The following is a 42,590-nucleotide window of genomic DNA, read 5'->3' on the forward strand; positions in this document are numbered from 1 at the left end:
CCTGGCCAGAAGGAGGCAATATCAATATGATGCACGGCGACAGCAGGGTGATGGTGGTGGTGTGTTTGGAGACAGCCAGTTTACCAGCACCCTGTCTGTCAACTTCCACTTCCCCAAGATCCCGCGAAGAACCTTTTTTTATGGGCGAGTGCTGGCGGAAGGTCAGTGTGATCCTGCCAGCAGGGCCTGGCATTCGACCTCGTCCAACTGCTCGGGGGCGAGGAAGCGTCTGGCGTAGTCCCGCCAGATGCCGCTCTCGATGAAGAGGGCAAACAGGGCCGGGTCTATGTGCTGTTCCTGCACCATCTTCACCATGATGGCCAGGGACTGGGAGACCGTTTTGCCAGACTTGTAGGGGCGATCGCTCGCCGTCAGCGCCTCGAAGATGTCTGCAATGGCCATGATGCGGGCGGGAATGCTCATCTGCCCCCCTTGCAACTGGCGCGGATAGCCCGTGCCGTCCATCCGCTCGTGATGGCCCCCCGCAATCTCCGGCACCTTGCGCAAATGGCGGGGGAAGGGAAGCTTCTCCAGCATGCGTATGGTCTGGATGATGTGATCGTTGATCTTGTAGCGCTCCTCTTCGGTGAGGGTGCCGCGGCCGATGGCGAGGTTGTAGCGCTCCCCCCTATTGTAGAGGTGGGTGGGCACCCGCACCTTGAAGCCCCATGGGTTGTGTCGGGCGAGATTGTCGTGCTCGGGGCGAGGGATGAGATGGACCGCCTTGTCGGCGAGCAGCGACTCTCGGCAGGGGAGGGGAGAGGGGGCCTCCTGGTGGCGCTTGCGCTCCTCCTGACTGATGCCGAGCCGATCGTCCAGAGTGCGCAACCAGGTGCGGCTGGCAATGGTATCCAGCCTGGCGAGCTTCTCCGGCGCCATCCACTCGCCCCCCAGATTGCACTCGGCCACGAAGGCGAACTCCTGATCCAGGGTGTGCCAGAGGGGGGTTACAGCCTCGAGGGCGGCCTGCTGCCCGGATGGGGGGAGCAGGGCGCAGAGTGCCTCGATGTGGGCATCCCGCTTGAGCACCTCGAAGCGGGTGCGGATCTCGTGGATCCTGTCGTAAATGGTCTCGAGTTTGGTCGCCTTGTCCACCACGAACTCCGGGGTGGTGACCTTGCCGCAGTCGTGCAGCCAGCTCGCGATATGGATGGCCTCCCACTCCTCTTCGTTGAGCCGGAAATCGGCAAAGGGCCCCGTCTGCTGTGAGCAGGCTGCCTGGGTCAGCATCCTGGCCAGTTCCGGCACCCGCTGGCAGTGGCCGCCGGTGTAGGGGCTCTTGGCATCGATGGCACCGGCGATGAGCTCGATGAAGGCTTCCAGCAGTTGCTTCTGCTCCTCCAGCAGGCGCTGGTTTTCGATGGCGGAGGAGGAGGTGCCCGCTAGTGCCTCGATGAGGCTGATGCGCGAGGCCAGTTCGCGGGCCGAGCAGTCTGGCAGGATCAGCAGCAGGCAGCCGATCAGCTCCTGACGGTGGTTGTGAAGGGGCTCGACCAGCAGTTGGCAGGCACCGGGGAAGGGGCCCCAGTCGGTGAGGTAGCGGGCCCACTGTGCCTCGTCGAGGGGCAGGCTGAGGCGATCCGTGTGGTAGAGTCCGCCGAGCAGCGCCGCCTGCCACTGTACCTGTTCGCACGCCAGCGGCTGCCCCTGCCAGATGGCATGAACGGCCTGCATCTCGCTCTCCTGGGCCAGGAAGAGGCAGCCGCCCTCGGCCTGGGCTGCCGCCACCGTCTCGTGCAGGATGCGGCTGAGCAACGAATCGAAGCGATGCTCTGCCGCCAGCGCCCGGCCCATGTTCATGAAATTGCCGAGGGTCAGGCGCATGCTGGACATGGCGCGGGCGAGGTCGTCAATTTCGCGGATCGCCGAATCCGGCCCCGGGCTTTCGCCAAAGTCGAAGTGCTGGATCCGCTCAGCCTCCCCGGTCAATACCAGCAAGGGGGCGGCAGTGCGCCGGGCAGCCAGCCAGATGACGGGCAGCAGGAGCAGCAGACCGGCAAGGGCCCAGGCGAGATTGTGCAGCGCATCCTGGCGCGCCGGGGCGGTGAGCACCTCGGTGGGCACCAGGAGGGCGAGATAAAACGGAGACTCTTCCCCGAGGGAGGAGAGGTTGACCAGCCACTCCTGACCCTGAACCGTTGCCAGGGTCAGCTCGGCGGGGTGATGCAGCAGGGCAGGCCGCGCAGCCATCTCCTGTTGCAGCCTGGTGAGAATGGGGTGATTGAGGGCCGACAGCATGGGCAGGCGGCTCAGTTGCTCGAAGCTTGGAAGGCGCTCGGGATCCGTGGCCAGCAGGGTCCCGACCTCGTCAAACAGCACCAGCTGGCTGTGACCGGGCAGGGGCAACTCGCCGATGAGGGAAGAGAGTCCCTCCACGCCCGCATCGAGCCCGATCACCGCCCGGCGATCATCGCTCTCCACTGCCAGTGTCATGCCTGGCTCCCGGGTAGTGAAGAAGAGGTAGGGGTGGGTCACTATGATGCCCGTGCTCCAGCGCGCCTCCTTGTACCAGCCCCGATCTCGCGGATCGAAACGGTAGTCCGGCATGGGGCGCCGCTCCAGCAGCCGCAGCCGCTGGTCGAAATAGAGGAACTCTCCCTGTCCCTGATGCAGGCTCTGGACCAGCAGGCGGCTCTCGGGTGGAGGCGCCTCCAGCGCCCCTCTCGCCCGTTCGGTCAGCTTGCGTACCAGAAAGAAATCGCCGTCCTCGTAACCGGCATAGATGGCGCCGTAACTGGTGCTGTTGGCCAGCACTTCCGCCAGCTGGGGCAGGAAGGCTAGCCGCGTCTCGAGGTCTGTCATGGCGGACAGCTGGCCGCTGCGCAGCAGATTCAGGGACATGCGGGCTGGTCGCTGGTTCAGCTTGATGGCGAGGGCAAGCTGCTCCCGGTATTGCTGGAAGCTCTGACGTTCGTGCTCCAGCCCCTGCTGCATGCCCTGCTGGAACTGCAGCACGATGAGGGCGCCCCCCAGCAAGGAGAAGAGCAGGATGAAAAGGGTGGCAATGTGTACGTAAAAGGGTCTGCGACTGAGACTTGCGTTTGTCATGGACGGATCCTTGTCCCCTGGCGATCGCCGTATTGGTCACCTAACAGTGTGCTTGCTGGATGACAAAAAGCCTAGGACTCGATCTTGCGCTCTTCGGCCCGAAATCAACAGCCGGCCTCCGGGCTGCCCCCTTGCCCTGTGGTGAGATGATTCGTCCAGATATCTCGTGCTACATTGCTCCCCTGATAAACGCCCTGTGAACCAATGGAGTGTCCCATGTCTGTCGTCCCCTATTCCGTGCTGGATCTGGTGCCCGTTCCCGAAGGTGGTCTGCCGGCCGAGTCGTTTCGCCACTCGCTGGATCTGGCTCGCCATGCGGAGCGCTGGGGTTACCATCGCTACTGGCTGGCGGAGCACCACAACATGCCGGGCATTGCCAGCGCCGCCACAGCGGTGCTGATTGGCCACCTGGCCGGGGGCACCACGACGTTGCGGCTCGGGGCTGGCGGCATCATGTTGCCGAACCACTCCCCCCTGGTCATTGCGGAGCAGTTCGGCACGCTGAGTTCCCTCTATCCGGATCGCATCGATCTCGGCCTGGGCCGCGCCCCTGGCAGCGATCAGCGCACCATGCAGGCGCTGCGCCGCCAGCGCAGCGGCGAGGTGGATGATTTCCCGGCGGATGTACGCGAACTGATGAGTTATTTCGGCGACGAGGTCGGTGCCGTGCAGGCGGTGCCGGGTCAGGGACTCCATGTGCCCATCTGGCTGCTGGGATCCAGCCTCTACAGTGCCCAACTGGCAGCGGCCATGGGGTTGCCGTTCGGCTTTGCTTCCCACTTCGCTCCCGCCATGTTGCTGCAGGCGCTGGAGATCTACCGTACCCAATACCGTCCCTCTGCCCGCTGGCCAAAACCCCATGCGGTGGTGTGCGTCAATCTGATCGCCGCCGACACCGACCGTGAGGCCCGCTTCCTGTTCACCACCCTGCAGCAGCAGTTCCTGCGTCTCTACCGGGGGGATGCCGGCAAGCTGCCACTGCCGGTGCAGACGCTGGGGGATGAGTGGTCTCCCCGCGAATTGATGGCGATGGAGCAGACTCTGGCTCGCTCCCTGGTAGGGGAGCCGGATCGGGTACGCCACGGCCTCAAGGCTCTGCTGGCAGAGACCGGAGCGGACGAGCTGATGTTCAACGGCCCCATCGTCGATCATCAGGCGCGCCTGCGCTCCTTCGAGATTGGTGCCGAGCTGATGCAGGGGTTGTAACCCCCCGTGACGTCTGGCCGCCAGCGGCACGCCAAGCCTGGCTGCTCGGGGCGCAAAAGCCACGATTGCGTGGTAGTAAGATTTTGATTTTTAAAGGAAGTCAGGTGAGTGTCGGCCATCTGTCGTGTCGCCTCTCATCCCCTTTCCCTATGCTGGCCCTGTCAATCACCACAAGGAGCGTAAGATGATCGTCAGGAAGTTGAGATTGCAACGGGGATGGTCCCAGGAACAGCTGGCGACCCTCACTGGCCTGAGCGTTCGCACCATTCAGCGAATAGAGCAGGGACAACAACCCGGACTGGAATCCCTCAAGGCCCTGGCCGCCGTCTTCGAGCTCGATGTGACCCAACTGCAGGAGAGCGAGATGAAAGGGAATGAGGGCGAAGATCGGGGACGCGTGCAGGTGGCGCGGGATGAGCGGGAGGCGATGAAGTTCGTGGAGGGGCTCAGGGGCTTCTACGGCCACCTCATGAGCTATGTGCTGGTGATAGGGGGGCTGTTTGTCATCAACTACCTGAGCAACCCGGACTATATCTGGGCCTGGTGGCCCATGCTGGGATGGGGGTTGGGGCTGGCTTCTCACGCCATCAACCTGTTCCAGCCCTTCAAGCTGTTTGGCCCGGAATGGGAGCGGCGCCAGGTCGAGAAACGGCTGGGGCGCAGGCTCTGATCCGCTCATCATGAAAAAACGGGCCCGGCATTGCCGGGCCCGTTCTGTTTTCAGCTCCATTTCGCAGGAGAGGGCATTGCTCTCCTCTCAACGGCGGATCATTCCCTTGTTCCGCAAAGAGCCGCTCTACTTGGCATAGGCCGGGCAGGGGGTGGCGATCAGGGCGTCGTCCTCGTAGCGCCACAGGGTGAGGCTGTTGCCCCAGACGCACCCGGTGTCGAGTCCCTTGATATCGGATTTGCCGGTGTTGCCCATCAGGGCCGCCCAGTGGCCGAAGACCAGGATGGGGTCATCCACATGGTGCTCGCGCTGCTCGAACCAGGGGCGCAGGCCCGGGGGCGATTCGGTGGGGCCCTTCTTGCATTTGAAGTCGAGGCGCCCGTCGAAGTAGCAAAAGCGCATCCGGGTGAAGCTGTTGATGATGTAGCGGTAACGCTCTATGCCCAGCAGGTTGTCGTTCCAGCTGTCGGGCTGATCGCCATACATGTTGTGCAGCAGCCAGCTGTACTGATCCCCGCGCAGCAGGCTCTCCACCTCCCGGGCACAACTGCGGGCGGTGTGGGCGTCCCAGGCGGGGGAGAGGCCCGCATGCACCATCATGATGGGCAGGTCGGGGTGTTCTGCCAGCAGGGGACGGTGACGCAGCCACTCCAGCAGCTCGTCCCGATCCGGCGCCTCCATCAGCGCCTGCAGCTTGTCTTTCTTCTTGAGCGGGGCGACTCCGTGGGCCACCGCCAGCAGGTGCAGGTCGTGGTTGCCGAGCACGGTGACGGCCTGCTGCCCCAGTGATTTGACGAAACGCAGGGTGTTGAGGGAGTCCGGCCCCCGGGCGACGAGATCGCCGCACAGCCAGAGCGTGTCGTTATCGAAGTCGAACTCGGCAAGATCCAGCAGACGGCGCAAATCGTCGTAGCAGCCCTGGATATCACCGACGAAACAGTTCGCCATGAAACCTCAGTTGATTATGTTGGGGACGGCCAGCGTGAAGGGGGCGATGGGGGCTTCGAATTGTTGCCCCGATTCATCCTGCAGGATGTAGCTGCCTTCCATCACGCCAAGCGGTGTGGCGAGGGGAACGCCACTCTGGTAGGAAAAGGTCTCGCCGGGGGCGATCAGGGGTTGTTCACCGACCACGCCGGGACCTTCCACTTCCAGCATCTTGCCATTGGCATCCGTAATGAGCCAGCGTCGATGCAGCAGTTGCACCGTGCCCGGACCCAGGTTCTCAATCTCGATGCGATAGAGAAAATGGTAGGGATCTGCGGTTCCCGCCACATAGCTGGGGTGGGGGCGGACCACTATCCGGGCTTGGGTCATGGGATCAGGCCTGTTGCTGGTCGGCCAGCCAGTTGGCGATCGTGACGAACTGCTCGAGGGAGAGATTCTCCGGGCGCAGGTTGCCATCGATGCCAAGCTCGGTCAGCTGGGCGTCGGTGATGAAGTTGGAGAAGCTGTTGCGAATGGTCTTGCGACGCTGGCCGAAGCCTTCGGTGCAGACCCGGTTCAGGCAACGAATGTCTTTCGCGACGATAGTCGGGTTCTTGTGCGGGATCAGACGCACCACGGCGGAATCCACCTTCGGCGCCGGCTTGAAGGCGCCCGGGCCCACTTCCAGCACCGGCACTACCTGACAGTAGTACTGGGTCATCACGCTCAGACGGCCATAGGCCTTGCTGCCCGGGCCGGCGGCCAGACGCAGCACCACTTCCTTTTGCAGCATGAAGTGCATGTCCTCCACCCGGTCGGCAAATTCGCACAGGTGGAAGATGAGGGGGGTGGAGATGTTGTAGGGCAGGTTGCCGAAGATGCGCAGCGGCCCCTTGCCTTCCCCCATCAGGGTACTGAAGTCAAAGCGCATGGCATCGGCTTCGATGACGGTCAGCTTCTCCTTGAGGGTCGGGTGTTCGCGCAGACGTGCGGCAAGATCCCGGTCCAGCTCGACCACGGTCATCTTGTCCATCTGGGCGGCGACCGGCTCGGTGAGCGCAGCCAGACCCGGGCCGATCTCCACCAGATTCTGACCCGGTTGCGGGTTGATGGCGGCCACTATCTGGTCGATCACATACCGGTCGTGCAAGAAGTTCTGACCGAAACGCTTACGGGCCGTGTGGCCCATGTGCACCTTACTGCTCATATCTTTTTTTCTCTACCATCTGGATGGCGTGGTTGATCGCGGTGGTGAGGCTGCCGGGGTCTGCCAGGTTCTTGCCTGCCAGATCCAGCGCTGTGCCGTGGTCCACCGAGGTACGGATGAAGGGAAGTCCGAGGGTGATGTTGACCGAGTTGCCAAAGCCCTTGTACTTGAGCACGGGCAGCCCCTGATCGTGGTACATGGCGAGTACCGCATCCGCATCCTTGAGGTATTTGTCCTGGAACAGGGTATCGGCTGGCAGCGGGCCGACCAGATCGATCCCTTCCTGGCGCAGGGCGGCCAGGGCGGGTTCGATGACATCGATCTCTTCACGGCCCAGATGACCCCCTTCCCCGGCATGGGGATTGAGGCCGCAGACATAGATCCGGGGGTGTTCGATGCCGAACTTGCGCTTGAGATCCGCATCCAGGATGCGGATCACCTTGCCAAGGCGATCCTCGGTGATGGCCTTGGCAACATAGGCAAGGGGAATATGGGTGGTCGCGAGGGCCACTCTCAGCCCTTCGGTGGCCAGCAGCATCACCACATCGGCGGTGTCGGACTGCTGGGCGAAGAACTCGGTGTGACCGCTGAACGAGACGCCCGCCTGGTTGATGATCCCCTTGTGCACAGGCCCGGTTACCACGGCGGCGAATTCGCCGCTCAGGTTGCCGTCGCAGGCGCGCTGCAAGGTAGCCAGCACATAGGCGCCGTTGCCCTCATCCAGCTTGCCTGGCACCACGGGGGCGCCGAGCGGCACGGGGCAGACGGTCAGAGTCCCCGCCCGCTGCGGACGGGTGGGGGCGCTTTCGTCATAGGGTTCAAGCTCGACGGACAGCCCTAGCAGGGCGGCCCGTTCGCGCAACAGGGCGGGATCGGCGATCACAACCAGCTGATGGGGCCAGGTCCGCTGGGCAATCTGCAGGACCAGATCCGGGCCTATGCCAGCCGGTTCACCCGGGGTGATAGCAAGCCGGTGGCAGCTCAGTTGTGCCTCGGCGTGCCCTGGATGCACCTTGTTCATCTGCTTGTCGCCCATCAATTGGGTTCGATCTGGATGTAGGCTTCGTCGCGCAGTTCATCCAGCCAGGCCTGGGACTCTTCGGTGAAGCGGCGGTTGAAGATGAGCTGGTAGGCGCGCTGCTCCTGGGCCTTGCCGGTGGCATCCTGGCTGCGACGATCCTCGAGCTGCACTATGTGCCAGCCGTGGGTGGTGCGGAAGGGTTCGCTGATCTGGCCGGGCTGCAGGCGATTGACCATGTCGCGGAACTCCGGCACATAGACGTTGGGATCGGACCAGCCCAGTTCGCCGCCCTGCACCGCGGAGCCCGGATCCTCGGAGTACTTCTCCGCCATGCTGGCGAAGCTGGCCTTGCCGCTCTTGATGTCGTGCAGTATGCCGTCCAGGGTGCCCTTGGCCTTCTCCTCACTCAGGATGATGGAGGGCTTGATCAGGATGTGGCGCGCCTTCACCTCGGTCTGCATCACCTGCTGCTGACCCTTGGTGTCGAAGATCTTGACGATGTGCAGACCGGCGCCGGAGCGCAGCGGGCCGACGATGTCGCCCTTCTTGGCGCCCTGTACCGCCTCCGCCATGAGGGTGGGCATCTCCTGCTGGCTCATCCAGCCCCAATCACCCCCTTCCAGGGCCTTGGGACCGTTACTCTCGGCGATGGCCAGCTTGCGGAAGTCCGCCCCCTCTTTCAGAGATGCCAGAATGCGCTCGATCTTGGCTTTGGCAGCGTTGAGCTGCTCGGCATTCGGGTTGTCCGGCAGCGCGACCTGGATATGGCCGATATGATATGACGTCTGTTGCTGGCCCTGTTTGCTCAGGGCCTCGACCACCTGCTTGACCTCCTGATCGGAGATGTTGATGCGACGGCGCACCTGGCTGCGGCGCACCTCGTTCATCAGGATCTCGCGGCGCACCTCTTCCCGGTACTGGGCATAGGTCAGCCCTTCCCGCTCCAGCTGGGCACGCAGCTGCTCCAGAGTCATCTTGTTGTCGGCGGCGATGCTCTGGATAGCCTGCTCCAGCTGGGTGTCACTGATCTTGAGCCCCTGGCGCTCCGCCAGTTGCAGTTGCAGGCTCTCCTGGATCAGGCGATCCAGCGCCTGCTTGCGCAGGGTGACGTCATCGGGCAGGGACTGGCCGCTCTCCTGGGCGGAGGCCTTCACCTTCTGCACCAGGGCCTCCTGCTGACTGGCCAGCACCACGTCCTTGTTGACCACGGCCAGCACCTTGTCCACCAGCTCGGGCGCGGCGAGGGCGCCCTGGCTCATGACACCGAACAGGCCTGCGGTCAGCAGGGAAATCAACGTCTTCTTCATATCCATCTCTCAAGGCGTTTGCCAGACCGGTTACTGGTCTCGCAGGTTAAACGGACGAATGTAAGGCAGTGCTTCGGTGTCCAGGGAAGTGCCCTTGGAGCCGGTACCCACGCTACCCAATCCTTTCATTTCAAATTGAATGCCGAAACTGCGCTCGGCAGTGGATGTATTGTTCACGTTATCTGGCGTGTTGACCCATTCCAGGTTGAAGTTGATGCTCCAGCAGCAGGAGTCGTATTTCAGACCCACCTTGCGGTCCACTTTGACGTTCTGATTGAGCTCCTGATAGTAGCCGCCATAAAGGTGCCAGCGATCGTCCAGCGGGGTGGTCAGCAGCAGGCCGATCTGGTTGAGATCCGTCACCTGCCCCTTGTGGTCGAGGTCGTAGTTGGCATCCCGCACGAAGCGGTGGTTCAACTGGCTGATCAACTTCTCGTGACGGTACTCCAGGGCGCTGTTGGCGGAGCTTATTTGGCGCTGCTCCACATCATATTGCGCCCCGGCATGGGCATACCACTGCTCGTTGATCTTGGCGTCCCCCTCGAACGACAGCGGCGAGCGGGTATTGGTGCTCAGCTCGTCGCTGCTGTAGAGCTTGACCCTGGGGGCCACGAAGTCGAAGGCTTGGGCAACGGCCAGCCGGATTCGTTCATCCCCGGCCGGATCATAGATGCGGGTGGTGACCCCCACTGAGAGCCGGTTGGAGTCGCTGATCCGGTCCAGACCGGCGTAGCGGCGATCGCTGAAGAGGCTGTAGTAGTCCTGGCGCATGGTGGTGGAGTCATAGACACCGATGTTGTCCTGATCCTTGTAGGGCACATAGAGGTACTGGAATTCAGGCTCCAGGGTCTGGTTGGCACCCTCGCCAAACCACTGCTGATCCCGCTCGAAGGTCATGCCGCCCTTGAGACGGAACGAGGGCAGTACCCGGGTGATGGTCCCCTCTTCCAGGGTGACGTCGCCGCCCTCTCTCGGGGTGAAACGATTGGTGAAGGTGCTGCTCATCTGGTCAGGCACCGTCTGATCGTAACGGGTGTACATCAGCTTGTACTGGCTGTCGAGGAAGTAACCGGCTTCGTCCACCAGGGGGATGGTCAGGGTCGGGGCCGTATGGATGCGGGTGCCGGTGTAGGCTTCTCCTTGGTTCTGCTCGACGGCCTGGTCGTTGTTGTAGCCGAAGTTGGTGAGCTCTGTGTTCCAGGCCAGATCGTACCAGTTGCCCTGCTGGTAGTAGTTGTGATCGATGCGCGGCATCAGCTCGTGGGGCTGCTGGGCGCTGGCCAGCAGGATCTGGTAGGTCCGCACCTCGGCGTTGAGGTTCCAGTTCTGCTGGAAGTAGCCGGCTTTCAGGGACTGCTGCAGCTGGTTGTCGACCTGGGTCCCCACCTTGGGGGAGAAGTCGTTGAAGTAGTTGTAATCCTGATCCCGCACCTTGGTGTAGTCCACCGACACCTGCAGGGCGTTGTCCAGGAACCTGGAGGTGTGGCGGGCGTTCAGCAGGTAGCGGTGCCCATCGGACAGGTAGTCGTTGAGGCTGTCCGTCTCGTCGTACTGCTTGTCGTCCGCCAGGTTCTCGAAGTAGAGGCTGCCGGTATGGGCCGGATCCGGCATGTAGCGGAACTCGACCTGTTCCATCAGGCCCCGTCTGTCCATGAAGCGGGAGGTGATGGTGGCATCGTAGTTCGGCGCTATGTTCCAGTAGAACGGCTGGGTGATGTCCATACCGTTCTTGGAGCTTTGGGTATAGCCCGGGTAGAGCAGACCGGTCTTGCGCTCATCCTTGATGGGGAAGTTGATGTAGGGGAAATAGAAGACCGGGTAGTCATAGAGCCAGAGGCTGGCATTCCAGGCTTCCCCGAACACCTCCGACTGGTCGATGTCGATGCTGCCTGCCTTCAGGGTCCAGGCCTCCTGACCCGGCGGGCAGGTGGTGTACTGGGCGCCCTCCAGGGTGATGTTCTGGTTGTTGTTGGTCATGGTCACCTTTTCGGCGAAGCCGCGTACCGGTGAGCCATGAACCTGATACTTGCCCTCCTCCAGTTCGGAGTTCTTGGTGTCCAGGTTGGACTTGAGGGTCTTGTCGCTGGTGACCGTGATCTGGCCGTCGTTGTAATAGATGTTGCCGATGGCGATGACATCCCGGCTCTTCTGGTCCAGCTGGGCATAATCGGAGTCGAATTTGCGCACGCCCTGACGCACCTTGACGTCACCCTCGTAGACGGCGGTCTCGCCCTGCTTGGCTTCCAGGCGATCGGCATCCACCTCGACGGGCAGGGCGTTGGCGTCCTCGTTTGCGCTGGGTTTCTCTATCTTGGGCACATAGTCATAGCAGAGGCTGTCGAGGATCCCGGTGGCGGGTGGCGCATTGAGTGGCGCTGCCTGGGCCATGAGCGGGCTCAGGGCAGGAACAAGGCTGATGGTCAGGGCGATGGGACAGGAGTATCCCAGTGTCCATTTTGTCATGTGAAAGGCTCGCGCAATCCGTAGTAAAAACGGTGGATTCAGGGCATGCATTTTATGTCAGGATCCATCGAGTTGACATTGCATGTCATTGCTTTATGTTAGCCGGCAATGATAAAGCATTATTGCGGCCAGGGCTAACAGCCAAGTGCTGCTTTCCAATTTGGTTCCCGACTCATGCACGATCGCGCTTCCCTGCTTTTGCAATGGGCTCGCCGGATTTCCGGTGACGCCAACCTCTCGTTGACGCTTATTTCCGGTGACGCCAGTTTCCGCCGCTACTTCCGGGGCGGCGGTCTGGTGTGGGTGGATGCTAATCCGAAAACCGAAAAAAATCATGAATTCGTTCGCAATGCGGCCGCCCTGCACGATGCGGGGCTGCTGGCCCCCGAGGTAAAGGGGGTCGACTACGAGCAGGGATTGCTGGCGGTGACGGATCTGGGGGATACCCAGCTTATCGGCTGCCTCAACGAAGAGAGCGTACTGGCCTGGTATGGCAAGGCCATCGCCCTGCTGCCAGGGCTCGGCGCCGTGGCGCTCGAGCTCGAGCCCTTCGATGAGGCCTTCATGGCCCGGGAAAATGCCATCTTCCCCGAGTGGTTGCTGGGACATCACCTGCAACTGGCCCTGAGCGATGAAGAGCAGCAGTTGCTGGCGGAGACCTTCGCCTGCCTCACGGCGAGCAACCTGGCCCAGCCACAAGGAGTGATGCACCGGGACTTCCACAGCCGCAACCTGATGGTGTGCGGCGGGATGAACCCGAAGGAGAGCGACCTCGCCCTTATCGACTTCCAGGACATGGTCATCGGGCCGCTGAGCTATGACCTGGTCTCCCTGCTCAAAGATTGCTACGTGCGCTGGCCGGACGTGGTGATCGAGCAGGGCATGCGACTTGGCTTCGACACCCTGCAAGGGGCCGGCCTGCTCGGCAATCTGGACTATGCCGCGTTTCGTCGCGCAGCCGATCTCACCGGCATGCAGCGTCATCTCAAGGCGGCGGGCATCTTCACCCGCCTCTATCACCGCGATGGCAAGTCCGGCTACCTCAAGGACATTCCCCGTACCCTGGGCTACGTCGTTGATGTCTGTCGCAGCCATGGCGCCGCCTATCCGGTGCTGGCCCGCTTCGGCCAGTGGCTGGAGCAGGTGGTGCTGCCCGGATTGGCGCGCACCGGGGTGACACCATGAAGGCGATGATCCTGGCCGCCGGGCGCGGCGAGCGGATGCGTCCGCTCACCGATCTGCTGCCCAAGCCGCTGCTGGCGGCGGGGGGCAAGCCGCTCATCGTGCACCATATCGAAAAACTCAAGGCAGCCGGCGTGACCACACTTGTCATCAACCACGCCTGGCTCGGACACAAGCTGGTGGCGGCCCTCGGCGATGGCAGTGCGCTCGGGGTATCCATCCACTGGTCGGCCGAAGAGAGCGCGCTCGAGACCGCCGGCGGCATCGTGCAGGCGCTGCCCCTGCTGGGCTGCGAACCCTTTCTGGTGATCAACGGCGATACCTGGCTCGACCTGGATTATCGCGCTCTGGTGAACCAGCCGCTTGGGGACGATCTCGCCCACCTCTGGCTGGTGCCCAACCCTCCCCAGCATCCGCAAGGGGACTTCTCCCTGCAAGCGGGTCGGGTGCTGGACACCCCGGCCCTCACCTTCAGCGGCGTCGGCCTCTATCACCCCGCCGCCTTTGCCGGCTTGCCCTGCGGGGCGCGCAAGCTGGCCCCCCTGCTGCGCGACTGGATGGCGCTGGGACGGGTGGGTGGCAGCCTGCTGGCTGGCGAGTGGCGCGACATCGGCACAGTGGAGCGGCTGCGCGCGCTGGATGAGCAACTGCTTGCCGGCACTCACTAACATCACGAGGTCTTGAACCATGCGTATTTGGGGTAAGGTGCTTGGCACCTTCTTCGGTTTTCTGCTCGGCAACATCTTCGGTGCCCTGCTCGGCCTCTGGATAGGCCACCGTTTCGATCGGGGCATGGGCATGAGTTTCCGCCGCGCCCCCAGCCAGCAGCAACAGGCGGTCTTCTTCCACGCCACCTTCGCCGTCATGGGTCACATCGCCAAGGCGAGCGGCCAGGTCACGGAGCACGAGATCCGGGTCGCCTCCAACCTGATGGACAGGATGCGCCTCTCTGGCGAGCAGCGGGTGCGGGCCCAGGAGTCGTTCCGCCTTGGCAAGGAGAGCGACTTCCCGCTGCGGGACACCCTGGCGGAGTTCCGCCAGGCGAGCCTGGGGCAGCGCGACATCCTGCGCTTCTTCCTCGAGGTGCAGCTGCAGGCCGCCTTTGCCGATGGCAAGGTGGAGGCCAACGAGCGCGCCATCCTGCAGACCATCGCCGACGAGCTGGGCTTCAGCCGCATCGAGCTGGCACGGATCCTGGCGATGGCCGAGGCCCAGATGAACTTCTTCCATCGCCAGCAGCAGGGCGGTGGGCAGGGGCAGCAATACCGGCAGGAGCCCCCTTCCCGGGACCGCCTCAAGGACGCCTACCAGCTGCTGGGGGTGAGCGAGAGCGACAGCGATCAGGAGATCAAGCGCGCCTATCGCAAGGAGATGAGCAAGCACCACCCGGACAAGCTGGCCGCCAAGGGGCTGCCGCCGGAGATGATGGAGATGGCCAAGGAGAAGGCCCAGGAGATCCAGCAGGCTTGGGAGTGGATCCGAGAGGCCCGCGGCATCCGTTGATTCTGCGCCGGCCCCCGGCCATAAAAAAATGCCCGTCGATGACGGGCATTTTTGTCTGCGCGGGTCGGGATCAGTGGCTGTCGACCCAGACGAACTTGAGCACGAACAGCAGGGCGACCACCAGCACGCAGGGGTTGATCTCGCGCCAGCGGCCGGTGCCCGCCTTCATCACGCAGTAGGAGATGAAGCCCACGGCGATCCCCTCGGTGATGGAGAAGCTGAACGGCATCATGACGGCGGTCATGAAGGCCGGCACCGCCTCGGTCAGGTCTTCCCACTTCACCCGGGTCAGCTCGGAGCACATCAGCACGCCCACGTAGATAAGGGCGCCGGCGGCGGCGTAGGCCGGCACCATGGCGGCGACCGGGGAGAAGAAGATGGCCAGCAGGAACAGGATGCCCACCACGATGGCGGTCAGACCGGTGCGACCGCCGACGGCGACGCCTGAGCTGCTCTCGATGTAGGCCGTCACGGACGAGGTGCCCATAAAGGCGCCGCCGACGGAGCTCACGCTGTCCACCACCAGGGCCTGCTTCATGCGCGGGAAGTGGCCCCTGTCATCGGCCAGCTTGGCGCGGTTGGTAACGCCGATCAGGGTGCCGGAAGAGTCGAACAGGTTGACCAGCATAAAGGAGAAGATGATCCCGGCGAGGCTGATGTCCAGCGACCCCATCAGATCCAGCTGGCCGAAGACGGGGGCAATGCTGGGCGGCACCGAGACGAACCCCTTGAAGGTGACATCCCCGAACAGCCAGCCCAGCGCCGTGGTGACCACGATGGCGATCAGCACGGCGGAGTGGACGCCGCGGGCGGAGAAGATGCAGATCAGGAAGAAGCCGAGCAGCCCCAGCAGGCAGGGCAGGGAGGTGAGGTCCCCCACGGTCACCATGGTCGCGGGGCTTGCGACCACGATGCCGGCATTGTGCAGGCCGAGCAGGGCGATCAGCAGGCCGATGCCGGCGGTGATGCCGACCCGCAGGGTGAGCGGTATGTTGGCGATGAGCCAGTAGCGCACCCGCAGCAGGGTGAGGATCAAGAGCCCCAGGGCGCCCCAGAAGATGGTGCCCATGCCGACCTGCCAGGAGTAGCCCATGCCGGCCACCACCACGAAGGCGAAGAAGGCGTTCAGGCCCATGGCGGGTGCCAGGGCGATGGGCAGATTGGCCAGCAGGCCCATCAGGATGCTGCCGATGCCGGCGATGAGGCAGGTGGTGACGAACACGGCCTGGGTGTCCATGCCCGCCGCAGAGAGGATCTGCGGGTTGACGAACACGATATAGACCATGGTCAGGAAGGTGGTGATGCCGGCGATGACCTCGGTGCGGGCAGTGGTGCCGTGGCCTTTCAGGGCAAACAGACGCTCGAGCAATCCTTGCCCGGCAGCCGGGCTGGCGGTCTGCCCGGTAGCGTGATGTGGTTGATTCATGTTGGATTCCAATGGGTGACGTGAAATAGGCAGCAGGGGGCCGCACCCATCCATGCGGGGTGAAGGGCTCTGTCTCTGGCGATGAAGTGACCAGACTCGTCCTGATACCGTGACAGCGCGCACATTTTCACACAGGCGGCGGCGTTTACAAACCCCGGATCTGCGAGGCGGATCAATGAATAGAGCAAAAATTCAAACGTTTGCCCTTGGAGGGGGAAAAACGGGGCTCGATAGAACCTTCTCTGTGGGGGCCATCAACGGCTCTTCAGGTAGCGCTCGATAAGCTGGCTCAGCACGGCATCGCTCTGCTCCAGCAAGGGAGCCAGACTCGCGCCCATGCGCTGCAGCAACAGGCCGGCTTGCGCATCGCTCAACTTGCGCCCCTCGATGAGGAACTCCTGCTCCGGCAACTGCTTGTCGTGGCGGGGGAGCAGCACCCAGCTGATCCGCCCGGGTTCGATGGCGGCAAAGACCCGGCTGGCCGCGGTGCAGAAGGTGTCGATGTGCTGCTTGCCATCCGGACCCAGACAGCCGGGTTCGATCCGGATCTGGATGGTGAGTCTGGTCGTGGTGGGTTGGGTCATGGTTCTATGCTGCCAGGGTAGGGAGGGGAATTGTAAGCCAGGAGGCGATAAAAAGGGGAGCCCGGGCTCCCCTTGTCCGCATATGCAGCTCGCTTGTCGCAATGGACACGGTGCGGCTGGCCGCACCAATCGTCCCCTTTACTTGGCGATGCGCTTGTACTTGGCACGGCGCGGCTGGACGGCCTCGGCGCCATAGGTCTTCTTCTTCCACTCTTCGTATTCGGTGAAGTTGCCCTCGAAGAACTCGATCTTGCCCTCGTCCTGGTAGTCCAGGATGTGGGTGGCGATGCGGTCGAGGAACCAGCGGTCGTGGGAGATGACCATGGCACAGCCGGGGAACTCCAGCAGAGCGTTCTCCAGGGCGCGCAGGGTTTCGATGTCCAGATCGTTGGTCGGTTCGTCCAGCAGCAGCACGTTGCCGCCGGTCTGCAGCAGCTTGGCCAGGTGCAGACGACCACGCTCGCCACCGGAGAGCTCGCCAACCCGCTTCTGCTGGTCGGAACCCTTGAAGTTGAAGCGGCCGATATAGGCACGGCTCGGGAACTCGTAGTTGCCGATGCGCAGGATATCCTGGCCGTCGGCGACTTCCTCGAACACCGTCTTCTTGTCGTTCATCTGGTCGCGGAACTGATCCACCGAGGCCAGCACCACGGTGTCACCCAGGGTGATGGAACCGGAGTCCGGTTGCTCCTGACCCGACATCATGCGGAACAGGGTCGATTTACCGGCACCGTTCGGGCCAATGATGCCGACGATGGCGCCCTTCGGAATGGAGAAGGAGAGATCGTCGATCAGCTGGCGGTCGCCATAGGACTTGCAGAGGTTGGCCACCTCGACCACCTTGTCGCCGAGGCGGGGTCCGGGCGGAATGAACAGCTCGTTGGTCTCGTTGCGCTTCTGGTAGTCGTTGGTGTTGAGCTCCTCGAAGCGAGCCATACGGGCCTTGGACTTGGCCTGACGGCCCTTGGGGTTCTGGCGAACCCACTCCAGCTCCTTCTCGATGGACTTGCGACGGGCGGCTTCGGAACTCGCTTCCTGGGCCAGACGGGCGTCTTTCTGCTCCAGCCAGGAGGAGTAGTTGCCCTCCCAGGGGATGCCTTCGCCGCGGTCCAGCTCCAGGATCCAGCCCGCCACGTTGTCGAGGAAGTAGCGGTCGTGGGTGATGGCCACGACAGTCCCCTCGTAGTCGTGCAGGAAGCGCTCCAGCCAGGCCACGGATTCCGCATCCAGGTGGTTGGTCGGTTCGTCCAGCAGCAGCATGTCCGGCTTTTCCAGCAACAGGCGGCACAGGGCCACGCGGCGGCGCTCACCCCCGGAGAGGTGCTTGATCTGGGCATCCCAGGCCGGCAGGCGCAGGGCGTCGGCCGCGCGCTCCAGCTGGTTTTCCATGTTGTGGCCGCCCTGGGCGGCGATGATGGCCTCCAGCTCGCCCTGCTCGCGGGCCAGCTTGTCGAAGTCGGCGTCCGGATCGGCGTAGGCCGCATAGACCTCGTCGAGGCGCGCCATGGCGCGTTTCACCTCGCCGACCGCCTCTTCGACCGCCTCGCGCACCGTCTGCTCCGGATCCAGCTTGGGCTCCTGGGGCAGGTAGCCGATCTTGATGCCTGGCTGCGGGCGGGCTTCCCCTTCGATCTCGGTGTCGATCCCGGCCATGATGCGCAGCAGGGTGGATTTACCGGCGCCGTTCAGACCCAGCACGCCTATCTTGGCGCCCGGGAAGAAGGAGAGGGAGATGTTCTTGAGAATATGACGCTTGGGCGGCACTACCTTGCCGACCCTGTTCATGGTGTAAATAAATTGAGCCATTGGCTAATTCTCTTCCTTTTCAGCAGTTTAATGTCGTGACATTAACAGACTGATGTCGTGGTGGGGCCGGGTCGACGGGCCGTCAACCCGGTTCCAAAAAACCCGTCGATTGTAAACCAATGGGGAGGGGGCGGCAAAGCCGGGGAGCGGGGAGCCAGGGGGCTGGCGAGCGGCCGAGAGGCGGCAGCGGACAGGAGCGTGCCGGGCCCTGTCTTAAGATTTCCTTAAGCCTGGCCCGATAGGATTCGTGCGGATGAGATGGCCGGTGGGTGGTGCTCAGCGTGGCAGCCGGCGCTCCTTGGCCGGATCCTGCCCCGAGTAGTAGAGCACCCGCTGCACGTACTCCTGGGTCTCCCGATAGGGGGGCACGCCGCCGTGGCGCAGGACGGCCTGCTCCCCGGCGTTGTAGGCGGCGCTGATCCTGACCCAGTCCGGGCCAAACTGCTTCTCCAGCCACTTCAGGTAGATCATGGCGCCACGAATGTTCTGCCGGGCGTCGAACGGCCGGGTCACGCCGAAACGGGCCTGGGTTTCGGGGATGAGCTGCATGACCCCCTGCGCCTGCTTGGGGGAGACGGCGGCACTGTTCAGATTGGACTCGGCGATGGCGATGGCCAGCGCCAGCTGGGGGTTGACTCTGTGGCGCTTGGCCGCCTGGCGGATCATGCTGGCCAGCTGCTGCTTGCTCGTGGATTGGCGGGCCAGGTAGCTGTCCTGATCGAAGGGGGTGCTGGGCCGCACCCAGGGCGCGCCGCCTCCGCTGCCACCGACGCCACAGGTGCCGAGGGGGGCGTTGCCGACCCGCTCGTTGTAGTAGCGGGCGGCCTGTTGATTGCCGAGGCGCATGGCCATGGCCAGGTAGGCGTTCGCGTGGCGGGCGTTGCGTATCCCCTGGGGGCCGCGAGCCAGCAGGCGACCGATGCGGTAGTAGGCTTCCGGGTTGCCCAGGCTGGCGGCGGTGCAGTAGTGGGCGATGGCCTGCCTCGGGTTGCCGCGCTCCATGGCGGCGCCCTGGCGCAGGGCGCTCATCGCCTTGGGGGCCTGGCGAAATGCATCGGCATGGGCCGATGCCGTGGTCAACAGCAGGAGCAGCCCCCAGCCCCAGGCGCAGAGTCTCTGCATGATGGTTACCTCGTTGGCTTGTCCGGAAGATATAGGTTCTCCACGGGGTGGCTGCCAGCCAGACGATGGAACATGTGGTTATGTGTCAGATCATCAGAGACGAAAACGGTATGGAACTTTTAGGCGGGAGAAGATTCTGCTGGTGGTGACGACCTGAGGTGCGGGCAGGGCCGCGCTGTTGTGCTGCCCCTCTTAGTTGATGCGATTGTTAGTTGTCGGGTGATAGACGGCGATCATCATGATGTAATACCTTGTATTTGTGCGGGTTCTGGCGCTCAGTCCACCTTCTTCATGATGTGCGCAACAGGATCCCTTGGATTATTTTCTTTGTCGGGAAGCTCATATGGGTGATTCAGTCGATGTGTCAGTCGTAGTACCAGCCAAGGATGAACGGGACAATCTGGCTCCCCTCATCAGTGAAATAGACGCCGCTCTGGGGGGCGGATACGAGTACGAATTGATCTACGTGGATGATGGCAGCGAGGATGACAGTTATGCCCTGCTGTGCGAGCTGAAGTCCCGCTTCACCAGGCTGCGGGTGGTGCGCCACGCCAGGGCCGTCGGCCAGAGCATGGCGGTGCTGAGCGGGGTGCGCCAGGGGCGCGGCGACTGGCTGGTGGTGCTGGACGGCGACGGCCAGAACGATCCGGCGGACATTCCCGCCATGCTGGAGGAGGCCAAGCGCCGTTTCGCGGCGGACAGGAATCAGGTCGGGCTCATCGGCCACCGTGTCACTCGCCGGGATGACTGGGTGAAGCGTCTCTCGTCCAGGCTGGCGAACGGTTTTCGCGATCTGCTGCTGCGGGACGGCATCCCGGATACCGGCTGCGGCCTCAAGGTGGTGCGCCGCGACTGGTATCTGCGCCTGCCCGGCTTCAACCACATGCACCGCTACATCCCGGCCCTGATCCAGGCCCAGGGGGGCCGCATGTCCCCCTGGCCGGTCAACCACAGGCCGCGGCAGGCGGGCGTTTCCAAGTACGGCGTCTGGAACCGGCTCTGGGTCGGGCTGGTGGACGTGGTCGGCGTCTGGTGGTTGCAGCGTCGCTCCAAGGTGGTCGAGATCCGGGAGATGCTGGAGTGATGGACACCCTGCTTTCGTTGTCATCGGTCTGGCCGGACCGGGATGAGGTCGCCCCCCATGTCGGCTGGTTGAACCGGGGAGGGCGGCGATGATCGATGCCCTGCTTTCCATGGAGCTGACCTGGTTTGACTGGACGGGTCTGCATGTCACCGGCTGGAAGCTCATCGGCTACACGGGGGCGCTCATGTTCGGCGGGCGCTGGCTGGTGCAGTTCCTGGCCTCGAAGCGGGCCGGCCGGCCCGTCATTCCCCGCCTGTTCTGGTACATGAGCGTGCTCGGCAGCCTGATGACGCTCAGCTACTTCATCTTCTCCCCCAAGCAGGACTCCGTCGGCGTGCTGCAGAACCTCTTCCCCACCTTTACCGCCCTCTACAGCCTCTATCTGGACATCCAGCACAGAGGGTGGAAGCGGGACAAGGTCGTCGACGACTATGAGGTTCGTCATGGTAAATGATCGTTATCTGCTCAGGCAGGAATCGCTAGGCTGGCTGCTGCTGATCGCCCTGGTGGTGCTGGGGGCGGGCCTCGGCCTGCGGGATCCCTGGCCCGCCGACGAGCCGCGCTTCGCCCTGATCGCCAAGGAGATGGTGGAGAGCGGCCAGTGGCTCTTCCCCATGCGCGGCGGCGAGATCTACCCGGACAAGCCCCCCCTGTTTATGTGGGGGATAGCGATAGGGTATCTGCTGACCGGTTCCATCAAGGTGGCCTTCCTGCTGCCCTCCCTGCTGGCGGGCCTGCTGACCATCGCGCTGGTGTGGGATCTGGGGCGCCGGCTGTGGAGCGCACAGGTCGGCTTCATGGCCGGTCTGCTGCTGCTCTTTACTGTCCAGTTCACCCTGCAGGCCAAGACGGCGCAGATCGATGCGCTGGTCACCTTCTTCATCACTTTGGGGGTCTATGGCTTCGTCCGCTTCCTGCTCTGTGGTGGCGGTTGGCGTTGGTACTGGCTCGGCTGGTTCGCCGCCGGGCTCGGCATCATCACCAAGGGGGTGGGGCTGCTGGCCCTGCTGATCCTGATCCCGGCCGTCTGGACCCACAGGGAGAAGATCCGCACCGCCACCAGGGGCGATTGGCTCAAGGGGCTGGCGGGGCCGCTCTTTATGGTGCTGGCCATCGCTCTCTGGCTGGTGCCCATGTTGCTCGCCGTGGCCCAGAGCGGGGATCCCGTGCTGCAGGCCTACCGGGACAACATACTGCTGCGCCAGACGGTGACCCGCTATGCCAACGCCTGGCACCACGTCAAACCCTTCTGGTACTACCTCACCTCGGTGATCCCGCCATTCTGGCTGCCGCTCTCCCTGCTGCTGCCCTGGCTGGTGGTGGCCTGGCGCAAGGCCATCCAGGGGCAGGACAGGCGCATCATATTGCTGCTCGGTTACCTGGTGCTGGTGATCCTCTTCTTCTCGGCCTCGCCGGGCAAGCGCGGCGTCTATGTCACGCCGGGTACGCCGGCGCTGGCCCTGCTGACGGCTCCCTTCGTCGCCGATCTGCTGGCGCGGGTCTGGCCCGCTCGCCTGCTGGGGGGGCTTGGCTGGCTGCTGGGGATCATCTGTGTGGGCGGGGCGGGGGCGCTGGCCTTCAGCGCCAGGCTGGCGAGCAGACTGGGGGATCTGGGCCCGGCCCCCTGGCTGCCCCTGCTGGCGATGGGAGGGGCGCTGCTGCTGGTCAATGCGCTGCTGCGCCGGGCGCCGCTCAGTGCCCTCCTCTGTTCGCTGGCGGTGGGGTGGCTCATCTACTCCAGCTGGATCTGCGTGAGGCTCAACGACATGCGCACCCCGGAGGGGGTGATGGCGCTGGCGGCGGAGCGGGTGCCTGCGGGGAACGAGCTGCTACTGGCCGGCTTCAAGGAGCAGCACCTGCTGTTCAGCCAACGGCCCCTGCGGCATTACCCTTATCTGATGGGGGATGGGGAGCAGGCGCGCGAGGCGGCGGCCTGGATTGCGGCCGCTCCCGGTCGCTGGGTGCTGGGCGCCGCCGATCTGATGGCGGTCTGCTTCGACGCAGATCGCATGGAGAACCTCGGCAACCGCCACCGCACCGACTGGCTGCTGGCCGGGCCTGAGGCCCTCAAGCCGGCCTGTCGCGGTCTCAGCCCACAGATAGCGCCCTACAGCTATACCCCCGGGCCCTGAGCCCGGACAGCAGACGGATAAGCCGGATAAACAGAGGGGCTGCCATTGGCAGCCCCTTTCTATTGGATGATCCTGTGCGGTCAGATCCTGTAGTACTCCCTGTACCACTTCACAAAGCTCTCGACCCCTTCGGTCAACCCTACCTTGGGGCGATAGCCGGTCGCCTCGAACAGCGCCTCTGTGTCGGCCCAGGTGGCGAGCACGTCGCCGGGCTGCATGGGCAGCATGTTGCGGATGGCCCGTTTGCCGAGCGCCGTCTCTATGGCCTCCACGAAGTCCAGCAGCCGCACCGGGCTGCCGTTGCCGATGTTGAAGAGGCGATAGGGGGCCGGGCTGGCATCCGTCTGCCCCTGCCAGTTGGCATCGCCGACCGGTGGCCTGTCCGCGACCCGCACTATCCCCTCCACGATGTCGTCCACATGGGTGAAATCCCGGCTGAGCTGGCCCTGGTTGTAGATGTCGATGGGCTCGCCCTTGAGGATGGCGCGCACGAACTTGAACAGCGCCATGTCGGGGCGACCCCAGGGACCGTAGACGGTGAAGAAGCGCAGGCCCGTGGTGGGCAGACCGTAGAGGTGGGAGTAGGAGTGGGCCATCAGCTCCCCCGCCTTCTTGCTCGCCGCGTAGAGAGAGACAGGGTGATCCACTCCGTCCGAGGTCTTGAACGGCATCTGCTCGTTGAGGCCATAGACCGAGCTGGACGAGGCGTAGACCAGGTGCTGTACCCCGTGATGGCGGCACCCCTCCAGCACGGTCAGGGTGCCGGTGAGGTTGCTGTCGGCGTAGGCAAAGGGGTTGTCCAGGGAGTAGCGGACCCCGGCCTGGGCGCCGAGGTGGATCACCCGCTCGAATTGCTCCCGGGCGAACAGCTCGGCCATGGCGGTGCGATCGGCGAGATCGAGGCGCTCGAAGCGAAAACCGGGCAGGGGGCCGAGCCGCGCGAGGCGCGCCTCCTTCAGGCTCACCTCGTAGTAGTCGTTGAGGTTGTCGATGCCGACCACCTCGTGGCCCTCGGCGCACAGCCGTCCAGCCAGGTGAAAGCCGATGAAACCGGCGGCGCCGGTGACGAGGTACTTCATCGCTCCTCCTGATGAGCCAGGCTGTCGCCACGGCCGATGGCATAGTAGGTGAAACCGCGCTGGCGCAGACGGGCCGGGTCATAGAGGTTGCGGCCGTCGAAGATGATGGCCTGCTTCAGGGTCTGGCGAAGCAGGTCGAAATCCGGTGCGCGGAACTGTTGCCACTCGGTGCAGACGAGCAGGGCGTCGGCCCCCTGGAGGGCGGTTTCCTGGGTGTCGCACAGGGTCAAGTCCGCCCGCTGGCCATAGAGGCGGGTGGCCTCGGTCATGGCCTCGGGGTCGAACGCCTGCACCTTGCCTCCTGCCGCCCAGATCGCCTCCATCAGCACCCTGCTCGGGGCTTCGCGCATGTCGTCTGTGTTGGGCTTGAAGGCGAGCCCCCAGAGCGCGAAAGTGCGGCCGCTCAAGTCGGCACCGAAGTGCTGGTGCAGCCGCTCGGCGAGCCTGTGTTTCTGCCTGTCGTTGACCTGCTCCACCGAGCGCAGCAGCGGCGCCTCGCAGCCCGCCTCCTTGGCGGTGTGGATCAGCGCCTTCACGTCCTTCGGGAAGCAGGATCCGCCGTAGCCGCAGCCCGGATAGATGAAGTGGTAGCCGATGCGCGGATCGGCGCCTATGCCCTTGCGCACCGCCTCGATATCGGCGCCCAGGGCTTCGGCCAGGGTGGCCATCTCGTTCATGAAGGAGATCTTGGTGGCCAGCATGGCGTTGGCGGCGTACTTGGTCAGCTCGGCGCTGCGCTCATCCATCTGGATGATGCGATCATGCTGGCGGTTGAAGGGGGCATAGAGCTCCTCCAGCAAGGCGAAGGCATGGGACGAGCCGGTGCCGATGATGATGCGATCCGGTCGCAGACAGTCACTGACGGCGGCCCCCTCCTTGAGAAACTCGGGGTTGGAGACCACCTCGAGCGGCAGCGAGACGCCGCGCTCGTGCAGGATGGTCTCGATGTGCCGACGCACCCTGGTCGCGGTGCCGACCGGTACCGTGCTCTTGTTGACCACCACCTTGCCCGTTTCCATCAGGCGGCCTATGGTGCCCGCCACCGCCAGCACGTGCTGCAGATCGGCTGAGCCGTCCTCATCCGGCGGGGTGCCGACCGCGATGAAGATAAGCTCGGCGAAGCCCACCCCCTCGGCCACGTCCGTGGTGAAGTGCAGGCGACCGGCCTGGTGGTTGGCCTGCACCATGGGGGCCAGGCCGGGTTCGAAGATGGGGATGATGCCTTCTTTCAGCCGGCCGACCTTGGCGGCATCCACATCCACACAGATCACCTTGTGACCCATCTCCGCCAGCACGGCGGCCTGGACCAGACCCACATAACCTATTCCGAATACGGCGACTCTCATCTGCGGCGACTCCTTGGGGGCAGAGATTTGCGAGGCCCCATTCTAGAACGATTCATTGTCGGTAACAGCGGGATCCGTCCGGTTTTTCAGCCTGGGGCCAGGGTGGCGCGGGGGAGAGTGGCTGATCTTGGTGCAGGGGTTGTAACGCAGGGCTGACGAGCACCATTTTGGTGCGTACTGCCACCGTCTTGTGATCCGGCTCACTGAAATCGGACACTGTGGTCATAAACGAAGTCCCGATACACGGGGCTCGCCACCGCCAGTGCTGGCGGCAGACACTCTTTTCACTTCGCATGGACACCCGGTTATGGACAACACCCCCCGCTCTGCACACCCGCTCTATGAGGATGTGCTCGCCCTGCTGACCGCGGCAGGCTTCGTCTCCCTCGGCATCTTCCTGTTCCATCAGGTCGGCCTGCTCACCGGCGGCACCGCCGGGCTGGCGCTGCTGCTGCAGCAGGTGACCGGCATCAGCTTCGGCCTGCTGTTCTTCGCCATGAACCTGCCTTTCTATGCCCTGGCCTGGCTCAGAATGGGGCCGCGCTTCACCCTCAATACCTTTGCCGCCGTGGCCACCGTCTCCTTCATGACGGATCACCTCAACGCCGTGCTGCAAATCGGCAAGATCGAACCCGTCTATGCGGCGCTGATCGGCGGCACCCTGATCGGCATGGGACTGCTCATCATGTTCCGCCACAAGGCGAGCCTGGGTGGCTTCAATATCCTGGCGCTCTTCATCCAGGACAGGTTCGGCATCCGGGCAGGCAAGCTGCAGATGGGACTGGATTGCGCCATCGTCGTCGCCTCCTTCTTCGTGGTCTCTCCCTGGCTGCTGGTACTCTCCGTGGTGGCCGCCATCATCTGTAACCTGGTGTTGACACTCAATCACAAGCCGGGCCGCTACCAGATCGCCTGACCAATCCCGCAGACAAAAACAAACAGAGCGCCCGAGGGCGCTCTGTTTGTTTCTGAATCTCACCAATATGCCGGCCAATCACACCACCATGGGTTGTCCCGTCTCGGGGTGGTGGATGGCTGGTACGGGATGGTCGTGGACTGAGAGGGCGATGCGCCCGCCATCACACCGCCATGGCGGACTGCCTCGTCTCGGGGTGGTGGATGAACGGCATCACACCACCATGGGTTGTCCCGTCTCGGGGTGGTGGATCACCTGGGCGGGGTAGTCGTAGAGCCGGGCGATGAGCGCCGGGGTGAGCACCTCGGCCGGGGGGCCGTCCGCCATCAGGCGACCGCGCTCCAGCATCACCAGCCGATCGGCGTAACGGGCCGCCAGATTGAGGTCGTGCAGCACCACCAGCACGGCGGTGTTGCGACCGGCCAGGGCGCGGGCCATGGTGAGCAGCTGGTGCTGGTACTTGAGGTCGAGGGCCGAGGTGGGTTCGTCGAGCAGCAGCAGCCGCGCTTGCTGCGGTTCGTCCGGGGCCTGCCAGATCTGGGCCAGCACCCGGGCGAACTGCACCCGCTGGCGCTCCCCGCCGGAGAGGCCGGGGTAGAGGCGGCCCGTCAGGTGATCCACCCCGGCGTGGGTCATGGCGGCACGCACAATCTCGTCGCGTCGGCTTGCCGGCTCGCTGTGGGGCAGTCGCCCCATGGCCACCACCTCCTCGCACAGGAAGGGGAAACTCAGGGACGAGCTTTGCGGCAGCACCCCGAGCCTGTGGGCCAGCGCGTTGCCGGCCCACTCCTGGCGTTTCTGGCCGAACAGGGCGATGGTTCCCTCATGTGCCAGCTCGCCGGTCAGGCATTTGAGCAGCGAGCTTTTTCCGGCGCCATTCGGGCCGAGCAGGGCGGTCAGACTGCCGGCCTGCAGCTCGAGATCCAGGCGGTCCAGAATGAGGCGGTTGCCCAGGCGGAGGCTGAGCTCCCGGCAGAGAAGCAGGGGGGGGGATCCGGGCAAGGTGACGTTCTCCTGTTACAGCGTCCGGCGGCTCTTGACCAAGAGCCAGATGAAGAAGGGCGCCCCCATCAGGGCGGTGATGATGCCCACCGGCAGCTCGGCCGGCGCCAGCAGGGTGCGGGCCAGCATGTCGGCCCCCAGCAGCAGGCCTGCCCCCAGCAGGGCCGACAGCGGCAGCAGGCGGATATGGTTGGGCCCCGCCAGCAGCCGCACCAGGTGAGGCACCACCAGGCCGACGAAGCCGATCATGCCCGCCACCGCCACCGCCACGCCGACCCCGGCGGCGGTGAGCAGGATCTGGCGCCGCTTGAGCGCCTGCACGTTTACCCCCAGATGACGGGCCTCTCCCTCTCCCAGCAGCAGGGCGTTGAGGGGGTTGGCGTCGCGCATGAAGAGCCACAGCAGGGCGGCCAGGGTCGCCAGGGCCAGCGCCACGTCCAGCGGCTTGCCCGCGGCCAGCGACCCCATCTGCCACAGGCTGAGGTTGCGCAGCATCTGATCGTCCGCCAGGTAAGTCAGCAGCCCTATCACGGCACCGGACAGCGCCGTGATGGCGACGCCGGCCAGCAGCATGACGGTGACCGAGGTTCCCCCCTCACGGGTACCCAGCAGATAGACAAGCGTGGTGGTGAGTGCCCCGCCGAGAAAGGCGAGCAGGGGCAGCAACCCCAGGCCGAGCAGGCTCTGCAGGTGCGAGCCCAACGGGGCGAGCAACACGATGGCCAGGGCCGCGCCGAGTGCCGCCCCACCCGACACCCCTATGATGCCGGGGTCTGCCAGGGGGTTGCGAAACAGTCCCTGCATCACGGCGCCGCAGAGGCCGAGAATGCCCCCCACGGCGATGCAGAGCAAGGTTCGTGGCAGACGGATCTCCTGCACGATCAATAATTTGTGAGCCTCAATCCCGCTCTGTGGTCCGGCAAACAGGGCGCGCAGGCTCTCACCAAGGGAGAGGGACATGGGGCCGGTCGCGAGGGACCCGACCAGCAGCAACGCCAGCGCGCAGCCGGTCAGGGCGAGCAGCCAGGGCAGAGGCAGGCGCATCAGGAACCCTGCTTGATCCACTGGGCGATCTGGTTCGCCTGTTGCAGGGAACGAAGGCTGAGGCCCCCTTGCAGGGCATGTCCGTCGATGGCGTGGATGGCCTTGTTCTTGCCTGCCGGGGTGGCTGACAGGGCGGGCACCTGGCTCAGGACGGCGTCGGGATCCTGATACTGCTGCCAGTCGCGGCCGCTCACCAGCACCAGATCAGGTTGCAGCTCGATGAGGGATTCGGTGGAAACGGGCTTGTAGTCGTGGAGCCCAGCCACCGGATTGACGCCGCCCGCCAGGGTGACGAGGGCGCTGGCGGTGGTGTTGCCGCCAGCGATGCTGGTGGGCTGACCCTTGTGCAGCAGCAGGAAGGCGACCTTGAGGGGCTTGTTCTGCTTCGCCTGCGCCGCCAGGGTGTCGCTCTGGGCGGCAATCTCCTCCTTGAGCTTGCTCCCTGCCGCCTGGTCACCCAGGAGATGGGCCAGGGTATCGATGCGCTCGTTGAGGTTGGCCAGCGTAGGGGCTGTGGCCATGACCTCGACCTTGACGTTGGCACGGCGCAACTGATCAAGCGTGCTGTTCGGGCCCATCTCGTCGCTGCCGACCACCAGGGTCGGAGAGAGACTCAGGATCCCTTCGGCGGCGAGGGCACGGTGATAGCCGACCTTGGGCACGCCTCTGGGCTCCGGACTGCTGACATCGGTGGCGACCAGGCTCTGCTCGCCTCCCAGTGCCAGGATGAGTTCCGTGGTGGCCGGGCCTATGCTGACGATACGCTCCCCCGCCATGACGGATGGGGAAGAGAGGGAAAGGGCACAGCCGAGCAGGCTGAATGCGAGGGCAAAACGACGGCCCATGCGAACCTCCGAAGGATGAATGAAATAGGGTTGCCGCCGAGAATATCAAGTCGCCCATCAAAATGCACTGAGAATGAAAGCGATTATCAATTGCGTTACTTGGGGCGCTTTATTACAGTATCCGCCGCGACACCGAGCACCATCGCCAGATCATCCAGGGAGAACCGATGAGCATTGCACAACGCATTCACGCGCTGCTGGAGCAAGACCCCAGCGCCCACCCGTCCACCCTCGCCACCGAGCTGGCCGTCAGCGAGTGGGAGGTGGTACGCCATCTGCCTGCCGCCCTGATGACGCAAGTGCCGGCCGGGGAGGCCGAAGCCCTGCTGGCGGACTTGTCCAACTGGGGTCAGGTGACCACCATCGTCGAATCCGATGGCTCCATCTTCGAGGTGAAGGCTCCCTTCCCCAAGGGCAAGAACGCGCGCGGCTACTACAACCTGATGGGGCGGGACGGCGAACTGCACGGCCACCTCAAGCTCGACAACGTGGCGGGCATCGCCCTGGTCAGCAAGCTCTTCATGGGCAAGGAGGGGCACTCCTTCCAGTTCTTCGGCCACAGTGGCCGCTGCATTTTCAAGATCTACCTGGGCCGGGACGAGCAGCGTCAACTGCTGCCTGAGCAGGTGGAGCGTTTCATGGCCCTGCGCCGTCAGTATCAAGAGGAAGTGAAAGCATGAGTGAACGTCAGGAGCGCCTGCAAAACCGCCTGCAACCGGAGATCCGCGAGTTCCGCGACGGTTGCCGTACCCTGCAGCTCGCCACTGTAGATGGCGAAGGCAACCCCAATGCCAGCTATGCCCCCTTCGTGCTGCAGGAAGATGGATACTATGTGCTCATCTCCGAGATAGCTCGCCACGCCCGCAACCTGCAACAGGTGCCCAAGGTATCGCTGATGCTGATCGAGGACGAAACCGGGGCCCGCGAGCTGTTTGCCCGCAAGCGTCTGACCTTCGATGCGGTCGCCGAGGTGGTGGCGCGCGACGACGCACGCTGGGAGAAGGCCGTTGCGGCGCTGGAAGGGCGTTTCGGCGAGATCGTCAAAGGGCTCTCCAACCTCAAGGACTTCGTGCTGTTTCGGCTCAAGCCCGAGCAGGGACTGTTCGTCAAGGGATTCGGTCAGGCATTCCGTGTCTCCGGCGACGAGCTGGTTGACTTCGTTCACCTGGTGGAAGGACACAAACGCATCGACAACGGCGCCGAGCTGACCAGCCCGGCGGATGAACCCGTTTGAGGGGACAATCAGCGAGATGAGAAACGGGCAGCCTGGGCTGCCCGTTTTGTTGTTATGTCCCGGGTTACTCCTGCCAGCCTGCCTGGTTGGGGAAGGCATCGCGATCGGCCTGGGTGGCGCTCTCGTTGCATTCCCCGCGGATCTTCCAGGAGGTCTGGCTGAGGACGATATAGCCGCTTCGGCAATACTTGCGCGTGGCCAGCATCTGGGTGAGCTGCTCGTCCTGCAGGGCTTCCCGGCGTTCCAGCAAGCTCTTGTCGCGGCGGCTCAGCCGGTTGTCATCTCCCTCCTGCAACCGGGTGGGCAGGACGTCGAGAGGGGCGGCCTCGAAGGTGAAGCGCTTGCTCCCGTCGTCGCTGATATGGGTGTGGAACAGGGGGGCCGGGCCATCGGGGGCTGCCCCCGGCAATCCGGAGCAGGCGGTGAGCGCCGGTAACAGCAGCGTGAGGGCAACGGCAGAGAGTAGACGCACACAAGACTCCAATCGGGTGTTCACATCAGGACGGGCAGCTTAACACGCCCGCTCGGGTTAAATGGTGGCCAGCAGCTCATCCGTCGTGAGCAGGGTCACGCTTCTTCCTTGAGGCAGGCTCAGATGCCGCCACATGAAGTGGTGGTGCTGGATGATCTGCTCCGCACTCAGGTGCGGCCTGTCCGCCGTGGTATGGGCGTCGGTCACCGCAAAGGCGTCAAAGCCCCTGGCGGCGGCGCTGCGCAACGTGGTATCGACGCAAAAGTCGGTGGCACAGCCGCAGATGAGCAGTCTGTCTACCGACTGCTCTGCCAGCAGGAAGCCGAGCTCGGTGTCGAGGAAGCTGTCACAGGCGGTCTTGCGCACCCGGCTGTCGTGGGGAGACGGGGCCAGATCGGCGTGCAGTTGCCAGCCAGCACTGCCAGGTTCCAGCTCGGAACCCGGTTCGTCGTGTTGCACATAGATGACCCGTCCGTGGTGGCCCCGCACGCGATCGGCCAGACGATTGATGTTGGCGATGACCTGGGCATCCTGATGGCGGGGGTTATCGAACAACCCCTGTTGCATGTCGATGACGAGTAACACATCCATATGAAATCCTTGGGCTATTTTGAGGGTTGCAACCATTGGCTGCAGTCACGGCTTCGGGATTGATGCAGTGCGCCCATATCTTGCTTCATTTCCTTTGCATTTAGCCAGCGTTCCGGCAGGGGAGCGATGTGGACCCCGACATCGGCGTCTCTCCCGGGTGCTGTCTCGTCACCGGTTTGCGGCACGATGAGTGCCACCTTGAGTGCCGGATTGCGGCTGGCGATGCGACTGGCGATCCCGAGCCCCCCTTCCACGTGGAAGTTGCCTGCGATATGCATGATGCGCCTGCCGGGATGCTTGCCCAGATAATCCACCATGCTTTCGGCCATGGTGTCGTCCCAGCTGGTCTGGGCGGCGAAGCGACGGGCGTTGCCGTCCGCATCCCCATGGTGCATGGAGGCCATGAACTTCTGGCGGTAGCCGTCATCCCCCAGAGTCAGCTCGCGGGCAAGCTGGCTGCGGCGATTGGCCGGCAGTTTGTCGAGCCAGGCCGGTCCCTCCTGACCGACGCAGCTCACCAGAGGTTTGGGGGCATTGGCGGCGATCACTGGCAGGTGCTGTGCCTTGGCGAACTCCACCAGAGGGCGGTAATCACTCTGGTAGTTGGGCCAGGCATGGCCATCTCGAATGAGGGCCGATTCGCCGATGCGTCCGGCCAGGTAGGCATCCAGCACCGGCTGATCGGCGCGGCTGAACTGCTCCATGGAGAGCACCAGGGCCCGGCCATCTGCCTGCGACATCTCGTCAAGCCCCGCCAGCAGACGGGCCTGCAACAGATGGATGGCCGGGTGAGTGTGAAGCTCCCCCACCAGCACGATGTCGGCATCCGCCACCCGCGCCACCGCCTGCTCGAAGGTCAACGCCTGCCCCTGGCCCGTATCGAGCCGTGCGTCATAGAGGGTCTCGGGTGGGGTGTTCTGCGGCGTGGTGGCGCAGGCGGCCAGCAGCAGGGGCAGGGCGAGCAGGGGGAGTCGTCGGATCATGGTTACTCACTCAAGAAACAGGGGATGGGAAAAGGCTGCACCATGGGATGGCGGCATGGCGAGCAAAAAGTGGCGCCAGTGTAAGGGGGAATGATGACAAAGTGAAATGAGAATGATTCACTTTATTATTGATCTTTGTCTCTTCCGGGGTAATATGCCTTCCGCTTGATAATAATTCTCAATAAGGACTTTGCAGTGGCGCACAACAACACCCCCTCCCTGATAGCCCTCGCCGTGGCGGCCGGGCTGATCTCCCCCGCTTTCGCCGCAGACAAGAAAGCCGATGAAGTCATGGTCGTCAGCGGCTCCCGGATGGAACAGAAGCTGGAAGATGTTTCCGGTCCCATCGCCGTCATTACCTCGGAGCAGATTGAAGAGCAGGTCGTCAGCAACGTCGCCGATCTGTTCCGCTATGAGCCCGGGGTGAGTGTGCAGGGAGGCGCAGGAGATGCCCAAACCTTCACCATTCGCGGCATGAGCGAAAACCGGGTCAAGGTGGTGCAGGACGGTGTGCGCCAGAACGATGCCTACAAGAACGGCGGCGTGGGTCAGACCTACTTCGACACCGATATGATCAAGCAGGTGGAAGTGGCCAAAGGGCCGGCCTCCGCCGCTTACGGTTCCGATGCCCTGGGAGGCGTCATTGCCATCACCACCAAGGATGCTGGCGACTTCCTCAAGGGCCGCGACAGCTATCTGGATGCGACCACGGGTTATGCCTCCAGCAGCCACCAGAGAATGGCCGGCATCACGGGTGCGCTGCGCGCCGGGGATGTCGAGAACCTGCTGCGCTACACCTGGCGCGATGGCGGTGTCACCCAGAATTATGACGGCGACAAGAACGAGTTCGACATCGTCAGCCAGGCCGTGCTGTTCAAGAGCAAGTGGAATCTCTCCGATGATCAGTTCCTAAAACTGACGGTGGATTACTTCACCGAGGGGCAGGATCCGGATGCCATCGATCTGACCAAGGCGGGCTCCGTCTTCAACCAGCCCATTACCGACAAGGAGACCGACAACCTCTCCCTGGTACTGGATCATGGCCTCGCCCTGAACGCCCCCTGGGCGGATCGCGTGGACAGCAAGATCTACTACAGCCGCGCCAAGCAGACCCTGGATCAGTACGCTTCGTCCAAGTATCCGGTCATGCCGGGCAACCCCTATGTGACCAAGAACTCCCTGGATCACAACGGTTTCGAGCAGGAGAGCCTGGGCGCCCAGGTGAAGTTCAACAAGGCGCTCGCCAGCCAGCGTCTGGCCTGGGGCCTGGAATACGAGCATACCGACAACGAGCGCACCCGCTTCAAGGCGCCGACCGTGCCGGGGGATTTCGTCGGCTACAACGAGCTGAGCTTCCCCTCCACCACCACCGAGCGCAGTGCGCTCTGGGCCTTTGACGAGATCAAGTTCGGCGAGCGCTGGGTGCTGACGCCGGGAGCCCGCTACGACTACTACCGGATGAACCCGGATCAGGATCCCGCCTACACCGGCGAGAACCTCAAGCGTTTCTCCGAAGGGGAGTTCTCGCCCAAGCTGGGGCTGGTGTTCAAGGCGCACGAGGCGGCCAACCTGTTCGCCCAGTACAGCCACGGCTACAAGACCCCCATGTATGACAATGCCTTCTCGACCCTGAACCACCAGGCATATGGCTATCGCATCGAGCCCAACCCGAACCTCAAGCCCGAGAGCAGCGACGGCATCGATCTGGGGGTGCGCGGCAGCCGTGGCGGGTTCAGCTATGAAGTGGCCACCTTCTACAACAAGTTCGACGACTTCATCGAGCTGACGGCCGTGGGCACCGAAGGCCGTACCGCCCTCTATCAGTACCAGAACCTGGACAAGGCGACCACCAAGGGGGCCGAGGCCAAGGCGGATTACTGGTTGAACGAGCTGGTCAACGTCTGGGGCAACCTGGCCTACATCGAGGGCAAGGATGGCGAGGGCAACTACATCAACAGCCTGAGCCCCCTGAACGGCAGCGTCGGGGTGCGTCTGGAGCAGCCGAACTGGAACATCAACACCGCATTGCGCTTTGCCGACGACATGGACAAGGTGGGCAAGGATGCGCGAGGCAACGACAACATCAAGAGCGCAGGCTGGGGCGTGGTGGATCTCTATGCCCAGTTCAAGCCGGTGCAGGACCTGCAGCTCAACGTGGGGGTGTTCAACCTGTTTGACAAGGAGTTCGTGAGCTACGAGAGCATCACTGGCCTTGCCGCCACCGCAGATACCAGCAAGCAGACCGAGCCTGGCCGCAACCTTAGTGCACGGGTCAAGTACGTGTTCTGATGGTCGTGGACCAGCATGAAGGAAAAGGGGCCCTCAGGCCCCTTTTGTCATGAAGGTCGGCGTCTGCAAAAAAGAAACCCGCCAGGGGCGGGTGGAAGGATTGCAACACTCATCAGGAAGCGGTGTTACCCAATAGACAGGGGGATGTGACAAAGGTTCAACTTTATTGATATTTATGGTTTTTATCTGTCATGCCGCCTGGGGATCCCCGCCCCGAAATCGGTTATCATTTGTGCCCCTTGTCATGCAGCCCGAGCCTCTATGCCCGCGTTCTCCTGGTTAGCCCTGTTTTTTGGTGCCTTCTACTTCGTTTATGGCGCCTACCTGCCGTTCTGGTCGCTCTGGCTGGAAGGCATCGGGGTGAGTACTGAACAGATAGGGCTATTGCTAGGGGTGGGCATGGCCATCCGCTTTGCCGGCAACCTGATGGTGATGGGGCGAGTCAAGGGAGCCGGCCAGTTGCTGCCCGTCACCCGGCTGCTCTGTCTGCTGAGTCTGCTGGCCTTCCTCGGTTTCTATCTGGGCCACAGCCTCTGGTGGCTGGTGGTGCTGACCCTGGCGGCCAACTTCATCTACCCGACCCTGATGCCCATGGGAGAGGCGCTTGCCACCCGTATGGTGGTGCAGACCCACCTCGACTACGGCAAGGTGCGGCTGTGCGGCTCCTTTGCCTTTATCGTCGCCTCCACCCTGGTGGGGGCCCTGGTGGGCAACTTTGGCAGCGACTGGGTGCTGCACACCATGGTGGCCGGGCTGCTGATCATGCTGGGGCTCAGCCTGCTGCCGCTGCGACCCGCCCCCCGGGAGCTGCAAGGGGAGCGGGCCAAGGCCTCGCTGCTCGTCACGCTCAGGTCGGCCCCGGTGCGCCGCTTCCTGCTCATCACCGCCCTGCTGCAGGGGAGCCACGCGGCCTACTACGGTTTCAGCGCCATCTACTGGAAGAGCGCCGGCTACAGCGGCACCCTGATCGGGTATCTCTGGGCTCTGGGAGTGGTGGCGGAGATCGCCATGTTCGCCGCGGACAAGCGCTTCCTCCAGCGCTTCGGCGCCCAGACGCTGTTTCTGGTGGGGGCCCTTGGCTGCGTGGTGCGCTGGGTGCTGCTCGGCAGTTCTACCGACCTGGCGGTGCTGGTGCTCGGCCAGCTGCTGCACGGGGTCACCTTCTGCGTCAGCCACCTCGGCGCCATCCGCTTCATGACCCGCCAGTTGCCCGCGGAGCAGCAGATCCCCACCCAGGCGCTCTATGCGGCCCTGGGCCTTGGCATGACGGTGGCGGCCCTGATGGCGATCTGCGGCGTGCTGTTCGAGCCGCTGGGGGGCGGCATCTTCTTTATCATGGTGCTGGTAGTGCTGCCGGTCTTCGTGTTGCGGCTGCGTGAAGAGAGCCCTGAACAGGGCCGATGACACAGGTCTGCCGGTCTCTGGCGCGGCAGGCCTCCGACTTATCTGGAAAAGGGAAGTAGAGAGATGCACCAAGGATGGCTGCTGATCGGGTTGTCGCTCGCCTATCTGGGCTTGCTGTTCCTCATCGCCTATGTGGCGGACAAGAACAAGCGCCGTCGCCCCAAGGGGCAGCCTCTGCTCTACAGCCTGTCGCTGGCGGTCTATTGCACCTCCTGGACCTTCTTCGGCACCGTGGGCCAGGCCAGCGAATCCCCCTGGTCGCCGGTGCCCATCTACCTGGGCCCCATGCTGGTGTTCCTGTTTGGCTGGCGCCTGCTGGCCCGCCTCATCCTGGTGGCCAAGCGCGAGCACATCACCTCCATCGCCGATTTCATTGCCGCCCGTTATGGCAAGTCCCAGCGCCTGGCCATGGTGATCAGCCTCATCGCCGTCATGGGGATACTTCCCTATCTGGTGCTGCAGCTCAAGGCGATCGTCACCGGGCTCGATCTGCTGATGGCCAACAGCACGGGGGTCAGCCCCACCAGCAACATGGCGGAGCTGGCGCTGGGGGTCACCCTGCTGCTGGCCCTGTTCAGCATTCTGTTCGGCACCCGCAACCTGGATGCCACCGAGCACCACAGGGGCATGGTGGTGGCCATCGCCTTCGAGTCCGTGGTCAAGCTGCTCGCCTTCATGGCGGTGGGGGGCTTTGCGCTCTGGCTCATCATCGCCAGACCGAGCGAGGCGCGTACCCTGGTGGCGGGCGACTTCCTCGATGCGGTGGTGGCGGTGACGCCGGGCGGCCTGCTGGAGCTCGCCATCTACACCCTGATCGCCATGTGCGCCGTCATCTGCCTGCCGCGCCAGTTTCACGTGACCGTGGTGGAGAACAACCAGGGGCAGGATCTGCACTGGGCCCGCTGGATCTTCCCCCTCTATCTCTTCCTGATGGGGCTCTTCATCTGGCCTCTGGCGCTGGCAGGCAAGCAGTGGGTCGGGGCAGACATGGCCTCGGATACCTATGTGATAAGCCTCCCCATGTCCCTCGGATTCGACGGCATGGCGATGCTGGCATTTCTCGGCGGCACCTCGGCGGCCACCGGCATGGTGATCGTCTGCACCATCGCCCTGGCCATCATGGTGAGCAACGATCTGGTGTTGCCGGTCCTGCTGCGCCGGGTCTGGCAACAGGGGCGGGATGAGCGCCTGATGCGGTTGCTGCTGCAGGTGCGTCGGGGTGCCATCTTGCTGATTTTGCTGGCGGCCTGGGCGCTCTATCTCTGGCTCGGGGATCTCACCAGTCTGTCGCGCATCGGCTATCTCTCGTTCGGGGCCGTGGCCCAGTTCGCACCGGCCCTGCTGCTCGGCCTGTACTGGCGTCATGGCAATCGCAAGGGCGTCTATCTCGGGCTCGCCCTCGGGGTCAGCCTCTGGTTCGTGACCCTGCTGGCGGAGAGCGGACTGCTGGCTGGCTCCCCTCTCGAAGCCCTGCTGGCGCCCCCAGACTGGCCGGCGGTGCGGGATCTGAGCCTGGGGGCCTGGTGCCTCTTCCTGAGTCTTCTGCTCAACCTCGCCGGCTATGTGGCGGGCTCCCTGCTGTCACGGGCGGCGGTGAGCGAGCGGCTGCAGGCAGCCAACTTCGTCGGCAAGACGAGCCGGGATACCTCGGCGCTTTATCATGCGCGGGTCTCGGTGAAGGAGCTGGAGATGCTGGCGGCCCGCTTCGTCGGTTCCAGCCGCGTCAAGCGGGCCTTCGGCCGCTTCGCGGGCGAACGGGGAGGCACCCTGGCGCCCCAGATGCAGGCCTCCGCCGAGCTCATCGCCCACACGGAGCGACTGCTGGCCGGGGTATTCGGTACCTCGTCCGCCCGCCTGGTGCTAGCCTCTGCCCTGCAGGGACGCAACATGCAGCTCGAGGAGATCGCGACCATAGTGGACGAGGCCTCCGACATGTTCCGCTTCAACCGCGGCCTGTTGCAGGGGGCAATCGAACACATGGGGCAGGGGATCTCCGTGGTGGACAGGGAGCTCAGGCTGGTGGCCTGGAACCGACGCTACATCGAGCTATTCTCCTATCCCCCCGGTCTCATTCAGGTGGGCCGTTCCATCGAGGAGATCATCCGCTACAACGCTGGACAGGGGTTGTGCGGCCAGGGAGACATCGAGGCCCAGGTAGCGCGGCGGGTTGCCTTCATGAAGCGTGGCAGCCCCCATGTCTCGGCGCGGGAGCGTCCCGATGGCCGGGTCATCGAGATGCAGGGCAACCCCATGCCTGCGGGGGGCTTTGTCATGACCTTCACCGACATCACCCCGTTCAGGGCGGCGGAGCGGGTGCTGCGGGAAGCGAACGAGCACCTGGAGGCGCGGGTGGCCGAGCGCACCCACGAGCTCTCCGAACTCAACCGCCAACTGCTGCTGGTAAACCAGCAGGTGGAGCGGGCCAACCAGTCCAAGAGCCGGTTCCTTGCGGCGGTGAGCCACGACCTGACCCAGCCGCTGAACGCGGCCAAGCTCTTTACCTCCTCCTTGCTGGAGATGCTGCCCCCGGAGGACGAACCGGCTCGCATCGCTCGCCACATCGACGACGCCCTGGGGGCGACCGAGGATCTCATCACGGATCTGCTGGACATCTCGCGCCTCGAGGCGGGCAAGTTCAAGGCGAAGAAGCTCGATTTCGCCCTGAGCGATGTGCTGGACAATCTCAAGGCGGAATTCGGCGTGCTGGCCCAGGCCGGTGGGATCCAGTTCTCCGTGGTGGAGAGCCGCCTTGCGGTCTACAGCGATGTGCGCTTGCTGCGGCGGGTGTTGCAGAACTTCCTCACCAACGCATTTCGCTACAACCCCGGCGGTCGGGTGCTGCTCGGCTGTCGCCGCATGGGGGAGAAGGTGCGCATCGAGGTGTGGGATAACGGCCCCGGTATCCCGGAGGGCAAGCAGGAGGCGATCTTCGACGAGTTTTCCCGCCTCGATCACTCCCGCACCGCCAGGGAGCAGGGGCTTGGCCTCGGGCTCGCCATTGCCCGCGGCATCTCGCTGGTGCTGGGTCATCAGCTCTCCCTGCGCAGCTGGCCCGGAGCGGGGTCCGTTTTTGCCATCACCCTGAACCTCGCGACCCGGCCCGTCATCCCCAGCCAGGTGACGACCCCGGCCCTGCGGGACAGCCAGCTGGAAGGGGTCAGGATCCTCTGCATCGACAACGAGGAGGATATCCTCATCGCCATGGCCTCGCTGCTGGGACGCTGGGGCTGCGAGGTGCGCTGTGCCCAGAGCCAGGAGCAGGCGGAAGAGATCATCGGCGGCGGCTTCCTGCCTGCGCTGGTGCTGTCGGATTATCACCTGGATGACGGCAAGACCGGGTTGCAGGCGCTGCACATGATCAGGCTGGCCCACGGCAACGGTATCGGCGGCATCATCATCAGTGCGGATCGCAAGAGCGAGTTGCAGGCACAGATCCGTGAGCACGGCTTTGGCTACGTGAGCAAACCGGTCAAACCTCTCAAGCTGCGCGCCCTGATGAACAGCCTGCTGATGCCGGTTCAGTGACTGGTCTCACAGAATCGAGCATTGGCTGAACATTTTTTTGATGCCATCCAGGCGCCATGATCGACGATGATGATGCCTATTTCGTCGCCATTTTCCGGATTTGGTGATAATTGAGTCTTGTTGGGTGTCACTTTTGGCAGGTGGCACCCGGGCGACTCTCCTCTATAGTCATTCGGCGATTATTTTTGTCGCAAATCAAGTTGTGCAAAAAGGCAAACCGGATGAAAGTCCGGGACGCAAAGCTTCCGGTCTAAGGGTCTGCGTACCTAGGATAGCGGGGCCACCACAGGTTGTATCGTCCATGGGCCAAGCCATGGTTGCGATGTTGTCTGCGTTACCTGGCAGGTTGCGTTGCCTTTTTCGTTGTTAATTCCAATAACGAAATAAGGAAGTTCAAATATGTTAAGTCCAAAACTTTCCCTGCTGGCGCTTCTGGTCGGGGGGCTTTGCACTACCTCCGCCTTCGCCGCTGCCCCGGGCAAACCCACCATTGGCTCCGGCCCCACCAAGTTTGCCATCGTTGAAGTCAATCAGGCCGCTTCGGCCTACAACCAGCTGGTGACCGTCCACAAGGATGGCGCTCCCGTCAGCGTGACCTGGAACCTCTGGTCCGGTGACGTCGGACAGACCGCCAAGGTACTGCTCGACGGCAAGGAGGTGTGGTCAGGCCCGGCCTCCGCCGCGGGTACCGCCAACTTCAAGGTCACCAAGGGGGGGCGTTACCAGATGCAGGTGGCCCTGTGCAACGCCGATGGCTGCACCCTCTCCGACAAGAAGGAGCTGATGGTCGCCGATACCGACGGCAGCCACCTGGCGCCGCTCAATGCGCCCCTCAAGGAGAACAACAAGCCCTACGCCAACAAGTCCGGCAAGGTGGTGGGGGCCTACTACGTGGAGTGGGGGGTCTATGGTCGCAAGTTCACCGTGGACAAGATCCCGGCCCAGAACCTGACCCATATCCTCTACGGCTTCACCCCCATCTGCGGTGGCAACGGCATCAACGACAGCCTCAAAGAGATCTCCGGCAGCTTCGAGGCGTTGCAGCGCTCCTGTGCGGGCCGCGAAGACTTCAAGGTCTCCATCCATGATCCCTGGGCGGCGATCCAGATGTCCCAAGGCAACCTCAGCGCCTGGGATGAGCCCTACAAGGGCAACTTCGGCAACCTGATGGCTCTCAAACAGGCCCACCCGGACCTTAAGATCCTGCCGTCTGTCGGCGGATGGACCCTCTCCGATCCCTTCTATTTCCTGGGTGACAAGACCAAGCGCGATACCTTCGTCGCCTCGGTCAAAGAGTTCCTGCAGACCTGGAAATTCTTCGACGGCGTGGACATCGACTGGGAGTTCCCGGGCGGACAGGGGGCCAACCCCAGCCTGGGCGGCCCGAATGACGGTGCCACCTATGTGGTGCTGATGAAGGAGTTGCGAGCCATGCTCGATGAACTGGAAGCCGAGACCGGCCGCCAGTATGAGCTGACCTCGGCCATCAGCGCCGGCGGTGACAAGATTGCCAAGGTGGATTATCAGGCGGCCCAGCAGTACATGGACCACATCTTCCTGATGAGCTACGACTTCAGCGGCGCCTTCGACCTGACGAATCTGGCCCACCAGACCAACCTCTTTGCCTCCAGCTGGGATCCGGCCACCAAGTACACCACCGACAAGGGCGTCAAGGCGCTGCTGGGTCAGGGGGTGACACCGGGCAAGATTGTGGTGGGGGCGGCCATGTATGGCCGTGGCTGGACCGGAGTGAAGAACTACCAGGCCGGCAACCCCTTCACCGGCACCGCTACCGGACCGGTGAGCGGTACCTGGGAAAATGGCGTAGTGGATTACCGCGACATCGTCAACAACCGCATGGGCGCAGGCTGGGAGCAGGGCTATGACGAGTCGGCCGAGGCCCCCTATGTCTTCAAGGCCAGCAGTGGCGACCTCATTACCTTCGACAACGACCGCTCGGTCAAGGCCAAGGGGCAGTACGTGCTGGCGAACCAGCTCGGCGGTCTGTTCGCCTGGGAAATTGATGCGGACAACGGCGACATCCTCAACGCCATGCACGAGGGGCTGGGCCACGGCGAGGGTACGCTGCCGCCGGTCAACAAGCCGCCGGTTGCCAATGCCGGCAGCGATCTGAGTGCCACCGGCCCGGCCGAGGTGACCCTCAACGGCAGTGCCTCCCACGATCCGGAAAACGGGGCGCTGACCTACAGCTGGAAACAGGTCTCCGGACCCCAGGCCAGCCTGCTGGATGCCACCCAGGCCAAGGCCCGTGTGGTACTGGATGCCGTCAGCAGCGACATCAATCTGGTGTTCGAGCTGACCGTGACCGACGATCAGGGGCTCTCGGCCAAGGATCAGGTGGTGGTCACCAACAAGGCGCCGCAGCCGAACCTGCCCCCCGTGGTCAGCGTACCGGCCAGTGCGACCGTCGAGGCCGGCAAGCAGGTGAGCATCAAGGCCACCGCTTCCGATCCCAATGGTGATGCCCTGAGCTATCAGTGGACAGTGCCGGCCGGGCTCAGCGCCACCGGTCTGGACAGCGCGACCCTGGTGGTAACGGGTTCGAACGTGACCAGTGATACGGCCTACGATCTGACCCTGGTGGTCACCGACGGGGCGCTGGATGCCACAGCCGTTACCCGCCTGACCGTCAAGCCGGCCAGTACAGGTGGTGGCTGCGAGGCCAGCGATCCGGATGCGGCCAACCATCCGGCCTGGAGTGCAGGTACCGTCTACAACACCAATGACAAGGTGAGCCACAAGCAACTGGTGTGGCAGGCCAAGTATTGGACCCAGGGCAACGAGCCGAGCCGCACCGCCGATCAGTGGAAACTGGTGAGCCAGGTGCAACTGGGTTGGGATGCCGGAGTGGTCTACAACGGCGGTGATGTCACCAGCCACAACGGCCGCAAGTGGAAGGCCCAGTACTGGACCAAGGGCGATGAGCCCGGCAAGGCCGCCGTCTGGGTCGATCAGGGCGCGGCGAGCTGCAACTGATCTGCCGTGATGAAAAATGGGGCCGAGGGCCTAATGCCAGTCAGTTAAGCCTGACTGGCATTGTTTTTACTAGGTTTTCTCGTCGCATACTTCTGTGGTTTGGCTTTGATGCACCTTGGGTAACTTCGTTCTCGGCGGGCGGGTAACTTGAACTGCTCTGCCTGTTTGTCCAACT

The 42,590-nt window shown here is 63.7% G+C and carries 34 protein-coding genes and 1 riboswitch; of the genes, 15 read left to right on the forward strand and 19 right to left on the reverse strand.

Annotated features, from left to right (window positions below; translation table 11 throughout):
• Nucleotides 1-162: 162 nt before the first annotated feature.
• Entirely contained in the window at nucleotides 163-3,048 is a 2,886-nt protein-coding gene (locus tag MUW49_RS11195) for an HD domain-containing phosphohydrolase (RefSeq protein ID WP_244812792.1), read from the reverse strand.
• A 216-nt stretch (nucleotides 3,049-3,264) separates the two neighbouring features.
• Between MUW49_RS11195 and MUW49_RS11200 the strand changes: the two genes are divergently transcribed.
• Together MUW49_RS11200 and MUW49_RS11205 are read left to right on the forward strand one after the other, a co-directional pair.
• Nucleotides 3,265-4,254, forward strand: coding sequence for a luciferase-like monooxygenase (locus MUW49_RS11200; RefSeq protein ID WP_010673203.1), 990 nt, complete (start codon nucleotides 3,265-3,267; stop codon nucleotides 4,252-4,254).
• Nucleotides 4,255-4,438: 184 nt separating this feature from the next.
• The gene (locus MUW49_RS11205; protein WP_041211140.1) at nucleotides 4,439-4,924 is read left to right on the forward strand and encodes a 2TM domain-containing protein; all 486 of its coding nucleotides are present in this window, start codon (nucleotides 4,439-4,441) and stop codon (nucleotides 4,922-4,924) included.
• A 126-nt stretch (nucleotides 4,925-5,050) separates the two neighbouring features.
• Here the strand turns inward: MUW49_RS11205 and MUW49_RS11210 are convergent, their stop codons facing one another.
• From MUW49_RS11210 to lptD, 6 genes are read right to left on the reverse strand one after another with little or no spacing between them, the layout of a single operon-like run.
• The gene (locus tag MUW49_RS11210; RefSeq protein WP_113724987.1) at nucleotides 5,051-5,872 is read right to left on the reverse strand and encodes a symmetrical bis(5'-nucleosyl)-tetraphosphatase; all 822 of its coding nucleotides are present in this window, start codon (nucleotides 5,870-5,872) and stop codon (nucleotides 5,051-5,053) included.
• A gap of 6 nt (nucleotides 5,873-5,878) precedes the next feature.
• Nucleotides 5,879-6,241 carry a Co2+/Mg2+ efflux protein ApaG gene (apaG, locus tag MUW49_RS11215; RefSeq protein ID WP_010673206.1) on the reverse strand — a complete coding sequence of 121 codons (363 nt, stop codon included), beginning with the start codon at nucleotides 6,239-6,241 and terminating at the stop codon, nucleotides 5,879-5,881.
• Between the two features lie 4 nt (nucleotides 6,242-6,245).
• On the reverse strand, nucleotides 6,246-7,058 hold the full coding sequence (gene rsmA / locus MUW49_RS11220) for a 16S rRNA (adenine(1518)-N(6)/adenine(1519)-N(6))-dimethyltransferase RsmA (RefSeq protein WP_010673207.1): 813 nt from the start codon (nucleotides 7,056-7,058) through the stop codon (nucleotides 6,246-6,248).
• A complete protein-coding gene (gene pdxA / locus MUW49_RS11225; protein WP_081331990.1) occupies nucleotides 7,048-8,043 on the reverse strand; it encodes a 4-hydroxythreonine-4-phosphate dehydrogenase PdxA in 996 nt (331 codons plus the stop codon). The genes rsmA and pdxA overlap by 11 nt, the downstream gene beginning before the upstream one ends.
• Nucleotides 8,044-8,093: 50 nt before the next feature.
• Nucleotides 8,094-9,386 (reverse strand): peptidylprolyl isomerase SurA, encoded by a 1,293-nt coding sequence (gene surA, locus MUW49_RS11230; protein WP_244812794.1) that lies wholly within the window; start codon nucleotides 9,384-9,386, stop codon nucleotides 8,094-8,096.
• Nucleotides 9,387-9,416: 30 nt separating this feature from the next.
• Complete coding sequence (lptD, locus tag MUW49_RS11235; protein WP_244812796.1) at nucleotides 9,417-11,849, reverse strand: LPS assembly protein LptD; 2,433 nt, start codon at nucleotides 11,847-11,849, stop codon at nucleotides 9,417-9,419.
• Nucleotides 11,850-12,023: 174 nt separating this feature from the next.
• Between lptD and MUW49_RS11240 the strand changes: the two genes are divergently transcribed.
• From MUW49_RS11240 to djlA, 3 genes are read left to right on the forward strand one after another with little or no spacing between them, the layout of a single operon-like run.
• On the forward strand, nucleotides 12,024-13,034 hold the full coding sequence (locus MUW49_RS11240) for a phosphotransferase (RefSeq protein WP_119197360.1): 1,011 nt from the start codon (nucleotides 12,024-12,026) through the stop codon (nucleotides 13,032-13,034).
• Nucleotides 13,031-13,699 (forward strand): N-acetylmuramate alpha-1-phosphate uridylyltransferase MurU, encoded by a 669-nt coding sequence (gene murU / locus MUW49_RS11245; protein WP_244812798.1) that lies wholly within the window; start codon nucleotides 13,031-13,033, stop codon nucleotides 13,697-13,699. Before MUW49_RS11240 ends, murU begins: the two co-directional genes overlap by 4 nt.
• Nucleotides 13,700-13,718: 19 nt before the next feature.
• Nucleotides 13,719-14,534, forward strand: coding sequence for a co-chaperone DjlA (djlA, locus tag MUW49_RS11250; protein WP_244812800.1), 816 nt, complete (start codon nucleotides 13,719-13,721; stop codon nucleotides 14,532-14,534).
• Between the two features lie 70 nt (nucleotides 14,535-14,604).
• Here the strand turns inward: djlA and MUW49_RS11255 are convergent, their stop codons facing one another.
• From MUW49_RS11255 to MUW49_RS11270, 4 genes are all read right to left on the reverse strand, one after another.
• Nucleotides 14,605-15,960, reverse strand: coding sequence for an NCS2 family permease (locus MUW49_RS11255; protein WP_244812802.1), 1,356 nt, complete (start codon nucleotides 15,958-15,960; stop codon nucleotides 14,605-14,607).
• A gap of 254 nt (nucleotides 15,961-16,214) precedes the next feature.
• Nucleotides 16,215-16,544, reverse strand: a complete 330-nt coding sequence (locus tag MUW49_RS11260) for a hypothetical protein (RefSeq protein WP_201964172.1) — start codon at nucleotides 16,542-16,544, stop codon at nucleotides 16,215-16,217.
• A gap of 138 nt (nucleotides 16,545-16,682) precedes the next feature.
• Nucleotides 16,683-18,350, reverse strand: a complete 1,668-nt coding sequence (gene ettA / locus MUW49_RS11265; protein WP_043152583.1) for an energy-dependent translational throttle protein EttA — start codon at nucleotides 18,348-18,350, stop codon at nucleotides 16,683-16,685.
• 276 nt (nucleotides 18,351-18,626) lie between these two features.
• Nucleotides 18,627-19,472, reverse strand: coding sequence for a lytic transglycosylase domain-containing protein (locus tag MUW49_RS11270; RefSeq protein ID WP_042075010.1), 846 nt, complete (start codon nucleotides 19,470-19,472; stop codon nucleotides 18,627-18,629).
• A 343-nt stretch (nucleotides 19,473-19,815) separates the two neighbouring features.
• Between MUW49_RS11270 and MUW49_RS11275 the strand changes: the two genes are divergently transcribed.
• The 3 genes from MUW49_RS11275 to MUW49_RS11285 all read left to right on the forward strand — a co-directional run bounded on the left by MUW49_RS11275 (nucleotide 19,816) and on the right by MUW49_RS11285 (nucleotide 22,688).
• Nucleotides 19,816-20,556 (forward strand): glycosyltransferase, encoded by a 741-nt coding sequence (locus tag MUW49_RS11275; RefSeq protein WP_201964171.1) that lies wholly within the window; start codon nucleotides 19,816-19,818, stop codon nucleotides 20,554-20,556.
• A gap of 88 nt (nucleotides 20,557-20,644) precedes the next feature.
• Complete coding sequence (locus MUW49_RS11280) at nucleotides 20,645-21,010, forward strand: lipid-A-disaccharide synthase N-terminal domain-containing protein (protein WP_042075006.1); 366 nt, start codon at nucleotides 20,645-20,647, stop codon at nucleotides 21,008-21,010.
• Nucleotides 21,000-22,688: a glycosyltransferase family 39 protein gene (locus MUW49_RS11285; protein ID WP_234917413.1), complete on the forward strand. Its 1,689-nt coding sequence runs from the start codon at nucleotides 21,000-21,002 to the stop codon at nucleotides 22,686-22,688. Before MUW49_RS11280 ends, MUW49_RS11285 begins: the two co-directional genes overlap by 11 nt.
• An 80-nt stretch (nucleotides 22,689-22,768) precedes the next feature.
• On the opposite strand, the gene MUW49_RS11290 is transcribed toward MUW49_RS11285, so the two are convergent.
• On the reverse strand, nucleotides 22,769-23,767 hold the full coding sequence (locus tag MUW49_RS11290) for an NAD-dependent epimerase (protein WP_201964169.1): 999 nt from the start codon (nucleotides 23,765-23,767) through the stop codon (nucleotides 22,769-22,771).
• Nucleotides 23,764-25,113, reverse strand: coding sequence for a UDP-glucose/GDP-mannose dehydrogenase family protein (locus MUW49_RS11295; RefSeq protein WP_244812804.1), 1,350 nt, complete (start codon nucleotides 25,111-25,113; stop codon nucleotides 23,764-23,766). The genes MUW49_RS11290 and MUW49_RS11295 overlap by 4 nt, the downstream gene beginning before the upstream one ends.
• Before the next feature lie 307 nt (nucleotides 25,114-25,420).
• Here MUW49_RS11295 and MUW49_RS11300 point away from each other — a divergent pair, with 307 nt between their 5' ends.
• A complete protein-coding gene (locus MUW49_RS11300; RefSeq protein ID WP_043152597.1) occupies nucleotides 25,421-26,029 on the forward strand; it encodes a YitT family protein in 609 nt (202 codons plus the stop codon).
• A 213-nt stretch (nucleotides 26,030-26,242) separates the two neighbouring features.
• Here MUW49_RS11300 and MUW49_RS11305 read toward each other — a convergent pair whose 3' ends face one another.
• Genes MUW49_RS11305 through MUW49_RS11315 form a run of 3 tightly spaced genes read right to left on the reverse strand, consistent with a single transcriptional unit; the run spans nucleotide 26,243 to nucleotide 28,920 of the window.
• Nucleotides 26,243-27,031 carry a heme ABC transporter ATP-binding protein gene (locus MUW49_RS11305; protein ID WP_201964167.1) on the reverse strand — a complete coding sequence of 263 codons (789 nt, stop codon included), beginning with the start codon at nucleotides 27,029-27,031 and terminating at the stop codon, nucleotides 26,243-26,245.
• Nucleotides 27,032-27,046: 15 nt separating this feature from the next.
• Entirely contained in the window at nucleotides 27,047-28,078 is a 1,032-nt protein-coding gene (locus MUW49_RS11310; protein WP_201964183.1) for an iron ABC transporter permease, read from the reverse strand.
• Nucleotides 28,075-28,920, reverse strand: coding sequence for an ABC transporter substrate-binding protein (locus MUW49_RS11315; protein ID WP_103260746.1), 846 nt, complete (start codon nucleotides 28,918-28,920; stop codon nucleotides 28,075-28,077). Before MUW49_RS11315 ends, MUW49_RS11310 begins: the two co-directional genes overlap by 4 nt.
• 167 nt (nucleotides 28,921-29,087) lie before the next feature.
• Here MUW49_RS11315 and hutX point away from each other — a divergent pair, with 167 nt between their 5' ends.
• The gene (gene hutX, locus MUW49_RS11320) at nucleotides 29,088-29,600 is read left to right on the forward strand and encodes a heme utilization cystosolic carrier protein HutX (protein WP_039040073.1); all 513 of its coding nucleotides are present in this window, start codon (nucleotides 29,088-29,090) and stop codon (nucleotides 29,598-29,600) included.
• Nucleotides 29,597-30,154 carry a heme utilization protein HutZ gene (hutZ, locus tag MUW49_RS11325; RefSeq protein WP_010673228.1) on the forward strand — a complete coding sequence of 186 codons (558 nt, stop codon included), beginning with the start codon at nucleotides 29,597-29,599 and terminating at the stop codon, nucleotides 30,152-30,154. The genes hutX and hutZ overlap by 4 nt, the downstream gene beginning before the upstream one ends.
• A gap of 64 nt (nucleotides 30,155-30,218) precedes the next feature.
• Here the strand turns inward: hutZ and MUW49_RS11330 are convergent, their stop codons facing one another.
• The 3 genes from MUW49_RS11330 to MUW49_RS11340 are packed head-to-tail and all read right to left on the reverse strand — an operon-like array spanning nucleotide 30,219 to nucleotide 32,200.
• Nucleotides 30,219-30,626 carry a hypothetical protein gene (locus MUW49_RS11330; protein ID WP_041211184.1) on the reverse strand — a complete coding sequence of 136 codons (408 nt, stop codon included), beginning with the start codon at nucleotides 30,624-30,626 and terminating at the stop codon, nucleotides 30,219-30,221.
• A gap of 57 nt (nucleotides 30,627-30,683) precedes the next feature.
• A complete protein-coding gene (locus MUW49_RS11335; protein ID WP_134997919.1) occupies nucleotides 30,684-31,217 on the reverse strand; it encodes a cysteine hydrolase family protein in 534 nt (177 codons plus the stop codon).
• Between the two features lie 14 nt (nucleotides 31,218-31,231).
• Nucleotides 31,232-32,200: a ChaN family lipoprotein gene (locus tag MUW49_RS11340; protein ID WP_223930081.1), complete on the reverse strand. Its 969-nt coding sequence runs from the start codon at nucleotides 32,198-32,200 to the stop codon at nucleotides 31,232-31,234.
• A 195-nt stretch (nucleotides 32,201-32,395) separates the two neighbouring features.
• Between MUW49_RS11340 and MUW49_RS11345 the strand changes: the two genes are divergently transcribed.
• From MUW49_RS11345 to MUW49_RS11360, 4 genes are all read left to right on the forward strand, one after another.
• Nucleotides 32,396-34,489, forward strand: coding sequence for a TonB-dependent hemoglobin/transferrin/lactoferrin family receptor (locus MUW49_RS11345; protein ID WP_244812805.1), 2,094 nt, complete (start codon nucleotides 32,396-32,398; stop codon nucleotides 34,487-34,489).
• Between the two features lie 261 nt (nucleotides 34,490-34,750).
• Nucleotides 34,751-35,893, forward strand: coding sequence for a 3-phenylpropionate MFS transporter (locus MUW49_RS11350; RefSeq protein WP_010673233.1), 1,143 nt, complete (start codon nucleotides 34,751-34,753; stop codon nucleotides 35,891-35,893).
• 63 nt (nucleotides 35,894-35,956) lie between these two features.
• Nucleotides 35,957-39,418: a PAS domain-containing hybrid sensor histidine kinase/response regulator gene (locus MUW49_RS11355; protein WP_043152611.1), complete on the forward strand. Its 3,462-nt coding sequence runs from the start codon at nucleotides 35,957-35,959 to the stop codon at nucleotides 39,416-39,418.
• 201 nt (nucleotides 39,419-39,619) lie between these two features.
• A riboswitch (cyclic di-GMP riboswitch) is annotated at nucleotides 39,620-39,706 on the forward strand.
• A gap of 111 nt (nucleotides 39,707-39,817) precedes the next feature.
• Nucleotides 39,818-42,415 (forward strand): glycosyl hydrolase family 18 protein, encoded by a 2,598-nt coding sequence (locus tag MUW49_RS11360; RefSeq protein ID WP_043152616.1) that lies wholly within the window; start codon nucleotides 39,818-39,820, stop codon nucleotides 42,413-42,415.
• Nucleotides 42,416-42,590 lie beyond the last annotated feature (175 nt).

The sequence above is a fragment of the Aeromonas sp. LsrichE-8G genome, assembly GCF_022869435.1.
GTDB lineage: Bacteria > Pseudomonadota > Gammaproteobacteria > Enterobacterales > Aeromonadaceae > Aeromonas > Aeromonas caviae.

Coding starts and splice junctions, on each gene's coding strand:
- MUW49_RS11195 (WP_244812792.1), bottom strand. CDS start 3,048: ATGACAAACGCAAGTCTCAGTCGCAGACCCTTTTACGTACACATTGCC.
- MUW49_RS11240 (WP_119197360.1), top strand. CDS start 12,024: ATGCACGATCGCGCTTCCCTGCTTTTGCAATGGGCTCGCCGGATTTCC.
- MUW49_RS11340 (WP_223930081.1), bottom strand. CDS start 32,200: ATGATCCGACGACTCCCCCTGCTCGCCCTGCCCCTGCTGCTGGCCGCC.
- MUW49_RS11260 (WP_201964172.1), bottom strand. CDS start 16,544: ATGACCCAACCCACCACGACCAGACTCACCATCCAGATCCGGATCGAA.
- MUW49_RS11210 (WP_113724987.1), bottom strand. CDS start 5,872: ATGGCGAACTGTTTCGTCGGTGATATCCAGGGCTGCTACGACGATTTG.
- MUW49_RS11205 (WP_041211140.1), top strand. CDS start 4,439: ATGATCGTCAGGAAGTTGAGATTGCAACGGGGATGGTCCCAGGAACAG.
- murU (WP_244812798.1), top strand. CDS start 13,031: ATGAAGGCGATGATCCTGGCCGCCGGGCGCGGCGAGCGGATGCGTCCG.
- MUW49_RS11300 (WP_043152597.1), top strand. CDS start 25,421: ATGGACAACACCCCCCGCTCTGCACACCCGCTCTATGAGGATGTGCTC.
- MUW49_RS11295 (WP_244812804.1), bottom strand. CDS start 25,113: ATGAGAGTCGCCGTATTCGGAATAGGTTATGTGGGTCTGGTCCAGGCC.
- hutZ (WP_010673228.1), top strand. CDS start 29,597: ATGAGTGAACGTCAGGAGCGCCTGCAAAACCGCCTGCAACCGGAGATC.
- rsmA (WP_010673207.1), bottom strand. CDS start 7,058: ATGAGCAGTAAGGTGCACATGGGCCACACGGCCCGTAAGCGTTTCGGT.
- ettA (WP_043152583.1), bottom strand. CDS start 18,350: ATGGCTCAATTTATTTACACCATGAACAGGGTCGGCAAGGTAGTGCCG.
- MUW49_RS11355 (WP_043152611.1), top strand. CDS start 35,957: ATGCACCAAGGATGGCTGCTGATCGGGTTGTCGCTCGCCTATCTGGGC.
- MUW49_RS11275 (WP_201964171.1), top strand. CDS start 19,816: ATGGGTGATTCAGTCGATGTGTCAGTCGTAGTACCAGCCAAGGATGAA.
- MUW49_RS11270 (WP_042075010.1), bottom strand. CDS start 19,472: ATGCAGAGACTCTGCGCCTGGGGCTGGGGGCTGCTCCTGCTGTTGACC.
- MUW49_RS11280 (WP_042075006.1), top strand. CDS start 20,645: ATGATCGATGCCCTGCTTTCCATGGAGCTGACCTGGTTTGACTGGACG.
- MUW49_RS11350 (WP_010673233.1), top strand. CDS start 34,751: ATGCCCGCGTTCTCCTGGTTAGCCCTGTTTTTTGGTGCCTTCTACTTC.
- djlA (WP_244812800.1), top strand. CDS start 13,719: ATGCGTATTTGGGGTAAGGTGCTTGGCACCTTCTTCGGTTTTCTGCTC.
- MUW49_RS11285 (WP_234917413.1), top strand. CDS start 21,000: ATGGTAAATGATCGTTATCTGCTCAGGCAGGAATCGCTAGGCTGGCTG.
- MUW49_RS11335 (WP_134997919.1), bottom strand. CDS start 31,217: ATGGATGTGTTACTCGTCATCGACATGCAACAGGGGTTGTTCGATAAC.
- MUW49_RS11200 (WP_010673203.1), top strand. CDS start 3,265: ATGTCTGTCGTCCCCTATTCCGTGCTGGATCTGGTGCCCGTTCCCGAA.
- surA (WP_244812794.1), bottom strand. CDS start 9,386: ATGAAGAAGACGTTGATTTCCCTGCTGACCGCAGGCCTGTTCGGTGTC.
- apaG (WP_010673206.1), bottom strand. CDS start 6,241: ATGACCCAAGCCCGGATAGTGGTCCGCCCCCACCCCAGCTATGTGGCG.
- MUW49_RS11255 (WP_244812802.1), bottom strand. CDS start 15,960: ATGAATCAACCACATCACGCTACCGGGCAGACCGCCAGCCCGGCTGCC.
- MUW49_RS11315 (WP_103260746.1), bottom strand. CDS start 28,920: ATGGGCCGTCGTTTTGCCCTCGCATTCAGCCTGCTCGGCTGTGCCCTT.
- hutX (WP_039040073.1), top strand. CDS start 29,088: ATGAGCATTGCACAACGCATTCACGCGCTGCTGGAGCAAGACCCCAGC.
- lptD (WP_244812796.1), bottom strand. CDS start 11,849: ATGACAAAATGGACACTGGGATACTCCTGTCCCATCGCCCTGACCATC.
- MUW49_RS11360 (WP_043152616.1), top strand. CDS start 39,818: ATGTTAAGTCCAAAACTTTCCCTGCTGGCGCTTCTGGTCGGGGGGCTT.
- MUW49_RS11290 (WP_201964169.1), bottom strand. CDS start 23,767: ATGAAGTACCTCGTCACCGGCGCCGCCGGTTTCATCGGCTTTCACCTG.